This window comes from Lacticaseibacillus hulanensis (assembly GCF_004010095.1).
Lineage (GTDB): Bacteria > Bacillota > Bacilli > Lactobacillales > Lactobacillaceae > Lacticaseibacillus > Lacticaseibacillus hulanensis.
The window spans coordinates 1-57,671 of the sequence record NZ_RRYD01000013.1 but is presented as its reverse complement, the minus strand read 5'-3'; the positions used below and the strand labels follow the sequence as shown (position 1 = coordinate 57,671).

The 57,671-nt window shown below is 52.6% G+C and carries 47 protein-coding genes and 1 tRNA gene (1 of these 48 running past the window's edge); 44 read left to right on the top strand and 4 right to left on the bottom strand.

Features of this window, described 5'->3' with window-relative positions:
• The 7 genes from ymfI to EKN00_RS04420 form a co-directional block, all read left to right on the top strand.
• Nucleotides 1-168, top strand: the final stretch of a protein-coding gene (gene ymfI, locus EKN00_RS04450; protein WP_127848945.1) for an elongation factor P 5-aminopentanone reductase. 558 nt of this gene lie to the left of the window's left edge; only the last 168 of its 726 coding nucleotides appear in the window; the start codon falls outside the window, past its left edge; the stop codon is at nucleotides 166-168.
• Nucleotides 169-263: 95 nt separating this feature from the next.
• Complete coding sequence (locus tag EKN00_RS04445) at nucleotides 264-1,142, top strand: helix-turn-helix domain-containing protein (RefSeq protein ID WP_127848944.1); 879 nt, start codon at nucleotides 264-266, stop codon at nucleotides 1,140-1,142.
• A gap of 26 nt (nucleotides 1,143-1,168) precedes the next feature.
• Nucleotides 1,169-1,747, top strand: a complete 579-nt coding sequence (pgsA, locus tag EKN00_RS04440; protein ID WP_127848943.1) for a CDP-diacylglycerol--glycerol-3-phosphate 3-phosphatidyltransferase — start codon at nucleotides 1,169-1,171, stop codon at nucleotides 1,745-1,747.
• A 190-nt stretch (nucleotides 1,748-1,937) separates the two neighbouring features.
• Nucleotides 1,938-3,173, top strand: a complete 1,236-nt coding sequence (locus EKN00_RS04435; RefSeq protein WP_127848942.1) for a competence/damage-inducible protein A — start codon at nucleotides 1,938-1,940, stop codon at nucleotides 3,171-3,173.
• 64 nt (nucleotides 3,174-3,237) lie between these two features.
• Nucleotides 3,238-4,263 (top strand): recombinase RecA, encoded by a 1,026-nt coding sequence (gene recA, locus EKN00_RS04430; protein ID WP_127848941.1) that lies wholly within the window; start codon nucleotides 3,238-3,240, stop codon nucleotides 4,261-4,263.
• A 1,018-nt stretch (nucleotides 4,264-5,281) separates the two neighbouring features.
• Nucleotides 5,282-6,850, top strand: a complete 1,569-nt coding sequence (gene rny, locus EKN00_RS04425) for a ribonuclease Y (RefSeq protein WP_127848940.1) — start codon at nucleotides 5,282-5,284, stop codon at nucleotides 6,848-6,850.
• Between the two features lie 171 nt (nucleotides 6,851-7,021).
• Nucleotides 7,022-8,104 carry a glycosyltransferase family 4 protein gene (locus tag EKN00_RS04420; RefSeq protein WP_127848939.1) on the top strand — a complete coding sequence of 361 codons (1,083 nt, stop codon included), beginning with the start codon at nucleotides 7,022-7,024 and terminating at the stop codon, nucleotides 8,102-8,104.
• Between the two features lie 108 nt (nucleotides 8,105-8,212).
• On the opposite strand, the gene EKN00_RS04415 is transcribed toward EKN00_RS04420, so the two are convergent.
• A complete protein-coding gene (locus tag EKN00_RS04415) occupies nucleotides 8,213-8,845 on the bottom strand; it encodes a YigZ family protein (protein WP_127848938.1) in 633 nt (210 codons plus the stop codon).
• 32 nt (nucleotides 8,846-8,877) lie between these two features.
• Here EKN00_RS04415 and EKN00_RS04410 point away from each other — a divergent pair, with 32 nt between their 5' ends.
• From EKN00_RS04410 to EKN00_RS04270, 29 genes are all read left to right on the top strand, one after another.
• Nucleotides 8,878-10,170, top strand: coding sequence for a helicase-related protein (locus EKN00_RS04410; RefSeq protein WP_127848937.1), 1,293 nt, complete (start codon nucleotides 8,878-8,880; stop codon nucleotides 10,168-10,170).
• Nucleotides 10,171-10,352: 182 nt separating this feature from the next.
• On the top strand, nucleotides 10,353-10,844 hold the full coding sequence (locus tag EKN00_RS04405) for a ComF family protein (RefSeq protein ID WP_127848936.1): 492 nt from the start codon (nucleotides 10,353-10,355) through the stop codon (nucleotides 10,842-10,844).
• Between the two features lie 96 nt (nucleotides 10,845-10,940).
• Nucleotides 10,941-11,498: a ribosome hibernation-promoting factor, HPF/YfiA family gene (gene hpf, locus EKN00_RS04400; RefSeq protein WP_127848935.1), complete on the top strand. Its 558-nt coding sequence runs from the start codon at nucleotides 10,941-10,943 to the stop codon at nucleotides 11,496-11,498.
• Between the two features lie 287 nt (nucleotides 11,499-11,785).
• Nucleotides 11,786-14,149, top strand: a complete 2,364-nt coding sequence (gene secA, locus EKN00_RS04395) for a preprotein translocase subunit SecA (RefSeq protein ID WP_127848934.1) — start codon at nucleotides 11,786-11,788, stop codon at nucleotides 14,147-14,149.
• 281 nt (nucleotides 14,150-14,430) lie between these two features.
• Nucleotides 14,431-15,547 (top strand): peptide chain release factor 2 gene (prfB, locus tag EKN00_RS04390; protein WP_206611261.1). Its coding sequence is split into 2 segments (ribosomal slippage): nucleotides 14,431-14,502 and nucleotides 14,504-15,547, totalling 1,116 coding nucleotides; the frame shifts between segments, so codons are not numbered across the junction.
• Between the two features lie 95 nt (nucleotides 15,548-15,642).
• Nucleotides 15,643-16,329 (top strand): cell division ATP-binding protein FtsE, encoded by a 687-nt coding sequence (ftsE, locus tag EKN00_RS04385; protein WP_127848932.1) that lies wholly within the window; start codon nucleotides 15,643-15,645, stop codon nucleotides 16,327-16,329.
• A complete protein-coding gene (ftsX, locus tag EKN00_RS04380) occupies nucleotides 16,319-17,206 on the top strand; it encodes a permease-like cell division protein FtsX (protein ID WP_127848931.1) in 888 nt (295 codons plus the stop codon). The genes ftsE and ftsX overlap by 11 nt, the downstream gene beginning before the upstream one ends.
• A gap of 217 nt (nucleotides 17,207-17,423) precedes the next feature.
• Nucleotides 17,424-18,542, top strand: a complete 1,119-nt coding sequence (locus EKN00_RS04375) for a PDZ domain-containing protein (protein ID WP_127848930.1) — start codon at nucleotides 17,424-17,426, stop codon at nucleotides 18,540-18,542.
• A 2-nt stretch (nucleotides 18,543-18,544) separates the two neighbouring features.
• A complete protein-coding gene (locus EKN00_RS04370; RefSeq protein WP_164848023.1) occupies nucleotides 18,545-19,240 on the top strand; it encodes a response regulator transcription factor in 696 nt (231 codons plus the stop codon).
• Nucleotides 19,233-20,849: a two-component system histidine kinase PnpS gene (gene pnpS / locus EKN00_RS04365; protein ID WP_127848928.1), complete on the top strand. Its 1,617-nt coding sequence runs from the start codon at nucleotides 19,233-19,235 to the stop codon at nucleotides 20,847-20,849. The genes EKN00_RS04370 and pnpS overlap by 8 nt, the downstream gene beginning before the upstream one ends.
• 301 nt (nucleotides 20,850-21,150) lie before the next feature.
• Nucleotides 21,151-22,017, top strand: coding sequence for a phosphate ABC transporter substrate-binding protein PstS family protein (locus EKN00_RS04360; RefSeq protein ID WP_127848927.1), 867 nt, complete (start codon nucleotides 21,151-21,153; stop codon nucleotides 22,015-22,017).
• Nucleotides 22,018-22,028: 11 nt separating this feature from the next.
• Nucleotides 22,029-22,955, top strand: coding sequence for a phosphate ABC transporter permease subunit PstC (pstC, locus tag EKN00_RS04355; RefSeq protein WP_127848926.1), 927 nt, complete (start codon nucleotides 22,029-22,031; stop codon nucleotides 22,953-22,955).
• Nucleotides 22,955-23,839, top strand: a complete 885-nt coding sequence (gene pstA / locus EKN00_RS04350) for a phosphate ABC transporter permease PstA (RefSeq protein ID WP_127848925.1) — start codon at nucleotides 22,955-22,957, stop codon at nucleotides 23,837-23,839. Before pstC ends, pstA begins: the two co-directional genes overlap by 1 nt.
• A 28-nt stretch (nucleotides 23,840-23,867) precedes the next feature.
• Nucleotides 23,868-24,665 (top strand): phosphate ABC transporter ATP-binding protein PstB, encoded by a 798-nt coding sequence (gene pstB / locus EKN00_RS04345; RefSeq protein WP_127848924.1) that lies wholly within the window; start codon nucleotides 23,868-23,870, stop codon nucleotides 24,663-24,665.
• 16 nt (nucleotides 24,666-24,681) lie between these two features.
• Nucleotides 24,682-25,440 (top strand): phosphate ABC transporter ATP-binding protein PstB, encoded by a 759-nt coding sequence (gene pstB, locus EKN00_RS04340; RefSeq protein ID WP_127848923.1) that lies wholly within the window; start codon nucleotides 24,682-24,684, stop codon nucleotides 25,438-25,440.
• A 43-nt stretch (nucleotides 25,441-25,483) separates the two neighbouring features.
• Nucleotides 25,484-26,161, top strand: a complete 678-nt coding sequence (phoU, locus tag EKN00_RS04335) for a phosphate signaling complex protein PhoU (RefSeq protein WP_127848922.1) — start codon at nucleotides 25,484-25,486, stop codon at nucleotides 26,159-26,161.
• A gap of 996 nt (nucleotides 26,162-27,157) precedes the next feature.
• Nucleotides 27,158-28,621 (top strand): daptomycin-sensing surface protein LiaX, encoded by a 1,464-nt coding sequence (gene liaX, locus EKN00_RS04330; RefSeq protein ID WP_164848021.1) that lies wholly within the window; start codon nucleotides 27,158-27,160, stop codon nucleotides 28,619-28,621.
• 23 nt (nucleotides 28,622-28,644) lie between these two features.
• Nucleotides 28,645-28,947 (top strand): hypothetical protein, encoded by a 303-nt coding sequence (locus tag EKN00_RS04325; RefSeq protein WP_127848920.1) that lies wholly within the window; start codon nucleotides 28,645-28,647, stop codon nucleotides 28,945-28,947.
• Between the two features lie 198 nt (nucleotides 28,948-29,145).
• Nucleotides 29,146-30,084: an HPr(Ser) kinase/phosphatase gene (gene hprK, locus EKN00_RS04320; protein WP_127848919.1), complete on the top strand. Its 939-nt coding sequence runs from the start codon at nucleotides 29,146-29,148 to the stop codon at nucleotides 30,082-30,084.
• A 12-nt stretch (nucleotides 30,085-30,096) separates the two neighbouring features.
• Entirely contained in the window at nucleotides 30,097-30,936 is an 840-nt protein-coding gene (gene lgt / locus EKN00_RS04315; protein ID WP_127848918.1) for a prolipoprotein diacylglyceryl transferase, read from the top strand.
• Between the two features lie 31 nt (nucleotides 30,937-30,967).
• On the top strand, nucleotides 30,968-31,987 hold the full coding sequence (locus EKN00_RS04310) for an NAD(P)H-dependent glycerol-3-phosphate dehydrogenase (protein WP_127848917.1): 1,020 nt from the start codon (nucleotides 30,968-30,970) through the stop codon (nucleotides 31,985-31,987).
• A gap of 195 nt (nucleotides 31,988-32,182) precedes the next feature.
• Nucleotides 32,183-33,124, top strand: coding sequence for a thioredoxin-disulfide reductase (trxB, locus tag EKN00_RS04305; protein WP_127848916.1), 942 nt, complete (start codon nucleotides 32,183-32,185; stop codon nucleotides 33,122-33,124).
• A gap of 176 nt (nucleotides 33,125-33,300) precedes the next feature.
• On the top strand, nucleotides 33,301-35,028 hold the full coding sequence (locus EKN00_RS04300; protein ID WP_127848915.1) for a phospho-sugar mutase: 1,728 nt from the start codon (nucleotides 33,301-33,303) through the stop codon (nucleotides 35,026-35,028).
• A gap of 271 nt (nucleotides 35,029-35,299) precedes the next feature.
• Nucleotides 35,300-37,930, top strand: a complete 2,631-nt coding sequence (locus tag EKN00_RS04295; RefSeq protein ID WP_127848914.1) for a SpaA isopeptide-forming pilin-related protein — start codon at nucleotides 35,300-35,302, stop codon at nucleotides 37,928-37,930.
• A complete protein-coding gene (locus EKN00_RS04290) occupies nucleotides 37,927-38,550 on the top strand; it encodes a pilin N-terminal domain-containing protein (RefSeq protein WP_127848913.1) in 624 nt (207 codons plus the stop codon). The genes EKN00_RS04295 and EKN00_RS04290 overlap by 4 nt, the downstream gene beginning before the upstream one ends.
• Nucleotides 38,551-38,554: 4 nt before the next feature.
• Nucleotides 38,555-39,676: a pilin N-terminal domain-containing protein gene (locus tag EKN00_RS04285; protein ID WP_127848912.1), complete on the top strand. Its 1,122-nt coding sequence runs from the start codon at nucleotides 38,555-38,557 to the stop codon at nucleotides 39,674-39,676.
• A 304-nt stretch (nucleotides 39,677-39,980) separates the two neighbouring features.
• Nucleotides 39,981-41,981, top strand: coding sequence for an excinuclease ABC subunit UvrB (uvrB, locus tag EKN00_RS04280; protein WP_127848911.1), 2,001 nt, complete (start codon nucleotides 39,981-39,983; stop codon nucleotides 41,979-41,981).
• Nucleotides 41,982-42,052: 71 nt separating this feature from the next.
• Nucleotides 42,053-44,902: an excinuclease ABC subunit UvrA gene (gene uvrA, locus EKN00_RS04275; protein WP_127848910.1), complete on the top strand. Its 2,850-nt coding sequence runs from the start codon at nucleotides 42,053-42,055 to the stop codon at nucleotides 44,900-44,902.
• Nucleotides 44,903-45,916: 1,014 nt separating this feature from the next.
• Entirely contained in the window at nucleotides 45,917-46,456 is a 540-nt protein-coding gene (locus tag EKN00_RS04270; protein ID WP_127848909.1) for an HdeD family acid-resistance protein, read from the top strand.
• 83 nt (nucleotides 46,457-46,539) lie between these two features.
• Here EKN00_RS04270 and EKN00_RS04265 read toward each other — a convergent pair whose 3' ends face one another.
• Nucleotides 46,540-47,019 (bottom strand): ComE operon protein 2, encoded by a 480-nt coding sequence (locus EKN00_RS04265; RefSeq protein WP_127848908.1) that lies wholly within the window; start codon nucleotides 47,017-47,019, stop codon nucleotides 46,540-46,542.
• Between the two features lie 184 nt (nucleotides 47,020-47,203).
• Here EKN00_RS04265 and rapZ point away from each other — a divergent pair, with 184 nt between their 5' ends.
• The 3 genes from rapZ to whiA are packed head-to-tail and all read left to right on the top strand — an operon-like array spanning nucleotide 47,204 to nucleotide 50,077.
• Entirely contained in the window at nucleotides 47,204-48,097 is an 894-nt protein-coding gene (gene rapZ / locus EKN00_RS04260; RefSeq protein ID WP_127848907.1) for an RNase adapter RapZ, read from the top strand.
• Complete coding sequence (locus EKN00_RS04255; RefSeq protein WP_127848906.1) at nucleotides 48,094-49,122, top strand: gluconeogenesis factor YvcK family protein; 1,029 nt, start codon at nucleotides 48,094-48,096, stop codon at nucleotides 49,120-49,122. Before rapZ ends, EKN00_RS04255 begins: the two co-directional genes overlap by 4 nt.
• Before the next feature lie 4 nt (nucleotides 49,123-49,126).
• On the top strand, nucleotides 49,127-50,077 hold the full coding sequence (whiA, locus tag EKN00_RS04250; protein WP_127848905.1) for a DNA-binding protein WhiA: 951 nt from the start codon (nucleotides 49,127-49,129) through the stop codon (nucleotides 50,075-50,077).
• A 93-nt stretch (nucleotides 50,078-50,170) separates the two neighbouring features.
• On the opposite strand, the gene clpP is transcribed toward whiA, so the two are convergent.
• Together clpP and EKN00_RS04240 are read right to left on the bottom strand one after the other, a co-directional pair.
• Complete coding sequence (gene clpP, locus EKN00_RS04245; protein WP_127848904.1) at nucleotides 50,171-50,752, bottom strand: ATP-dependent Clp endopeptidase proteolytic subunit ClpP; 582 nt, start codon at nucleotides 50,750-50,752, stop codon at nucleotides 50,171-50,173.
• 360 nt (nucleotides 50,753-51,112) lie between these two features.
• Nucleotides 51,113-51,184: transfer RNA gene (locus tag EKN00_RS04240), tRNA-Arg, on the bottom strand.
• A 435-nt stretch (nucleotides 51,185-51,619) separates the two neighbouring features.
• On the opposite strand from EKN00_RS04240, the gene EKN00_RS04235 reads away from it, so the two are divergent.
• From EKN00_RS04235 to eno, 5 genes are all read left to right on the top strand, one after another.
• A complete protein-coding gene (locus tag EKN00_RS04235; protein ID WP_127848903.1) occupies nucleotides 51,620-52,657 on the top strand; it encodes a sugar-binding transcriptional regulator in 1,038 nt (345 codons plus the stop codon).
• 38 nt (nucleotides 52,658-52,695) lie between these two features.
• On the top strand, nucleotides 52,696-53,721 hold the full coding sequence (gene gap, locus EKN00_RS04230; RefSeq protein ID WP_127848902.1) for a type I glyceraldehyde-3-phosphate dehydrogenase: 1,026 nt from the start codon (nucleotides 52,696-52,698) through the stop codon (nucleotides 53,719-53,721).
• A gap of 254 nt (nucleotides 53,722-53,975) precedes the next feature.
• Nucleotides 53,976-55,166 (top strand): phosphoglycerate kinase, encoded by a 1,191-nt coding sequence (locus tag EKN00_RS04225; RefSeq protein WP_127848901.1) that lies wholly within the window; start codon nucleotides 53,976-53,978, stop codon nucleotides 55,164-55,166.
• Between the two features lie 180 nt (nucleotides 55,167-55,346).
• Nucleotides 55,347-56,102 carry a triose-phosphate isomerase gene (gene tpiA, locus EKN00_RS04220; RefSeq protein ID WP_127848900.1) on the top strand — a complete coding sequence of 252 codons (756 nt, stop codon included), beginning with the start codon at nucleotides 55,347-55,349 and terminating at the stop codon, nucleotides 56,100-56,102.
• 201 nt (nucleotides 56,103-56,303) lie between these two features.
• Nucleotides 56,304-57,611, top strand: a complete 1,308-nt coding sequence (eno, locus tag EKN00_RS04215) for a phosphopyruvate hydratase (protein WP_127848899.1) — start codon at nucleotides 56,304-56,306, stop codon at nucleotides 57,609-57,611.
• Nucleotides 57,612-57,671: the final 60 nt, after the last annotated feature.

The window sequence follows — 57,671 nt, the reverse complement described above, 5'->3', positions numbered from 1 at the left end:
AACAAAGAGTTTGGGAAAGAGGCACTGGAAGAGGTTAAAGCGTCGATTCCTGCCGGTCGATTTGCCACGGCGAGCGACATCGCATATTTCGTTGAATCGCTTGTTGATGCGCGTGCGAGTTACGTAACGGGGCAAACACTTTATGTAACTGGGGGCTGGCTCCGATGAAAAGAGTTTGTAACCTAACCATTTCTTAATTCAAGAGCCACCGTATTTATGCTAAACTTGAAAGTGATATCAAAGCGAACGGGTGAGGAAAACAAATGGACGAAATTGGTCAGAAGTTACGTGAAGCACGCCTTGAAAAAGGCTACACGATTGACGATTTGCAGCAAATCACGAAAATTCAAAAGCGGTATCTGCTTGCAATCGAAGAAGGCAATTTCGACGCATTGCCAGGTGACTTCTATGTGCGTGCGTTCATCAAGCAGTACGCTAGCGTTGTTGGCATTGACCCAGATACGCTTGTTGAGGAATTTCAACAAGAAATCCCAACGCCACAACCAGAAGAAGTAACCCCAGAACCAGAAAAACGCGAAAAGACACGGCTCACGCCCAAGTCTAGCCCGGTTGTGACTAATCACGTCCGGCGCTTATTGCCCACGATTATCATCGGGATCATCGTGGTGGTTTTGATTGGTGTTGCATATTTCTTCACCATTAGTCAACAGAAGAAGGACGACAAGCCAAGCATTCCGGTGGACTCCTCCAGCGTGCAGGTTGATTCCTCGAGCAAAAAGGCGGCTTCCAAGTCTTCCAGCAAGAAGAAGGCTGAATCCTCCAGCAAGAAGGCTGCCAAGAAGACCAAGAAGAACGATAAGGTCACTGTCTCTGCACCAGCTGGGACGGCGGCAGCACCAACGTACACGGTCAAGAACATGCCGGCCACTGGTAATAAGGTGGAGATTAAGGCTACCTCCGCTTCTGCTTGGCTCAGTTTGAGCACGGGTGGCTCGACAACCTGGCAGGCATCCTTGACGGCGGGCAGTAGCCACACCGTTGACCTGCCTGATGGGACCACGAGTTTCTCCATCCGGACGGGTAATGCACTTGCAACCGAGATCACGATTAACGGGACCAAGGTTGATTTGGGCAATGGCTCTAACTATGTCCGCACGATGACGTTTACCGTCGAAAAATAGACTAAGAAATAAGGGAGACAGTTCAAGTGAATTTACCTAACAAACTAACCTTGATGCGAATGATTCTGATTCCCATCTTCACGTTAGTATTGGCACTCGGCTGGCCAGCGGGCACGATTGTGCTGCTTGGCACCAAGGTGACCGTGGCGCGTCTGATTGCGGTTATCATCTTCATCGTTGCGTCACTCACTGATTTTGCTGACGGTCAAATCGCCCGGCGGAACCACTTGGTGACTAATTTTGGGAAGTTCGCGGATCCGCTTGCTGACAAGTTGCTTGTGATTACGGCGTTCATCTTCCTTGCAGTTGCAGGGCAGATTCCGGCCTGGGGCGTTGCGATTATTGTGTGGCGTGAACTCGCCGTTACCGGTCTGCGGTTGCTCCTTGCAAGTGGTGGGGAAGTTCTCGCCGCTGCTTGGCCTGGTAAAATCAAAACAACCGCGCAGATGTTTTCCATCATCTTCTTGCTGGTGAACAACGCTGGGTTTGAAACACTGAATTTCCCATTTGCGCTGCTTCTGTTCTACGTTGCCGTATTCTTCACCCTGTACTCTGGGATTGAATATTTCTACAAGAATCGCGGCGTGTTCTCTGACAGCTTCTAATAATTAATCCTGCAGGAAGGTTAAACCCATAAGTTGGGTTTGACCTTCCTGTTTTTTTGGTCCAAAGCCGGCTGATCCGTAAGTGTCAAAGTCTGGCGTATAATGGTGCGTGGTGGTATAAACAAAAATGTATTGACTAGTACGGAAAATTCAAGTGATTTTGCGTAATCAAAAGATGTGGGGGCAAACAATGGATGCAGAATTAATTGCAGTGGGCACCGAAATGTTACTCGGTGACATTGTTAACACAAACGCGGCGTATTTAGCACGTGGTCTCAGCCAGATTGGCGTGACGAGTCATTATCAGCAGGTGGTGGGCGATAATCCGCAGCGGCTCGATGAAGCCATTAGCGTTGCGGAAGCCCGCAGCGAGATGATTATCCTGATGGGTGGTCTTGGCCCAACCAAGGATGATTTGACCAAGCAAGTTTTGGCTGCGCACCTGGGCTTGAAATTGGCGGAGGATGCAGCGCACCGGCAGAAGCTGGAGGATTTGGCCCACCAGCGGGAGCACGAACTGACCCCGAATAATTTGGCCCAGGCACTTTACCCAGAGGGCGCAACCACGCTGACTAACCACGTTGGACTGGCGGTGGGGGCACTCCTTAGTCAGGGGGCACACCAGTACGTGCTGCTGCCCGGGCCACCACGTGAATTCACCGCGATGGTTGACCGTGAGTTGTTGCCGCGCCTGGCCAGTTCTGATAGCCAGGTAATTGTCAGCCGGACTTTACGGTTCTTTGGGCTCGGTGAGTCGGCACTTGTGACCGCAATTGGTCCAATTATTGATGCCCAAGTTAACCCCACAGTGGCACCATACATCAAGGATTATGAAGTTACACTCCGCATGACCGCGCGGGCGAAGAGCCAGGAATCTGCCAAGAAGTTACTCGACAATCTGCAGGAGCAAATCCTGAAGGTGCTTGCACCGTATTATTACGGGGCCGGTGAGGAACGCACGCTGGCCGGAACGGTTGTGGCCAAACTCGTGGCCAAAAAGCTCAGCATCACCGCCGCGGAGAGTTTGACGGCCGGCCTGTTCCAGGCAACCTTGGGCAGCGTTCCCGGCGTGTCCGCGGTATTTCCCGGTGGCTTTGTGACGTACGCACCTGAGGCAAAGCGGCAGCTGGTGGGTGTGCCAGCAGCCACGATTGCCGCGCACGGGGTGGTCAGCGCCGAAACAGCGCGGGCAATGGCCATCGGGGCGGCCCAAACGTTAGGTACGGATTACGCCATTAGCTTTACGGGTGTTGCCGGGCCGGACAGCTTGGAGGGCAACCCCGCCGGTACGGTGTGGATTGGTCTTGCGGGTCCTAGTGGCGTTCAGGCATCCGAGTATCACTTGGGTGGCGGGCGCAACGAGATTCGGGTACGGAGTGTTAAGACTGCCTTGATGATGTTGCTTCACGAATTGCAGGCTGACTAGTTTGGGTTCTTCTTTGACTAGTTGGTCGAAATTGGCTTAACCAATTAGTGGAGGAGGACACATCGTGGTACAGACAGACGAAAGTCGAGCGGCACTGGACAAGGCACTAAAGAAGATTGAGAAGAATTTCGGTAAGGGTGCGGTGATGCGCATGGGGGATAAGGTTGATACCCAGATATCGACCGTGTCCACCGGCTCGCTTGCGCTAGATGAGGCACTTGGCGTGGGCGGGTTTCCGCGCGGCCGCATCATCGAGGTGTACGGCCCGGAAAGCTCGGGTAAAACCACGCTCGCCCTGCACGCCGTTGCCGAGGTGCAGAAGCAAGGTGGCGTTGCGGCTTATATTGATGCGGAAAACGCGATGGATCCCAAGTACGCAACAGCGCTTGGCGTTGACATCGATGCACTATTATTGTCGCAGCCGGATACGGGTGAGCAGGGACTCGAAATTGCCGACACACTGGTTTCAAGTGGCGCAATCGATATTGTCGTGGTTGATTCCGTGGCGGCCCTCGTGCCGCGCGCAGAGATTGACGGCGAGATTGGGGATGCCCACGTCGGGCTGCAAGCTCGGCTGATGTCCCAGGCACTGCGCAAGCTGTCAGGGCAGATTAACCGGACGAAGACAATTGCAATTTTCATCAACCAAATCCGGGAAAAGGTGGGCATTATGTTCGGCAATCCCGAAACCACGCCGGGCGGCAGGGCACTCAAGTTTTACGCGACAATCCGGCTTGAGGTGCGTCGGGCGGAACCAATCAAGGATAGTACCAGCATTATTGGTAACCGGACGAAAATCAAAGTGGCCAAGAACAAGGTCGCACCGCCATTTCGGGTTGCGGAAGTGGACATTATGTATGGTCAGGGAATTTCGCAGACCGGCGAGATTGTCGACATGGCCGTTGATCGGGATGTAATCGCCAAAAGCGGCTCTTGGTACAGTTACAACGATGAGCGAATTGGCCAAGGCCGTGAGAACGCGAAGGCATACCTGGAGGCCAATCCGGACAAGCTGGCGGAGATACGCGAACGTGTCCGTGCTGCAAAATCAGATACTGACGAGGTGGCCGTTACTGTCGAGGAAGCGTAGGCGCTCTCAATGTCTGGCAGCGTGAGTCCTTGGTAAAGTTCTAGATATGTAGTGGTATAGGGGCCGCGCCTGGGCGGGGCCGGTGCGCGTTACGTGCGGCTGAGATTTTCCGTGCGGCCGGTTGAAGCCCCAAAAACCGGGTCTTCAACCTAAAAATTGAGCCCCGCATGCCCGCTCTTCGGATTTACAAATTTAATACGTATTGCTAAGACCTGCTGGGAAACCTTGTTCTCCTAGCGGGTCTTAATTTTTGCCGGCTATGGTGTGGAGAAGCCCGATGCAAAACCCGCATCGGTCTTCTCTCACCATAGCTTTCACAGGAAAATCCCAGCCGCCCTCCACGCGCACCGGCCCCACCCAGTCGCTACATCGTTGGTTAAAGTGCTCAGCTGCTGACAATGTTCAGATCTGGTGGCATCTGTAGGGACTAACGGTGAACCTGAATCTATACCACTATCCAGCGGAGCGTTGTGGGGTTTGGCCGGAGGGTCCGGGCTGGGTCTCGGGTGTGCCGCCCAGCCGTGGCAACAAAGAAAAGAGGTGTGACGACCGCGGTTTTTGCGGTTGGCACACCTCTTTTCTTTGTGGGAAAAATTTAGATTTGCATTGAGGAGCTGTCGGAATGTTGATTACGAGATAGACCGAAAATTTAATCGCTACGTAGCGAACGAGTTAGACTCAGACTGCGACGATGCAAAGCTAAATTTTTAGTCTGGAGACGGCGCACTTCCGGCTCCAGACGACCGCCACAGCGACCACGGCGAAGCACACCCGAGACCCAGCCCAGACCCGGAGGCCAAACCCCGCAACGCGGAGCCTCCTCATTGGTTGAGCTCACCAAAACCACTTACGCTGCCGGACAGCGAAAGTAAATGGGAGATGAATGGCAGCCATGTCTTGGTAGTCTGCATTGACACCCCCTCGAATCACAGCTAAAATGAAGAATTGTAATAATCTACAAAAATAATAAGCATCTAAGTTTGAAAAGACTTAATTTTGATGATGCGGAGGTGAGAACGTGACAGCAGATATTCTGCTCGCGGTAATCCCCGCCGCCATCGCTTTAGTGGTTGGATACGCAGTTGGCTTTAATGTCAGAAAACGCATCCATGAGAAAAATTTAAACCAAGCAACTAGCACGGCTGAGGGAATTATCGCCCAAGCAAAAACAGAAGCCGCGGCATTGAAGAAGGAAACGGTTTTAGAGGCCAAAGAAGAAGCCAATCGTTACCGGAATCAGGTTGAGGATGAAGTAAGGGAACGGCGCAGTGAGGTTGCAAAGACCGAGAACCGTTTAGACGCCCGCGAAGAAACATTGGACCGTCGTGATGACACACTTGATCGCAAGGAACAAAGCCTTGCCGATCGGGACACGAACCTGACAAACCGTCAGGAACAGTTAGATGAATTGGCAGCTAAGCTGGAACACAGCGAAGAAGATGCCCAAGCGGAACTTGCGCGCATTGCCGACTTAACGCCGGAAGATGCACGGAAAGAAGTTCTTGATCAAACTCGGGAAGAATTGACACACGAACGGGCCATGATGGTTCGCGAGAGTGAAGATGAGGCTCGCAGTACTGCCACCAAGACCGCCAAGTCGCTGGTGGCTGAGGCGATTCAGCGTTCTGCGGCAGACATCGTGACTGAAACCACGGTCACGGTGGTTAACCTGCCGACTGACGATATGAAGGGTCGCATTATTGGCCGCGAAGGGCGTAATATTCGCACTTTGGAAACACTGACTGGGATTGATATCATTATCGACGACACCCCAGAAGCAGTTGTTCTTTCTGGGTTTGACCCGGTTCGGCGGGAAATCGCCCGGATGGCCCTTGAAGCATTGATTCAGGACGGCCGTATCCACCCAGCACGAATTGAAGAGGCTGTGGATAAGGCTCGTCGGCAGATGGATGAACAGATGCGTGAAATTGGTGAAAAGGCCCTCTTTGATGTGGGTATCCACAGCATGCACCCAGATCTCATCAAGACACTTGGTCGTTTGCACTACCGGACCAGTTATGGCCAAAATGTGCTCGATCACTCAATTCAAGTTGCCAAGCTCGCTGGCGTTATGGCCGCTGAGCTCGGTGAGGATATCACTCTAGCGAAACGCGCGGGGTTATTACACGATATTGGTAAAGCGGTGGACCATGAAGTTGAAGGTTCACACGTTGAACTTGGCGTCGAATTGACGCGCAAGTATCACGAACCACAGGTAGTTATTAACACAATTGCCTCACATCACGGTGATACTGAAGCAACTAGCACCATTGCGGTTCTGGTTGCAGCAGCAGACGCCGTTTCCGCGGCCCGTCCGGGTGCGCGGAGTGAATCACTCGAGAACTATCTTCACAGGTTGGAGAAGCTCGAAACGATTGCCAACAGCTTTGACGGTGTTGATCACAGTTATGCCATTCAGGCGGGCCGTGAGATTCGCGTAATCGTCAAGCCAGAAAAGCTCTCAGATGATCAGGCTACCCTGATTGCCCGGGACATTAAGAATGAAATCGAACAAAATCTCGAATACCCAGGCCACATCAAGGTTACAGTTATTCGGGAAACCAGAAGAGTTGAATACGCCAAGTAGGCGCATGCGAAAAAGGAACGCGCTTTGCGTTCTTTTTTCATACATAGTGAATTTGACTGTACAAGAAGTACGGAGTCAGGCTACAGATAGATTAAGAACTGATTTCAACGAGCGCAGAACCGCTTCTGCGTAGTATGATGAGATTATGTTAATGGAAAGTGGGACGACTAAATGTCGGTATTCAAAATCGTAGTCAGCTTGGTCGCGACGATGATTATATCAGCCGCCATTACGCCATTTGTGCGACGGCTGGCGTTCGTCATTGGGGCGGTGGATAAGCCGAATAAGCGACGCGTGAACAAGGTGCCAATGCCGACTATCGGGGGGCTGGCGGTTTTTCTGGCCTTTACCTTTGGCACCTTTGTTTTACTGCGACCACAGTTCAATACCCACCTGATTTTTTCACTGTTCTTGGCGGAATCAGTTGTTATCATCACGGGACTAATTGATGACGTGAAGGAACTGACGCCAAGGCAAAAGATGTTTGGATTGTTCATTGCCGCCCTGATTGTTTACTTCTTGGCGGGCGTGCGGATGACCAAGATTAATATCGGCCCAGTGCATTGGGAACTTGGTTGGCTAAGTTTGCCCATTACCCTTTTTTGGATTTTGGGGATTTCGAATGCAGTTAACCTCATTGACGGTCTGGATGGCCTGGCAACGGGTGTTTCCATTATTTCCCTCACCACGATGGGTATCATTGGCTTTTTCTTCCTCAACGTTGCCCAAGTCGGCACTTCCATCATGATTTTCACGTTGGTTGCCGCCTTGCTCGGGTTCTTGCCGCACAACTTCTATCCGGCCCGCATTTTTCTTGGTGATACCGGATCGCTGTTCATTGGCTTTATGTTGTCGGTGCTGTCACTTCAGGGGCTCAAGAACGTCACGTTTATCTCTCTGATTATGCCCGTGATTGCGCTGGGGGTTCCCATAACCGACACCTTGTTTGCGATTATCCGGCGTTTGCTCAACCGCGTGCCGATTTCCCAGGCCGACAAGCACCACCTGCACCACCGGCTGATGCAGCTTGGACTGACGCACCGGCAGACAGTACTTGTGATTTACGGGATTGAGTTAGTATTTGCCATGATTGCGCTGCTGTACCCATTGAACACATCGATGGGGAATATTTTACTCACGATTGGTGTCCTGTTCGGGCTCGAAATGTTCGTCGAGTTAATTGGCTTGCTAGGTAAAAATCGCACGCCATTGCTGTTCATGATCAGGCATTTGGTTCACCGGCTTAATAAATAAAACGTGCAGACAAGATAGTTGCCGGCATTAAACAAGTTGACCCCCACACCGGGATTCAGGTGTGGGGGTCAACTTTTTTTTGTCTGTGGGCTGATTTCGCGGGGACAATTACTCGAATGCGATTGGCCGCTCCGCCGTGCGTGCAGCACCGGCAGCAAATGTTGCTTTGCCGCTGGTTAATTCGGTCAGGTCAGCCTGGACTTGTTGCCGCTGCGCCTCATCCAGAAAAGCACTGATGGTCACCTGCTCGGTAAAGCTGGCGGTGATTGTGATTTCTGCATTGCGGAAGTAATTGTCGATGACTTGATAGGTGGCGTAATCAGTTGTGATTAATAGTTCTTCTTCAGGCACGAGCTCGACGAGGCCCACTTTCTTGATGGCTTCTGTCACCGAATCCGTGTACGCCCGAATCAGGCCGGATGCGCCCAACTTAATCCCGCCGAAGTACCGGGTGGTCACGGCGACGGCGTTACTCACGTTGTGGACGGTCAGCCCGCGGAGGGTCGGGGAGCCGGCAGTCCCGCTGGGCTCGCCGTCATCACTGGCCCGCTCCACGAAAACCGGCCAGCCAATTCTTGCGGCCCACACGTTATGGTTTGCTTTGCGGTTTGCGCTGCGGATGGAGGCGACGAATTCTTCAGCCTCGGTTGCAGAACTAACGCGGGCGAGCGAAGTAATGAAGCGGGATTTTTTGATGACGATTTCGTTTTCGCCACCATCTTTAAGGGTGATGTTAGCCATTTTTGCGTAATCTCCTAGGTGAGGTGATAAATATGGAATCAGTGCCGAGCGTTGCTGGTCAGCAATTAACTGACGCTGAGCTTGCGTGGATGAAGGTCCCTAAAGCAATTCTAGCACAGCACTCACCAATTCCGGCCGTGGTTATCTCCGGCCGGCTTGCGCACTGCAACCGGTGTTCTGCGGATTTTGCGGTGGCAAAGCAGCGTCTGCCAAGTGGGGCGGTTTATTGTCCCGCCTGCATCACCATGGGGCGGGTCACGGACAATGACCGGTTGTGGCGGTTTGCGGCGGCACCGGCCGTGGCCAAACCCATCAAGATGACGTGGAATGGTGCACTGACTTCGGCCCAGGAGCGGGTGGCCGCGGAGCTGGTCGAAACGTATGACGCTAGGAGTACGCGGCTGCTCTGGGCGGTCACGGGTGCGGGCAAAACGGAAATGCTTTTCCGCGTGCTCGAGCGGGCGTTAAGCGATGGTCAGCGTGTGGCGATTGTCTCACCGCGAATTGACGTAATCCTGGAGCTGGCACCGCGGATTGGTGCGGCGTTTGCGTCAGTTGCGCTGGCGGTGCGGTACGGGGAAAGCGGGCCGGTGCCAGTAACCCAGCTGCTGCTGGCGACCGTGCACCAGCTGCTGCGGTACCACAAGGCGTTTGGCCTGATTATCGTTGATGAGGTGGACGCCTTCCCCTTCAGCAGTGACCCAATGATGGAGCTGGCGGTGCGCAATGCCAGTGCGGGGAGTGTGATTTACCTCACCGCGACGCCGGGCAACAGATTGCTACGGGAGGTGCGTCGCGGCCGCCTTGCCGTTAGTTATTTGCCCCGGCGGTTTCACGGCCAACCGTTACCCGTGCCGCGGGTGCGCATCATGAAGCAGCCAGCGGTGGTTGACGCCAAGGTGCGGGCAATTATTTCCCGGGTAATGAAGACGTCAGCGAAGATGCTGGTGTTCGTGCCGGCCGTGGTCCATCTGCGCCCCGTGCAGCAGGCATTGGCGCAGATGGGCATTAATAGCTTAACGGTGCATGCTGGTGAGCCGGCGCGCAAGGAACGGGTGAACGCGCTGCGGACAGGCAAGGTGTCCGTGCTGGTAACCACGACAATCCTGGAGCGCGGCGTCACGTTTTACAATTGTGGGGTGGTGGTACTGCAGGCCGACGTGCCGATATTTTCGACGTCGGCATTGGTGCAGATGGCGGGTCGGGCCGGCCGCAGCCGCGAGCATCCCGATGACCCAGTTGAGTTTTTGTGCACCAATTACACGCGCACAATCCACGCTGCGATTCAGCAGATTAAAATGCTGAATAGAAAGGATTTGCCATGAATTGTCGACGCTGCGGCCAACTATTATTCACCCAGCCGTCGCTTACGGCACTCATCTCGCTGCGCCCCTTGGTGAAGGCGACGCTCTGTAATCAATGCCGGCAAGCTTTTGACCGGATTGATCAGGCACACTGCTGCCAGGATTGCGGCCGGGCCGATGTTGATGGCAGGTGCCGGGACTGCATGCGGTGGCGCAAGATGGACGAACCGGTATTGCAGAATCGGGGGCTGTTTACGTACAACGACGCGATGAAAGACTGGATTGAACGTTATAAGGGAATTGGCGACTACAACCTGCGCGATAGCTTTGCGAGTGACATCGTTCAGTTTATGCAGATGCGAGGATGTGCGTTTGTGCCGCTGACAACGGAGGCGGGACACTTCGCTGAACGCGGGTTTGATCCTGTACTGGGGCTTTTTGCACCGCTGCCGCTGCGTGAGTGGTTGGTCAAGGACAATACGCAGATGCCCCAGGCCAAGAAGAATCGGGCGGCGCGGCTGAAAACACCGCAAAGTTTTCGCTGCGTGGCCACCAAGGAAGAAATGGCCAAGTTTGACCGGATTTGTCTGCTTGATGATTTGTACACGACGGGAAGAACTCTCCACCACGCCGCGGCAGCAATACTGACGGCGGGCTATAAGGGAAAAGTTATTTCCCGCTCGCTCATTCGGTAACAAAGAATTTGTGAAAACGTTTGTATTCCGAACGGGGTCTTAGTATAATTAGGTCAAGGAAGAAAACTTCCTGTTACCGGAAAGGGGAGAAGTTTTATGCTTACTTACAATGTCCGTGGTGAGAACATCGAGGTCACCGACGCAATCCGGAGTTACGTTGAGAAGCGAATCAGCAAGTTGAACAAGTACTTCGCAGATTCCACTCAGGCGATTGCACACGTCAACTTGAAGGTGTACACGAATAAGAACGCCAAGGTTGAAGTAACGATTCCAATGCCATTCATCACGTTACGCGCAGAGGAAACCAGCCCCGATCTGTATGCATCCGTTGATTTGGTTACCGACAAGCTTGAACGTCAGATTCGGAAGTTCAAGACCAAGATTAACCGTAAGTCACGCGAGAAGGGCTTCCCTGAATTCACCACCGCGCCAACCGGTGCAGCTGATGGTTCAGATGAAGTTGAAACCCCAGACCTGACCGTTGTTCGGACCAAGCGTGTTTCCCTTAAGCCAATGGATTCACAGGAAGCAATTTTACAGATGGACATGCTGGGCCACAACTTCTTCATCTTCGAGGATGCAGAAACCAACGGCACAAGCATCGTTTACCGTCGTCGTGATGGGCGTTACGGCCTCATCGAGACAGACGAATAATATGGATTAATCAGAAGTGGCGCCGGTAATCGGCGCCACTTTTTTATGTTTTTAACTTTACAATTGCCAATTGGTGTCTTGATTTTCTAATTTTTTTGAATTTTTTCCACATATATATTAGAATCTGAACATGAAGTGGCGTCAATGGGCCTACATATACGCCAGAAAACGCATGACAACGGCTTTTTGCCAACAAATTGGGTTGGGGCTGTTGATAACAGTGAATTATGATAGAATAGTAAGGATATTGCACACAGAAACAGCGGTGCAGGGGAAGGATCAACTACATGGCTAACTTGTTACGTAAATGGGTCGAAAGTGACGACCGCGAAGTACGCCGACTCGGCAAAATCGCCGACAAGGTCCAATCATATGAAGATGAATATGCAGCATTAAGTGATGAAGAATTACAGGCAAAGACACCAGAATTCAAGGCACGTTTGCAGAATGGGGAAACCCTCGACGATATTTTGCCCGAGGCGTTCGCCGTTGCGCGTGAGGGTGCCAAACGCGTGCTGGGGCTTTTTCCATTCCGGGTTCAGATTATCGGTGGGATTACGCTCCACGAAGGTAACATTGCGGAGATGCGGACTGGTGAAGGTAAGACCTTGACCTGTACGATGCCCGTTTACCTCAACGCACTTGCCGGTAAGGGTGTCCACGTTGTGACGGTTAACGAATACCTGAGCACCCGTGACGCTACCGAAATGGGTGAACTGTACAACTGGCTCGGGTTGTCAGTTGGCCTGAACGTTTCCTCACTGAGCAGTGACGAAAAGCGTGAAGCCTACAACTGTGACATCACGTACTCAACCAACTCCGAACTCGGGTTTGATTACCTGCGTGACAACATGGTTGTTTACAAGGAGCAGATGGTGCAGCGCGAATTGCACTATGCTGTTGTCGATGAAGTTGACTCTATCCTGATTGATGAAGCGCGGACCCCACTGATTATTTCCGGTGGTGCTCAGCAGTCAACTGGTTTGTACATTCGTGCTGACCGGTTCGTCAAGACGCTTAAGGAAGAGGAAGACTACAAGATTGACTGGCCAACCAAGACGGCTAGCCTCACCGAAAGTGGGATTAAGAAGGCTGAAAAGAACTTTGGTCTTGCTAACCTGTACGACACCGAAAACACGGCGCTGACCCACCACTTGGATCAGGCTCTGCGGGCAAACTACATTATGCTCAAGGACATTGATTACATGGTAACTGACGGCGAGGTTCTGATTGTCGACCAGTTCACCGGACGTGCTATGGAAGGCCGGCGTTACTCCGACGGCCTGCACCAAGCCATTGAAGCCAAGGAAGGCGTCGAGATTCAGGATGAAAGCCAGACAATGGCGAACATCACGTACCAAAACTACTTCCGGATGTACGACAAGCTTTCGGGGATGACCGGGACGGCCAAGACCGAGCAGGAAGAATTCCGCGAAATCTACAACATGGAAGTTACCTCCATCCCAACGAACAAGCCAATTGCACGTGTGGACGAACCAGATGTGCTCTACCCAACGCTTGAAAGCAAGTTCAACGCGGTTGCTGATGACATTGAACGCCGGCACGAAGCGGGCCAGCCAGTTCTGGTTGGGACCGTTGCGATTGAATCTAGCGAACGGCTGAGTGAATTGCTGGATGAACGGCAGATTCCGCACACCGTGCTGAACGCTAAGAACCACTTCAAGGAAGCCGAAATCGTTATGAACGCCGGTCAGCGTGGCGCCGTTACCATCGCGACGAACATGGCTGGTCGTGGGACCGATATTAAACTTGGCCCTGGCGTCAAGGAATTAGGCGGGCTCGCAGTTTTGGGGACCGAACGTCACGAATCGCGACGGATTGATAACCAGCTGCGTGGCCGTTCTGGACGGCAAGGTGACCCTGGTTTGACCCAGTTCTACCTGTCACTTGAAGATGACCTGATGAAGCGTTTCGGTTCCGACCGCATCAAGGCGGTGCTTGAACGGCTTCGTGTCGACGACGAAGATCAAGTGATTAAGTCCCACATGGTTAGCCGGCAGGTTGAATCTGCGCAGAAGCGGGTTGAAGGTAACAACTACGACACCCGTAAGCAGACGCTGCAGTACGATGACGTGATGCGTGAACAGCGTGAAGTTATCTACAAGCAGCGGCAGCAGGTGATTAACGAAACCAGTGACCTGAAGGCTGTGCTCTTTGCCATGATTGAACGGACCGTAGACCGAATCGTCAACATGCACACACAGGGCAAGGAATCCGAATGGAACCTGGAAGCCATCAGTGATTACGTTTTGGCCAACATGGTTGGTGAAGACAAGTTCAAGGCTGAAGATTTGAACGGCAAAACGCCTGAAGAAATCAAGGCACTCCTCATGGATCTGGTTAACCAGAACTTTGACAGCAAGGAGAAGCGGCTGAACGATCCACAGCAGATGCTGGAATTTGAAAAGGTCGTTATTCTGCGTGTGGTTGACTCCCTCTGGACCGATCACATCGACGCAATGGACCAGCTGCGCCAATCCATCGGGCTTCGTGGTTACGGCCAGATGAACCCACTGGTTGAGTACCAAGAAGAAGGTTACCGCATGTTTGAAGAAATGATTGCGGCAATCGATGACAACACGACGCGTCTGTTCATGAAGGCCGAGATTCGGCAGAACATCCGGCGTTAAGACGAATAGGAAACGTGAACCACTCCGCCCGGGGGTGAATTGCGTTTCCTATTTTTTTAAAGTTTTTAACAATTCGCCGTCAGAGCTGGTGCGACTTGGCTTGTAGGCTGGCGAGTTGTCGAGTTTGCGGGGGGTGAATTTGCCCTCTTTCATGCAGATGTTACACTTATGATATAGACGCGTGCTCTAACCGTAATGTTCTACGCGTAAACTATGCTTATCAATAATAAATACTTTGCGGAATTTAACCGCGTTTACTCTTAACTGAAGAAGGGAACAAAATGGAATTTAGTCAGATTCGCTCGGCTCTTGCTGAGATTAGCACCAAAATACAGCAGTTCAGGGGGTCGCTTTGACCTCGATGGTCTGAACGAACAAATCGCCCTGAATGAGCACCAAATGGCCGAACCAGATTTTTGGAATGACCAGCAGGCGGCCCAGAAGGTCATCGATGCCAATAACGCACTCAAGGCCAAACACGACGCCTTCTATGAGCTGAAGGACGCACTCGATGAGTTAGAGGTCTCCTTTGAACTACTTCAGGAAGAACCCGACGAGCAGTTGCAGGCCGAAACAGAAGCGGGGCTCAAGAAGTTGCAGGACGAAATGCAGCGGTACGAGCTGAACTTGTTGCTGTCGGAGCCGTATGATGCCAATAATGCCATCCTCGAAATTCACCCGGGGGCCGGGGGTACCGAAGCCCAGGACTGGGGCGCGATGCTGATGCGCATGTACCAGCGGTGGGCCGAACAAAATGGATTCAAGGTTGAAGTTGCCGACTATTTGGCCGGTGACGAAGCGGGACTGAAGAGTGTGACCCTGCTGATTAACGGTACTAACGCATACGGTATGCTGCGCAGCGAGCGGGGAGTCCACCGGTTGGTCCGGATTTCGCCGTTTGATGCCGCGGGACGGCGCCACACGAGCTTTGCCTCGGTTGATGTGATGCCTGAACTGGACAATTCAATCGATATTGATGTCTCTTGGGATGACATTAAGATGGAGGTTTTCCGCAGTAGTGGTGCGGGTGGCCAGCACATCAACAAAACCAGTTCCGCCGTGCGTCTGATTCACATACCAACGGGAATTGTCACGTCGAGTCAGGCTGAACGGTCACAGTTCCAAAACAAGGCGACCGCGCTCAGCATGCTCAAGGCAAAGCTTTATCAGCGTGAACAGGAAGCACAAGCAAAACGAGCGGCCGAGATTAAGGGTGTCCAGCTTGATAACGGCTTCGGCTCACAGATTCGGTCCTATGTTTTCTACCCGTACACGATGGTCAAAGATCACCGGACTAACTACGAAACTGGTAACGGTCAGGCCGTGATGGATGGGGATTTGAACCCGTTTATCTACGCTTACCTGCAGTGGCAGTTGGGCCAGAAGAACCCGGAATAACTGAGAAATATTTGTTTTTTGGGCGAAATGGAGTTACCACCCACCGGGTCTAAAGCTAGAATTCAACTAAATGCGGAATTTAAGGAGATATATCAATGATTTCCATCAAGGATGTAACTAAAACGTATGATAATGGGGTACCGGGAATTAAGGGGATAACCCTCGATATCGATCAAGGTGAATTTGTGTACGTCATCGGACCATCTGGTGCTGGTAAGTCCACATTCATCAAGATGCTTTACCACCAGCTAACCCCCACCACGGGGAACATCGTGTTCAATAATTTTGATTACTCAACCATGAAGCCAAGCGAAGTGCCATATTTGCGTCGGGAAATGGGCATTGTGTTCCAAGACTTCAAGCTCTTGCCACGCTTAACCATTTTTGAAAACGTTGCGTACGCGATGCAGGTAATCGAAAAGACCGATGCCGAGATTAAGCCCCGTGTGCTTGATGTGTTGCGCCAGGTCGGACTGGAAACCAAGGTGCGCCGTTTTCCAAGTGAACTGTCCGGTGGGGAACAGCAGCGTGTCGCAATTGCGCGGGCAATCGTAAACAAGCCCAAGGTTCTGATTGCGGACGAACCAACCGGGAATCTGGACCCAGATACTAGTGATGAAATCATGGACATCATCGAAAAAATCAATGATCAAGACACCACCATCATCATGGCAACGCACAATCGCGACGTGGTTAACAGCCGTCAGCACCGTGTGATTGAAATTGCCGGTGGGAACATTGTGCGTGACGAAAAGAAGGGGGCATACGGCGTTGAAGACTGAAGTAATTAAGCGACACATTAGCGACAGCCTGAAGAGTCTGCGCCGGAATGGTTGGATGAGTGTGGCGGCTGTTTCCGCTGTCACCGTGACACTGCTTCTGGTCGGCATCTTTATGGCAATCTTGTTCAATGGTAACCGGATTAGTCAGCAGGTTGAAAATGACGTTCAGGTGCGCGTGTACGTTGACCGTAACGTTAACCAGAAGAAAAAAGACAAGCTACGTAAGGAACTTAAGGACTTGTCCAGCGTGACCAAGGTAACGTACCGGTCCAAGTCCACCGAGCTCAACACAATTGTGAGTGGGTATGGTTCACAATGGAAGATGTTCAAGGGGGATGAAAATCCACTCAATGACGTGTTCATTGTTGAAACCAAGAGCCCAAGTGCCACGATGCGGATTGCTAAAAAGGCGGCTAAGCTCGATAACGTGAGTGACGCCTCTTACGGTGGTCGGACCGCCCGGAAGCTGTTCAAGTACGTCGATGGAGTGCGGAACTGGGGCCTTGGCTTCACCGTTCTGTTGCTGTTCCTGGCAGTCTTCCTGATTAGCAACACAATTCGCATCACGATTCTATCTCGTCGCGAAGAAATTGGGGTTATGCGGCTAGTTGGGGCAACCAACAGTTACATTCGTTGGCCATTCCTGCTTGAAGGTGCTTGGACCGGGTTGCTCGGGTCAATTATCCCAATGGTATTCGTCGACATTGCGTACAAGGTTGCTTACAACGCGATGAATATTAGTGAAGCCAGCAACGGATTCTCACTCTACCCAGTGATGCCATTCCTAGTTTGGATTGATCTTCTGCTTGCGGTAATTGGTATCGTGATTGGGGCCATTGGTTCTGTTGTTTCGATGCGTCGTTTCCTTAAAATCTAACTCTAAACACCAAATGGATTACCCCCGGCGAAAGCCAGACGGTGGCCCGTTTGGTGTTTTTATTATGGGTAAAGTTATCCCCAGCGACTGTTGAAGTGTGAATGGGCGAACACCAATTGGGTAGGGATGGATTGAATGATTTTTGGGCCAACTGCTACCGTATCGAAGACCCTAACTGTTATACTGTAAACAGAAATTCTTCTTTGGAGGCCTGGCCGTGAACGCTGCATCTTTAACCGTAATAGTTTTTATCTTGGCGACCGTTTTGGTGGGCCTTTTGACCATGCAAATGGCTAGCCACCGGGTGCAACGCGAGCGCAGCCAGTTTCGGATGGCGGTTTTGCCCGAGACGGTTGAGAATCCCCGTTACTGGTTGCTGGGACTAATTCCGGCAATTGTGCTTAGTGCATTGTTGATTGGGTTTCGCCTCACCTTGCACCCGCTGATTGTGCTCGCACTCGGCACGTTCAGCACCGCGTTGGCGTTCATGCCCGCGTTCATGCCGGTGCTCCTTGGGACAACGGGCCTCATTATTGCGCTCGTGCCCGCCAAAATCTGGCTCAGCTTGAACCTGCCCCAGATGCCGCTTGGAAGTTGGAGCACCAACTTCGCCATCCTGGTTGGGTGCCTCGCAATACTGGAGGCACTGGTGGACAAACTGTTACCGGTCCATAATTCGCCGAAGTTGTTTGATCGACACGGGCGCACGTGGGTGCAGTACCTGATTCAGCAACGCGTGTGGTTGCCGCTGATTGTCCCAATGCCGGTTAGTTTCGCTCCGAATCTCAGTTGGTGGCCGCACCTGAATATCGGCGGTGTGCAGATGGCGCTGACGCTCATGCCAATTTTTATGGGGATTGGCATGCGGCACCGTGAGCCAGAAGCGACGGGTATTTTGCGGCGTGATACCTGGGTTCTTGGCATAGTGGGTGTTTTGACCCTAGCACTCGGGATTATGGGCCAGACACTACAATTGCATCCGGGGATGATTCTCCTAATGGTTGCCGAGATTAGCGTTTTTGGCTGGCTCATGTGCATGCTGGCCCGTTTTCAGCGGCCAGTTCTCAGCGCGGCGGTTGGTGGGGTCCGGATTGTGGCCATCTTGCCGGACACGCCCGCAGCGAAGATGCACTTGCGCCGCGGTGACACAATCCTGCAGTGCAACGGTCAGGATGTTCCCACCCGCGCAGCGCTGTACGCGGCCACGCAGAACCTGGGAACCTTTTGTCGATTACGGGTCCGCGGTTTTGACGGTCAAATTAGATTAGCGGAAACCGCAATTTTCCAGGGTGCGCCCCACATGCTAGGTATTATCACTTTTCCTGAGGAGGATTAATGATGGACAAAATTTTGGTCGTTGATGACGAGCCGGCAATTGTTACTTTGCTGCAGTACAACCTCGAACAGGCACAGTACAGTGTGACCACGGCTGCTGACGGCGAGGAGGCAGTCGCAAAGGCGATGGCGACTGATTTTCAGTGCATCCTGCTTGACTTGATGCTACCAAAACTTGATGGTTACGGGGTGACCCGCCGCTTGCGTGAGGCCGGAGTGCACACGCCCATCATCATGCTGACGGCGAAGGACGACGAGATGGACAAAATCATTGGCCTTGAACTTGGTGCCGACGATTACGTGACCAAGCCGTTTTCACCACGGGAAATTATCGCGCGCATCAAGGCAATCGGTCGGCGGGTGGCGGAACGGCCCAAGTCCACGGTAACGGACCTTCATGTTGGTGAACTGAGCATTGACACGGTGGCCCACAAGGCGGAAATCGCGGGGCGGAAGCTCGACCTCACGCCAACTGAGTTTCGCCTGCTTGCCTGCTTTGCGCAAAACGCCGGTCACACCCTTAGCCGTGAACAGCTGTTAGAGAACGTCTGGGGTGCAGAGTTCAGCGGGAACACCCGGATGGTGGACATTCAGATTAGCCATTTACGGGATAAGTTGGAGCTGGACCCGAAGAATCCACGTTACTTGCAAACAATTCGGGGATTTGGTTACCAGTTGGAGGAACCAACGGATGCTTAAGCATGAACGAACCAGAATAATTGTGCTTGGCCTGCTAGCAATAGTGGGCTTTTTTGCCCTAGGTTTTGGGGCAAGCGAGGCCGTCCACCAGCACCAGCGTGAGTCACTGAAGACGGTGTCGCAGCTGGTCACTTCAACAACTAAGGTGCCGGCTGGCGTGGATATGCACATTGTCGATCTCGAGGGTGATTCAATTCGCGCTCGGGATTTACGCAGTCATACCGTCAGTGGCCACGCACCGCGCGCCAATTCGTACGACCTGATTCACATTCACGGCGTCCCGGAGCTTGTCTACCGTGCACGCATCAACGGTAAGCTAATGGCAATCACGCAGCGCCGCCAAGGGTTGATGACGGTGGCACCACAAACGGTGATTATCACCACCCTCATCTACTGGCTAGTGGTAATCAGCTTGCTCGCGTCCCGCCTGATTGCGGATTCGGCGCTGCGCCGTGAATTGCAATCCCTCAGCTCGGCGCTGCGGGAACTGCGCCAAGGCAACGTGGCTAAGCCGGTGCTCGTTACCAAGCATTCGCGCCTGTATGGTGCTGTTCGTGAAACGCAGCTACTGAATGATTCGTTAACGTCCATGCGGCGGCACATGCGGGTGCGCAGTACTAGGTTCACTCGGTTGATTGATAATTTGCCCCAGGGAATTATGCTGGTGGACACCGATCGTGATGTTGTACTCACGAACCCCGCGTTTGGTGATTTGCTTGGCATCGTCATTGGTGATGGCGAGCACCCGTATGTGGATGACGTGAAGGAATACGAATTAGTTCACTGTATTGAGGACGTCTTGGCCAATGGTGCAAGCAACCATCAAGAGCTGACCATTGCCCAAACCGGGCGGACAGTTGACGCCACGGTTGTTCCGATTCGGGATAGTGACGCAGTTGTCCAGGTGCTCGTGATTTTGTACGACGTAACCGAAATGCACCACGTTGAGCAGATGCAGTCGGATTTCGTCGCGAACGTCAGTCACGAATTGAAGACGCCGGTGACCGCAATCAGCGGTTTTGCGGAAACGTTGCTCGGTGGCGCTAAAGATGATCCGGCGACGCTCACCCAGTTTCTGACAATTATTCAAAAGGAATCGAAACGGCTAACGACGCTGATTAATGATATTCTGACGCTCCAGCGCGGGGGTGTTCCCGAAGAACAGCGCGAGGTGAACATTAGCGAAATCATCAACACGACGGTGAATAACCTGCGCAAACCAGCGGCCAAGCGTGACGTTAAGGTGAGCGTCACGGTGCCGGAGGAGATGACCATCATTAGTTCGCCGGGCAGGTTAACGCAAATTGTGCGCAACCTGGTGGATAATGCGGTCTTTTATAATCGCAATGGCGGCTCTGTGCACGTGGTGGCGACGCAAGATGGGGCCAAGATGCGGCTCACCGTCACCGACACTGGTATTGGGATTCCGAAGGCTGACCAGGAACGGATTTTTGAACGGTTCTATCGCGTTGACAAGGCTCGCAGTCGCAACAATGGCGGTACCGGTCTGGGGTTAGCGATTACGGCTGACGCTGTGCGCGCACTTGACGGCTCAATCAGTTTGGAAAGTGAACCTGGGGTCGGAACAAAGGTTACGGTCGTGGTCTAGGCGAACGGATAGCGGTGGCGGCAAGAACGTAAACTTTCGGGCGCCCAGCGGCTTAACATTCGGTGTCAATATTGTTTGTAACTTAAAAGGGTGTGCCAATTGCAATCATTGCAGGTGGCGCACCTTTTTGCTGTTTGGTGGCCGTTAAAGCAGGCCAGCGACCGCAGCAGACGCAGCGCTGAACGCTGCAATAGAGGTGTGTCATTAGATTTTTGTCAATTTTACCTAACCTTTACATGACGTCTGCACGGATTTTACATCTCGTTGATATTATGAAAATAATGAATTGGAGGTGGACCGCATGCGCACGCGTAAAATTTGGCTTGGGGTGCTCACGCTCGGCTTGCTTGCATTGAGTCTAGCTGGTTGTAGTGGTCAGACGAAGGGGCAATCAATTACGGTTGTTGGTAGCTCGGCATTGCAGCCATTGGTTGAGGCGGCAGGCGAGGAATATTCGAGTGCCCACACTGGTGTCTTCATCAACGTGCAGGGCGGCGGCTCTGGCACTGGCTTGTCCCAGATTCAAGAGGGAGCAGTGGCCATCGGTAATTCCGATCTTTTTGCGAGCGAAAAAACCGGGATTAACGCCTCTAAGTTAGTGGACCACAAAGTTGCCGTGGTTGGTATTACGCCGATTGTGAACAAGGGCGTGAATGTGCACAACCTGACCATGGCGCAGCTGCGTGGTATTTTCACCGGGACCATCACGAACTGGCGCCAGGTTGGCGGGAAAAACCAGAAAATTGTGCTCGTGAACCGGGCGCAAGGCTCCGGCACGCGGGCCACATTCGAGAAGTGGGTGATGGCGGGTCAGCCGGCACTAGCCGCTCAGGAACAAGATTCAACGGGGATGGTGCGCCAGATTGTTGCGAGCACCCCGGGGGCAATTTCGTACGTTGCCTTTTCGTACGTGGACAAGTCGGTCCGGTCGATGAGCGTGGATGACGTCAGCCCAACGGTGAATAACGTCCACACCGGTAAGTGGCAGATTTGGGCGTACGAGCACATGTACACCCAGAAGAAGCAAAACAAACTAACGAAGAACTTTCTCAAGTACATGTTCAGCAACAAGGTGCAGCAGAAGCTCGTGCCGCAGATGGGTTACATCCCCATTACTGACATGTTGATTGAACGTGATGTGGATGGGCATATCACAAAACTGAAGTAGGGGGCGGCATCATGCAAAACGACGAAATTCGGAAGGCACTACAAAAAACATCGCGTGCCACCCGGACTGAGCGGATGGGCAAAATCATCAGTTTTAGCTGTATCGCATTGATTGTGGTGGTCGTAGCGGCGATTTTCTGGTTCGTTGCCAGCCGCGGGATTGCCACCTTCACCGAGAATGGGGTTAACCTGTGGCAGTTCCTCAGTAAAACTGCGTGGGCCCCGGGGACGACCGATGCTTCGGGGGTGCCCAAGACCGGTGCACTGCCAATGATTGTTGGTAGCTTTGGGGTCACTTTCCTGTCCGCACTCATCGCGACACCGTTTGCGATTGGTGCGGCCCTGTTCATGACCGAAATCGCGCCAAAAAGAGGCGGCAAAATTCTGCAGCCGGTGATTGATCTACTGGTGGGGATTCCGTCCGTTGTCTACGGGTTCGTGGGCCTGACGGTGGTGGTTCCAGCCATTCGCCACATTTTTGGTGGGACCGGGTTTGGGATTCTTGCCGGGATGTTCGTGCTTTTTGTCATGATTTTGCCAACGGTGACCTCGATGACCATTGAGGCGATTAAGGCAGTGCCCCGGCGATACCGGGAAGCGTCCCTAGCTCTCGGTGCGACGCGCTGGCAGACAATCTACAAGGTTGTTTTGCGGGCAGCAACGCCGGGAATTATGACCGGGATTGTTTTCGGGATGGCCCGTGCTTTCGGTGAAGCCTTAGCTGTGCAGATGGTTATTGGGAACGCGGCGCTGATGCCGCACAACTTGATTAGTCCTGCCAGCACGTTAACTTCGGTTCTGACGAGTGGAATTGGGAACACGGTTATGGGTAGTCTTGAAAACAACGCGCTTTGGTCATTAGCCCTGCTACTGCTGCTAATGTCACTGGCCTTTAATTTGATTGTTCGCTGGATTGGTAAGCGAGGGGAGATGAAGTAATGAACGCTAAACGAGCTGATAAAATTGCCACCGCAATCATCGACGTTGTGGCGGGCATTATCGTCTTAATTCTCGCGAGCCTGCTCGGTTACATTCTGTTCCGGGGCGTGCCGCAAATATCTTGGCACTTCCTGACGAGTCCGGCCAAGGCCTTTGAAAAAGGTGGGGGGATTGCTTACCAGCTGTTTAATTCCTTCTATCTGCTGTTCCTGTCGATGCTGATTTCGGTGCCGATTGCGCTTGGCGCCGGGATTTATCTATCCGAATACGCGCGGAAGAACTGGATTACGGAAGTTGTGCGGACCTCGATTGAAATCCTGAGCAGTTTGCCATCCGTTGTTGTCGGGTTGTTTGGTTTTCTGATTTTCGTTCTGCAGTGGCACCTGGGCTTTTCCATCCTGAGTGGGGCGCTCGCATTAACCGTGTTCAACCTGCCGCTGCTGACGCGAAACGTCGAGGATGCACTGCACCAGGTCGCATTTACGCAGCGAGAAGCCGGACTGGCACTTGGTCTGTCGCGCTGGGAGACCGTGACGCGCGTGGTTATTCCCGAAGCGCTGCCCGGCATTATCTCGGGGATGGTGCTCGGGGCGGGACGGGTCTTTGGTGAAGCCGCCGCGCTGATTTACACGGCCGGACAGAGTGCACCCGCACTGGACTTTACCAACTGGAACCCGATGTCGATTTCTAGCCCCCTGTCACCGTTTAGGCCCGCAGAAACGCTTGCGGTCCACATCTGGAAAATTAACTCTGAAGGGATTCAGCCCGATGCGGCAGCGGTGTCTGCAGGTGCAAGTGCGGTATTGATCATCGTTGTTTTGTTGTTCAACTTCGGAGCACGGTACCTGGGCAAGCTGTTGCACAAAAAGATGACGGCCGCTTAATCATTGGTCGAATTTGGAGGAAACACACATGGCTGAACCAAAACAATTCATTCGCGAACTACCTGCAACTGCAGAACTCGCACTGAGCACTGAAGACTTGCGTGTTTTCTACGGGTCAAAGGAAGCGGTGCACGGTGTAACTCTGCCGTTTGAACGCTACAAAATCACCGCGCTCATTGGGCCCAGCGGTTCGGGAAAGTCCACATTCCTCAGGTCCCTGAATCGCATGAACGACACGATTGATGGCAGTTCGGTTACTGGCAAAATCATGTACCGCGGCCTCGACATCAACGCCAAGGGGATTGACGTCTACGAGATGCGCAGGCACATTGGGATGGTGTTCCAGCGGCCCAACCCGTTTGCCAAGTCCATTTACGACAACATCACCTTTGCGCTGCGGCGTTTTGGTGAAAAAGATAAGACGGTCCTCGATGAAGCAGTCGAAACCAGCTTGAAGCAGGCAGCCTTGTGGGATGAGGTCAAAGACAAGTTGCACAAGAGCGCCCAGGCACTTTCCGGTGGTCAGCAGCAGCGCCTCTGCATTGCGCGGGCAATTGCGATGCACCCAGACGTGTTACTCATGGACGAACCGGCAAGCGCGCTCGACCCAATTTCGACGGCCGCCGTGGAAGACACGATGCTGCAGCTGAAGGACAAGTACACAATTATTATCGTGACGCATAATATGCAACAAGCCGCGCGTATCAGTGACTATACGGCATTCTTTTACAGCGGTGATTGCGTCGAATTCGACGAAACCCGTCGTATATTTACGCGGCCGAAGATGCAGGCAACCGATGATTATGTTGCCGGTCACTTCGGGTAACTCAGGGAGGGAAAAGATGAACGAGCCAATTATTACCGCCAAGGACGTCCGGCTCCATTACGGCGACTTCGAGGCACTTCACGGCATCAATCTTGAATTTGCACGCGGTGAAATCACCGCCATGATCGGTCCCAGTGGTTGTGGCAAGTCCACCTTCTTGCGTTGCTTGAACCGCATGAATGATTTAATTGACAGTGCCAAAGTTTCCGGTGATATTCGCCTAGACGGTCAAGATATTTATGCACCCGACACCGATGTGGTTAAATTGCGTAAGCGTGTTGGCATGGTTTTCCAGCAGCCAGTCCCGTTTCCGTTTAGCATCTACGAAAACGTTATTTACGGGCTGCGGCTTGCCGGCGTGAAGGACCGCGCCAAACTTGATGCAGCCGTCGAAAAGAGTCTGCGTCAGGCCGCTTTATGGGATGAGGTGAAGGACAAACTCCACGATTCCGCGCTCGGCTTGTCCGGTGGCCAGCAGCAGCGCGTGGCGATTGCCCGCGTGCTAGCGGTTGAACCAGACGTGATTTTGATGGATGAACCAACGAGCGCACTTGACCCGATTTCTTCAACGCAGATTGAGAATATGCTGCTTGAATTACGGGAAAAATACACTATCATTATTGTGACGCATAACATGCAGCAGGCCTCACGGATTTCGGACCGAACTGCATTCTTCCTGCAGGGCAACCTGATTGAATATGCGCCAACGAAGAAGATTTTTATGAACCCAGATAAGAAAGAGACGGAAGATTACATCAGCGGGCGTTTTGGCTAAGGTTCGCTGAACAAGTGGTCGCACGATAAGGAGGACCCCCAAAATGCGTCAAGAATTCAGTCAAGAACTCAAAACCCTGCATGTCGACTTCTCTGAACTCGGAATGATGGTGAATGCTGTTGTTTACAAGTCTGCGAAGGCATTTATCAATCACGATAAGGACCTGGCTCGTGAGGTGATTGACAGTGATTACCTGATTAACGAGCGCCAGATGAGTCTGGAAAAACGTTGCTTTGAACTAATTGCGTTGCAGCAACCGGTGACGAGTGATTTGCGCCTTGTTGTTACGGCAATGAAGGCCAGTTCCGATTTGGAACGGATGGGGGATCATGCCGTTTCCATCGCTAAGTCCACCATCCGCGTTAAGGGGAACACCCGTGTATTGAGCATTGAATCAGACTTGCGCAAAATGGCCGACGCCGTGAAGAAGATGTCGGACGAGGTCCTTGATGCGTACGTTCACGATGACGAGGAGCGTGCACGCGCGATTGCCACTGAGGACCACGGCATCAACGATTTTTCCCGGAAAATCTACTCGGAATGCATTGAAAACATGAAGCAGAACGTCGATACAGTTGTTGGCGGGATGGACTACATGCTCGTTGCGTCGTACCTGGAACGGATTGGCGATTACGTGACCAACATCTGCGAGTGGATTGTCTACCTCAAGACGGGTAAACTGGTGGAACTCAATTCCAGTACTGAGGAAGATCAGTTCTAACTACCTCAAGGCCACGCAGTATCTACTGCGTGGCCTTTTGCTGTCCGGCAGCGTCAGTTGTTTTGTGGAGGCTCCGCGTTGTGGGGTTTGGCCTCCGGGTCTGGGCTGGGTCTCGGGTGTGCTTCGCCGTGGTCGCTGTGGCGGTCGTCTGGAGCCGGAAAACCGCCGTCTCCAGACTAAAAATTTAGCTTTGCATCGTCGCAGTTAGCTATTAACTCGTTCGATACTTAGCGATTAAATTTTTGGTCTGTCTCGTAATCAACATTCCGACAGCTCCTCACACAAATCTAAATTTTTCCCACAAGAATAGAGGCTGTGCCAACCGCAAAAAGCGCGGTCGTCACAACCTCTATTCTTGTTGCCACAGCTGGGCGGCACACCCGAGACCCAGCCCGAACCCTCCGGCCAAACCCCACAACGCTCCGCTGGACAGTGGTATAGATCCTGATTCAACCCGAGTTCTTACAGATGGTACCCGATTTGAACATTGTCAACGGCTGAAAACTTTAACCACGATGTAGCGACTGGGCGGGGGTGGTGCGCGTGTAGTGCGGCTGGGATTTTCCTGTGAAAGCTATGGTGAGAGAAGACCGGTGCGGTTTTTGCGCCGGGCTTATCCACACCATAGCCGGCAAAAATTAAGACCCGTCAGGAAGAACAAAGCTTCACCACAGGTCCTAACAATACGTATTAAGTTCGTAACCCGAAGAACGGACATACGGGGCTAAATTTTTAGGTTGAAGACCCGGTTTTTGGGGCTTCAACCGGCCGCACGGAAAATCCCAGCCGCACGGAACGCGCACCGGCCCCGCCCAGTCGCGGCCCCTATACCACTCAGTACCTACTACCACCAAAAGGACTGACGCTGCCGGACAACGAAAGTGTATCCCAGCCGCAAGACCCAGTGGAAAATCAACCTTTGGCCCTATGTTTTTTTGGCGAACACATCGCATAATAGGATTATCGAATGAACCAGCAAATTGGAGGGTCATATCAATGAATGAACGTGAACGAATTTTAGACTTAGTAAAAAAAGGTATTTTGTCCAGTGAAGAGGGACTCGTGTTGCTTGAAAACCTGGCAACGCAGGGGAAGGAAACAGCTCCAACCGAACCCGAGGCCCCAAAGCCTGATGACGTGAAGCAGGATGAAGCAAAGCCGGAAGCCAAAACTGACGCGAAGCTCGACGAACTAGAAAAGAAGCGTGCCGCGGCCAAGACCAAGCTTGACACAACAACCGATGAATTGGCTTCTTTGCGCCGGCAGATTGCCGCAAACGACGAACAGATTATTGTTTACGACACGATGGAAGATCTGGACACGTTAACGCCAGAAAAGGCTGAAGCACGGCTGACGCTGAAGGGTCAGAACCAAGAGTTGACGGCCAAGGCCACCGCACTTGAAGAAGCCCGGGTTGCCGCTAAGCAGGAGCTCAGCGACTTAGAACGCGACCTCCGTAAGCAGCAGGTTCACTCCAGCCTCGACAAGGTGTTGCCAGATGACTGGCAGGCACAGGCCAAGAGTGCGGCCGCTGATTTGGGCAAGACGGTGACCGACGCCACCAGCCAGATTGGCTCAATCGTTAAGAAGACGGCCAAGACCGTGATTGATAACGTCGATTGGAAGGACGTGACCGTTCGCGTTCCCGGGATTGTGACCCAGCGCTTTACGCACACCTTCACTTACGAACACAACCAGGCAACCGTGCTTGACGTGAATGTGGCCAACGGGGATATTCACTTTACCCAGTGGGACAAGGACGACATTCAGGTGATTGCAAATGTCCGCCTGTTCGGGAAGGTCGCGGGCGAACCGTTTGACGCCTTCACCGAACGCAGCCGCATTGAAGTGTCCGACGACAGCTTCATTTTCCAAGTGCCAAATAAGCGGGTTGAGGCTAACTTGACCATTAGTTTGCCGCGCCGGGAATATGACCACCTCGCTGCCCGGACGCTGAACGGGAACATCACCTTTGAAGATATTAAGGGCAAGGATTTCTACGTTAAGACAACCAACGGGGATCTGCGTTTCCGCAACACCCACGCCGTAATGCTCGAAGCTGAAAACGTGAATGGGAGTGTTAAGGCAACGGACAGCGTGCTGAAGTCGGCTGTGCTGTCCACCGTTAACGGCGACGCGCGCTTTGCGGGTTCTGCTAACAGCCTGAAATTGACAACCGTGAACGGCGATGCGAAACTGACAGTAACAGAACCAATTGAAGCTGTCACAGCAACCAGTGTCAATGGTGACGTGAAGCTGGCGCTGCCACTTGAACAGGGAATGAGCGGCCACGCGAAGACCCGCTTCGGGAGCATTCGTTCCCGCATGCAGGACGTTCAGGCACCAAGCAAGTTGATGCACACTCTGGACTTCAACCGTCCGGGTGCCACCCTCGCGACCGTCAACATTAGTACCGTGACCGGTGATATCCTGCTTAAGGACACTGACATCACCAAATAAATTACTGATAAGGAGACGGTAACGTGCCGCTTTTGATTATTCCGCTACTCATTTTGGGGGTCTTAATCGTACTTGGATTAGCATTTGCCCTTGTGGCGATGCTGGTCAAAATGCTGTTCGTCCCCACTTTGATTCTGATTGCGGTTCTATTCTGGCTCCGGCGCGACCGGCAACCGATTCACGGCAAAACGCGGACCAGTCATTATGAACACGCAAAGTATCGCACCACTTCTCACGTGCAGCCGATGCAACGTCGTGAATTACACAACGTGCACGAAAAAGACGTAGAGAAGAAATCCCCGCACGACAGTTGGGATGATTTTTAGAAAAACGTACCGGTAAGTATGGCGGAGTTCGCCAAACTATCGGTACGTTTTTTGTATATTATCGCCATTATCTTGACTAACGGTGGCATTTATTACCAGATTAACGCCGACTGGTAAGACTTAAAGCTAACGTTACAGTCAGGGGCGGCGCATCTATGGTAAAATTGAGCGTAAAGCTAAAAGGGGTAGGTGATTATTATGGCTGACTATGTTACTGTCGATGCACTTGTGCAGTCTGCAAATCTGACCGTTGTCAGCGGTTCGGAAGACCTTAAGAACCGGAAGATTGTTGTCAGCGATATTTCTCGTCCAGGGCTCGAACTGACAGGGTACTTTAACTATTACCCACACGAACGAATCCAACTATTCGGGCGAACCGAGATTTCGTACACGCGTAACATGACGCAGGATGAGCGGACGGAAGTGCTCAAGCGCATGTGCGCACGTGACACGCCGGCATTTGTTGTGTCACGCGGACTGACACCACCAGCGGAAATGTTAAGCGCAGCCGCCGCAGCACACATCCCAGTACTTAGTTCAACTTTGCCAACCACCCGTTTGTCATCCCTCATTACTGATTACCTCGATGGTGAATTGGCGGAACGTCAGAGTCTGCACGGGGTTCTGGTTGAAATCTTCGGGTTAGGGGTTCTGATCACCGGTGATTCCGGGATTGGTAAGTCCGAAACCGCGCTCGAATTAATTCAGCGTGGACACCGACTGATTGCCGACGACCGGGTTGACGTCTACCAGCAGGACGAGCGGACCTTGATTGGTGAGGCCCCAGCAATCCTGTCGCATCTGCTAGAAGTGCGTGGGATTGGGATTATCGACGTCATGGATCTGTTTGGTGCTGGTGCCGTGCGCACAACCTCACAGATTAATCTGATTGTGCACCTGGCCAACTGGACGTCGGACAAGAACTTTGACCGTCTTGGTACGGGTGTGCAGAGTCAGACCATCTTTGACGTTGAGGTACCGAAGATTACCGTGCCGGTCCGTGTTGGGCGGAACATTGCGATTATCGTTGAAGTTGCGGCAATGAACTACCGTGCTAAGACAATGGGGTATGATGCAACTAAGAAGTTCGAGGCTAACTTGAATAAGCTAATCGAACAAAACGAAGCGGAAAGTTAAAAGGAGTAGTTAATGTTTGGTGCACTGAATCCGATTGCTCTTCAGTTAGGCCCGTTAGAGGTTCACTGGTATGGGGTAATCATCGCTAGCGGCGTCATTCTCGCCGTGTACCTGGCGATTCGTGAGGCCAAGCGGCGGAATGTCGCCGAAGACCACATTTTGAACCTGGTGCTTTACTCATTGCCGTTCGCCCTGATTGGGGCACGTGCATATTACGTGTTTTTCGAGTGGGACTACTATTCCCAGCATCCGGATGAAATCATCGCAATTTGGAATGGTGGTATCGCAATTTATGGTGCACTTATCGCCTCCGCAATTGTCTTCATCGTTTACTGCCGGATTAAGGATTTGTCCATCTGGCTGGTCCTTGATATCGCAGCCCCGACCGTGATGATTGCGCAGGCAATTGGGCGATGGGGGAACTTCATGAACCAAGAGGCGTTCGGGCAAATCACCTCGCTGCAGTTTCTGCACGAATTGCATCTGCCAGAATGGATCGTTCAGCAAATGCTGATTGGTGGTCACTACCGCATGCCGACTTTCTTGTTTGAGTCGACATGGAACGTGATTGGGTTTATCCTCATTATGTCGGTTCGGCACCATCACGGCTGGTTCAAGCAGGGCGAAATCTTCCTGAGCTATGCCGGTTGGTACAGCTTCGGCCGGTTCTTCGTGGAGGGAATGCGGACGGATAGTCTGTACGCAATGCCGGGCTTGCGGGTTTCGCAGCTCGTCTCCATTATCATTTTTGTTGGTGCAATTATTATATGGCTCTATCGGCGGCACCGGGCGGATACACCAGATTATCTAGCCGGAAATCTTAACGCTGCTATCAATAATCCCGCGGCCTAGGTCGCAGTCACAATCTTAAGGAGTGAACATTTTGTCTGAAAAAATTGCTGTTCTTGGTGCAGGTTCATGGGGTACCGTTCTTGCTAACTTGCTGACGGATAACGGTCATGACGTTACCGTTTGGGCTTACCTTGAAAAAGATGCTCGTGAACTGAACGACCAGCACACGAACGAACACTACCTGCCTGGCTTCAAGCTGAACGAAAAGCTGAAGGCAACGTCGAACCTGAAAGAAGCAACCGATGGCGCTGACCTTGTCCTTTTCGTTGTGCCAACCAACGTTGTTCGCGGAGTTGCTGAACAGCTGCTGCCACTGCTTCAGGAATCTGGGAACAAGCCGGTCATCGTCTCAGCTGCCAAGGGTCTTGAAGTCGGGACTTACGATCGCGTCTCCGAAATCATTGCGTCCGTTATCCCAGCCGAGAACCACAATGGTATTGTTGTGATTTCCGGACCGAGCCACGCTGAGGACACTTCAACCAAGGACATCACCACCCTGACCGCCGCATCCACCAACTTGGAAGCTGCTCAGTACGTCCAGAAGGTCTTCATGAACAGTTACTTCCGTCTCTACACCAACCAGGATGTGATTGGCGTGGAAATGGGTGCCGCACTGAAGAACGTTATCGCAATTGGTGCCGGTGCACTGCACGGCCTCGGCTACGGGGACAACACCAAGGCCGCATTGATTACGCGTGGCCTCGCTGAAATCACCCGGCTTGGGGTAACGATGGGTGCAGACCCACTGACCTTCTCTGGTCTCTCCGGTGTCGGTGACTTGATTGTGACCGCGACGAGTGTGCACTCCCGTAACTGGCGTGCAGGGAATGCCCTAGGGCACGGTGAAGCACTGCAGGACATCCTGGACAACATGGGCCAGGTTGTCGAAGGGGTTTCCACGGCGAAGGTTGCCCACGAACTTGCGCAGAAGAAGGGCGTTGAAATGCCAATCACCGATGCAATTTACGGTGTTTTGTACGAAAACAAGCCAATTCGCGAAACCATTGTTGGCCTGATGCAGCGCGATTCCAAGCCTGAATTCGACTACTAAACCAAAGTGCTTGTCAAAAATCAGTCCGTTGCGGGCTGATTTTTTTGTTCACCCAAATATTTTTGCGTCTGGCGGATGTACAAATTCGATTGATTGAACTATTAACTTCACTAAGGCTGTTTACATCTGGTAACATGAAGGGTATAGTAGCAATATAGTTAACTTACAATTGGTAAGTAAAGGAGAGATGTACACATGACTAAATCTGTTGACGTGGTTGTTATTGGGGCCGGCCCCGGCGGTATGACCGCAGCGCTCTACGCATCACGGGCGAACTTATCCGTTGTGATGCTCGATCGCGGTATTTACGGTGGGCAGATGAATAACACGGCGACAATTGAAAACTACCCTGGGTACACCTCAATTCTCGGTCCAGACTTGGGCGAGAAAATGTACGCTGGCGCGACGCAGTTCGGTGCCGACTACGAATACGGGAACGTAACGGGCGTTGAGGACAAGGGCGCAACCAAGATTGTGCACACCGACGATGGTGATTACGAAGCCAAGGCGGTAATTCTTGCCACCGGTGCTGAACACCGTAAAGTTGGGATTCCCGGCGAAGAGGAATATTCTGGCCGTGGTGTTTCCTACTGTGCCGTCTGTGATGGTGCCTTCTTCCGTGACCGCGACTTAGTTGTCATCGGTGGTGGGGACTCGGCCATTGAAGAGGGTCTCTACCTGACCCAGTTGGCCAAGTCCGTTACGGTTATTCACCGGCGTGACCAGTTGCGTGCCCAGAAGATTATCCAGCAGCGTGCTTTTGCGAACGACAAGATGCACTTTATCTGGAACGGTCTCGTGCAGTCCGTTGAAGGCGACGGCAAGGAAGTTACCGGCGTCACCTACAAGGACAAGTTTACCGGCGAGGAAGCCACAGTTCCCGCTGCCGGCGTGTTCATTTACGTTGGGATTAAGCCAATGACGGATGCTTTTGCCGGACTTGGCGTGCTGGACGAACACGGTTGGGTCATCACGAACGACCAGATGGAAACCAGCGTGCCCGGGATTTACGCAATTGGGGACGTGCGCCAGAAGACGTTGCGGCAGATCACAACAGCTGTTGGTGACGGCGGACTTGCTGGCCAGGGTGTTTTCAATTACATTCAGAGTCTGCAGGATGCCGAAATTAAGGCTTAAGTTCACACGGACTACCGAATAAAGTAATGATGGTCACACCCGACTTTCATTAATAAAAATAGTGTTTTCTGAAACATCCAGCTAAAAATGGCTGGATGTTTTTATTTTGCCGTTTAGCCGGTCCACGTTAACGGGTATACTTACAGTTAGAAACCAAAGAATTGGAGCTGGAAATAATGGGGTACGATGAAACATATGCATTGTGGACAAAGCAGAAGGGCCTGCCCGCTGAGTTAGCGGCGGACCTTGCTGCGCAGAAGGATGATGCGGCGGCGCGTGAAGATGCCTTTGCTGTACCAATGTCATTTGGTACTGCCGGGATGCGCGGTGTTTTTGGCGCCGGCATCAACCGGATGAACATTTACACTGTTGCGCAGGCCAATGCTGGACTGGCGCGTTACATGAATGAACTAGGCAAGGACGTTTGTGCACGCGGGGTGGCAATCAGTTTTGACTCCCGGCACAACTCAGAACTCTTTGCCCACGTGAGCGCACACGTGCTTGGTGCTGCCGGGATCAAGAGTTACGTGTTTGATGCTCTGCGCCCAACGCCAGAACTGTCATTTGCGGTTCGCAAGCTGCACGCTTTTGCCGGCATCATGATTACTGCCAGTCACAACCCAAAACAGTACAATGGCTACAAGCTGTACGGCGAAGATGGTGGTCAGTTGCCACCAGACGCATCCGACAAGATTACCGAGTATGTGCGTGCGATTACCGATATTTTCAGTATTCCGCAGGCTAGCGAAACCGAGCTGCGTGCTAGCGGCCTGATGCAGCTGATTGGTGAAGACATCGACTCCGCCTACCTTGACGCGGTTGCAACGGTGACGGTTAATCCAGAGCTCGTTGCGCGCGTTGGCAAGACGATGAAGCTCGTGTACTCACCACTGCACGGAACGGGGAAAGTGCCCGTAATGCGCGCCCTGCAGCGTGCCGGGTTTGCCAACTTTGCGATGGTGCAAAAGCAGGCGATTTACGATCCTGAATTCAACACGGTTGAGCACCCTAACCCAGAATTCCACGAGGCGTTCGACCTGGCCATCGAACTTGGCAAGCAGCAGGACGCTGATTTGCTGATTGCAACGGACCCCGATGCTGACCGTTTGGGGGCTGCCGTTCTCAAAAACGGTGAATACCACCTGCTGACGGGTAACCAAATCGCCAGCTTACTGTTGCACTACATCCTGGAGGCCAACAAGCAGGCGGGGACGTTGCCCGCAAATGCGGCCGTGGTGAAGAGTTTTGTTTCAACCGAACTCGCTGACGCAATTTGTGCCGACTATGGCGTGCAGATGATTAATGTCGAGACCGGCTTTAAGTTTATCGGTGACCAGATTGCGCACTACGAGACAACCGGAGAGCACACGTTCATGTTTGGCTTTGAAGAAAGCTACGGATACCTCGTCAAGCCATTTGTCCGCGACAAGGATGCGGTTCAATCAACCCTGCTGCTGGCCGAAGTTGCGGCGTACTACCAGGAGAAGAACATGACGCTGGCCGACGCGGTTGACGCACTTTACGCTAAGTACGGTTACTACGCTGAACAAACCACATCGCTCGAATTCCCCGGTGTTACCGGGCCCAAGAAGATGGCGGCACTGATGGTTGCCTTCCGTGAAGAGGCGCCCGCTGATTTTGGCGGCACCGCCATTGTGAGGAGTGAAGACTACTTGACGCAAAAGGCCAACGCCAACGGAACTGAGACCGACATCACGTTGCCAAAAGCGAACGTGCTCAAGTACTACTTGGAAGACGGCACCTGGATTGCTATTCGGCCAAGTGGCACCGAACCCAAGGTTAAGTTCTATATTGGCGTGCAGGGCCAAAGCAGTGCCGATGCCGACGCAAAGCTGAAAAAGTATGCTGAAGCACTGACCGCCTTTGCCGAGAGCGCTGAATAACATTTAATTTGAATTTTGTCTGCGCACTTTGAGTTTATGACTCAGGGTGCGTTTTTTTGTGCGCTTTTTGGGGCAAAAAGGTTGATTACGGCTCCTAATGTTTGCCGACTTACGGCCGACTGCATAATGCTAAGTCGCGTGGCAGCGCGGTTCTTAGCGATATTAACAACGCATAACGGCTAACTGCATGAATAGTTGACGCCGGCACAAATGTTAATCTACGTGTGCGTTGTTTAGCGCATTTTGCAGTCAAACAGGGAGGTGAAAAGAGATGGGCAAACGCCATGGAGTTATCGGCCTCGTTTTGCTGGTTGCCCTGTTCATCGCGACTTTGTGTTGTGCCAGTACCAGAGCAACAGGGCTAGCCGCTGGTAATCCGGAGGTGAGCTACACAAACAATGACCAGGGTGTTTTCCCACGCGATAGCTGGCACATCGAGGACCAGCAAACCGTCATTAACCCCCAGGGTGGCGATAACCGCGGAATGGATGGTGTGACCAGTTGGCGTGGTAATGCGGATGACAGGGAGCACGCCTACCTTAAGTTTGGCGACCCGAGCAATCCGGATTTTACCATCCGCAAGTTTGCCCGGGAGACCAGCGTACCGGGGACCTATGACGTTTACCTGAACGTGCGGGGCAATACCAGAATTACCAGTCAGACCGAGCCACTTGACCTAGTGTTTGTCCTCGATCTGTCGGGAAGCATGGAAAAAGATGAACGCGGCAATCAACTGCCGCACGAGTTGAGTACCTACCGGGATAGCTCGGGAACATATTGGTGGCGAATAGAGGCCAATGATATTTGGCGTAGACACAAACGCTTTCCCAAGGATGACGTTCACCTCGAGGCGTTCATCGATCGCACTGGCAAGCAGATTTTTCGCAACCGGGATAATCACCACGAGTTTTTCTTGAGGACAGATGATAATCGGTATGTGCAAGCCGCCAACCCCCACTTTGTGTCCGACACTAGCGGCGGCTATATTGACGATCAAACTAAGGCGCAGGCGCTGCGAGCCGGGCTTGCCGGGTTCATGCAGGCGTTAAATGAGATGGCCCCGGAGGCGAAGGAATTGATCCACGTCGGCGCGGTGACGTTTTCTGAACCAGACTACGCGACCAATGGGCAGACTGTTCCCTTGGCGCCGGTGTCGGTGAGTCAGGCAGACGCCTTGCAGCACGTGGTAGCCCCAACCTTTGCGGGTGGCACCTTCACCCAGGGGGGACTGAAGGCGGGTGCGGAGATGCTGGCTAATCAGGGACGCGCAAATTCGCGGCAGATGATGATAGTTCTTTCCGACGGTGTACCGACCTACGCGTGCCACGTTCAGGGAGTAAGCACTGCCGATGGTCAACTGATTGCAACCAGTTGCACGAACCAGATTGAAGGCTTGGGCAATACGGCGGGGTACTCCGGCACCAGGTATCCGAACGCGGTTAATGGGACTCACGAAACAGACGAGTACGAAGTTGATGGCCAGATGATTGCGTCAACCTGGCCCGCGACGTTGGGGGCGGCGCATACCATTCAGCAGCAGACCGATGTGCGCGCCCTCGGGATTCAGTTGGGCCAGGATGATGGCACGGGGATGACGGCCAAAGAAGTGGCTGCGAAGTATGCACTCATCGCCAGCAAGGACGCCGGCGGTAACCGGCAAGTCGAGTTTGCTGATTCACCCGGTGCAGTCACGGATTACCTTTTGCGGATGGCCCAGCTGGTTGAAAGTGAAATCTATGCGACCACCATCAAGGATGGACGCATTAATGATCCGCTGGCGCCGCAATTCAAGATGGTTAGCAATAACTGCGACGTGCAAATCATGGGCAACAGCGCGTTAAAACCGCGCGTCAGCCTGACAAGTGCAGGATTAAGTGCAGCGGGCATTACGCTGGGTGCGGGCGATGAATTGCAACTGCATTACCGGGTCGCGCTGCGCACACAAGCACCAAATTTTCGCACTCAATATTGGTACCAATTTAGTTCTGCGACCACCCTGATGCCAAATGGGCGCAGTCCGGATGAGCTGGTTAATTTCGGTGAGCCATCCGCACGGGCGCCGGCGCGGGAGTTAGAGGTCGTCAAAAGATGGCGGATTCCCCTTGGCGCCCGGCTTCCCGACAAGGTGCGCTTTACGGTTCAGCGCCGCACACCAGCGGCGGTTGATTCGACCTGGAAGGGATACGTTACGTTGACCGTGGCCGATGCGGATGATGACCACACTTGGGAGCGGGAATTCACGCAGGCGACGACGAGTGATGGTCGGGAACTCGCAATGCCGGCTTACAGTGACGCGGGGGTTAAGCTGCGTTACTTTGTGACCGCTGAGGACCTGCGGGGTTATGTCCAGCAAATTGATAACGATGTGGACTGGGCCACGCGGGAGGATGACGAAGCGCAAATCACCAACACCCAGCGCCGCCTGCAAATAATGAAGTACGAAAAGAACACGCAAAGCAGACTGGCCGGCGCGGAGTTTCGGCTCAAGAAGGTTCGGTCGTGGGGGGATAACCTGGGGACGCCCATCACTTTGACCGCCGTTTTATTACCCGGAAAATATGAGGTGCGCGAAACCGTCGCGCCTGAAGGATTTGTTTTAAATAAGACGACGTTTCGGTTTGCGGTGAGTGAAGACGGCACCTGGTTGGATGAGGACGGCGAAAAGATTGACCGAACTGGCCCGGATGTGGATGGCGGTGGGTACGCATCTGGCTTTTACCAAACGGGTCCCGCTGAATTAGTGCTCTTAGTCAACGATGAGCCCAATCCTGAACCGCGCATTATGCCGCACACAGGCGGGACGGGCAGACAGACACTCGCCCTGCTTGCGACTGCCTGCGCTGGCATTGTTGCGCTACTAATCATGTACGCGGTCCGCAACGCAAGGGGGTGGCGTGAATGAGGCGGAAAATATGGGCGGCGTTGTTAACCATCTTTGCGCTGGTGAGTGTCCGTGCGGGACCAGTACAGGCGGCAGCAACAACGCAGACGCTTACGGTGCAGCTGCCTGCAGGTGAGTCAGCCGTGGTCGCCGTTTTTGACGTTACGGATGCCTTTTGGACGAAGAGTGTTCTTCAGCACAAGGTGTCACTGCAAGACCGGCAAGAGGTGATTGCACAGACTAGGCCTGTGAGCAGGCCAGTGCAAACACGCGTGGCGGCGCAGGGACAAGCGACATTTGTGCTGCCGACCCAAAAGGCAGGCCAGCGAGCGGTGTACCTGATTCAAACCCGCAGTGATACTGAACCCATTCAGCCGGTTGTGGTGGTGATGCCTTCGGTGCATGAAGGCGGGTTAGCGGGGGAAATTGCACACGTATATCCGAAATCACTCCCCCCTTTGCCGGACACTGGTGGCGCACCGCCAAGAGGGGCGGGGCAGCGGAATGCGACAAGCAAACAGGGAAAGCTCCCCCAGACCGGTAGTGCCAAGCTTTGGTGGCTAACGGGTCTTGGCGTTGTTGTGCTCGGCGGCTACTTAATGATTAAACTTCACGGTTTTAATAAACGAAAGGTTGTGTAAAACAATGAAATTGAACAGGCTAGGGCGGCGCATTTCAGCGGCGCTCGGTGCAGCACTGCTTGCCCTTGGCGTTGGTGCCAGTGCGGCGGCGGCATCGGCTAATGCTGCAACAAAAGCACCGGAGAAACAGACAATTACGTTGATTAAATACAAGTCGGGGGATGACCTAACAGAGCATGACCCGACAATCGGTCCCGACCCTTCTGATGCAAAGGAACGGGTCAACGGTGCCATTTACACCGTGTATGACGTGACGGATCAGTACTGGCAAGCAATTGGCGAGCCCGGCATCACCAAGGACAACATTGGTGAAGTCAACGGACCAACGGACGCTAACCCGTATACGGCCAAGCACTTTGACGTTTCCAAAGCGCAGGCGGTAAAGGTGATTGGCACGTCCAACGGTCAGGCGACCACAGAATTGCCGACCCAAAGCAACGGGCACAGTGCGGTTTACCTGTTCCGTGAAAGCCACACCCCAACCGGGTTCCAGCAGTCCTACGATTTTCTGTTGGGGTTACCGGCGCGGAATGCAGCGGGCGAATATCCGAGCCAATTGTACGTTTACCCCAAGGATGCGGTGAAGGATACTTACTACTTGCAATTCCGGAAGGTGGACCAGTATAATCCCGAGACGCCACTGGCGAAGGCCGTCTTTTACGTCACCCGCAAAAATGGGGATGACCTGCGTTACGCACGGATTGAAGGGCAAAAAGCGGTTACCGGTTTTTCCGTGACGCCAGAAGATGTGACCTGGGTGACATCCACTGACGATGCGACCAAGTTTACCTCGGATAGCGATGGCCGGTTTGGCTTTGGCGCCTTCCCCGAAACGGTCACGGACAACACCATCAAGGGCCTCAGCAAGCGCGGTCATTACGGCTTGCAGGAAATCACGGCCCCAGCTGGATACACCGATAAGTTCACAATCGCGGGCGGCGTGGTTAAGGTTGGCCAAGTCGCTTCCGGTGACGATAAAAATGATGTGACCAATCAGGTGAGTGATATGCCGGAAAGCATTCTGCCGCACACTGGTGGTAAGGGTATCATTGCCCTCATCGCTGTCGGTACGGCGATGGTCGCCGTGGGTGCAATTGTGTACGTTAAGCGCCGGGTAGTTGATTAAAAATTTTTTTGTAGATTTGAATTAAGCTGCGACCACTAGCAGCCGACAAACGCGCGTCACAATGGGCTTTTACGCCACTGTGGTGCGCGTTTCTTTTCGCGTTTCGACTAGCGAAAGTGTGTTCGCTGTGGTAGACTTTCCTTACAAGAAGGTAGTAACTTAACGGTAGCCGTCCGCACAAGGCGGATTCGTGAATTTCACTGATCCGCTTTTTTGTGTGAGTACTGCCGAAGAAGCTGTTGCAAACCGCATTTCTGCGCATTTGGGCAGAAGTGGGCGGCGCAACGCGAGTGGAGGGATAGTCATGGATGACACACGTGAACAGCGTAAGTTTGAATTGGTTTCGCCGTACAAACCAGCGGGGGATCAGCCCCAGGCAATTGCCCAACTGACTGCGGGCTTTAAGGCCGGGGAGAAAGAACAGATTCTGCTGGGTGCCACTGGGACCGGGAAAACTTTCACGATGAGTAACGTGATTGCGAACCTGAACCGGCCAACGCTCATTCTCTCGCACAACAAAACCCTGGCAGGGCAGTTGTACGGGGAATTCAAGCAGTTCTTCCCCCACAACGCCGTGGAATACTTTGTTTCATACTATGATTACTACCAGCCCGAAGCGTACGTGCCAAGTTCTGATACGTACATCGAAAAAGACTCGGCAATCAACGATGAAATCGACCAGTTGCGGCACTCAGCAACTAGTTCGCTGCTGACCCGCAGCGACGTAATTGTTGTGGCGTCCGTTTCCAGCATTTTCGGATTAGGGGACCCAAAGGAATACTTTGACCACCTGATCTCGCTGCACGTGGGCCAAGAAATTGACCGGAACTCGCTGCTGCGGAACCTGGTCGACATCCAGTACGACCGCAACGACATTGACTTCCAGCGTGGCCGGTTTCGCGTGCGTGGGGATGTGGTTGAAATTTTCCCGGCCAGTGGTGACGAACACGCCATTCGCGTGGAGTTCTTCGGGGATGAGATTGACCGCATTACTGAAGTTGACGCCCTGACCGGGGAGATTATCGGCACGCGCGAGCACGTTGCGATTTTCCCAGCGACCCACTTCATGACCAACGACGACGCGATGGAACACGCAATCGCCAGCATCAGCGCTGAGCTCGATTCACGGCTCAAGGAATTGCGCGGTGAAAACAAGTTGCTTGAGGCACAGCGGCTTGAGCAGCGCACCAATTACGACATTGAAATGCTGCGGGAAATGGGCTTTACCAGCGGGATTGAAAACTATTCCCGGCACATGGACGGCCGCAAGCCGGGCGAGCCACCGTACACGCTGCTGGACTTCTTCCCCAAGGACTTTCTCATCATGGTCGACGAAAGCCACGTGACCATGCCCCAAGTGCGGGCGATGTACAACGGTGACCGGGCGCGGAAACAGACGCTCATTGACTACGGGTTCCGCCTGCCGAGTGCACTGGATAACCGGCCACTTAAGCTGAGCGAATTTGAGGAACGGGTTAACCAGATTCTGTACGTTTCGGCCACTCCTGGTCCCTACGAACAGGAACGGGTGCCCGAAAAAGACGTGGCCGAGCAGATTATTCGGCCAACGGGGCTACTTGATCCGCAGATTGAGGTGCGGCCAATTATGGGCCAGATTGACGACTTGGTGTCCGAAATCAACAAGCGCGTGGAGAAGCACGAGCGTGTATTTGTCACGACCCTCACCAAGAAAATGGCGGAAGACCTGACGGATTACATGAAGGAACTGGGCATCAAGGTTAAGTACCTGCACTCGGACATCAAGACCCTTGAGCGGACCCAAATCATCCGGGATTTGCGGCTCGGGAAGTTCGACGTGCTGATTGGGATTAACCTGCTGCGTGAAGGAATTGATGTGCCCGAAGTATCGCTCATTGCCATTCTCGATGCGGACAAGGAAGGCTTCCTGCGGGCGGAACGGTCACTCATCCAGACGATTGGGCGGGCCAGCCGGAATGAACACGGGCGGGTCATTATGTACGCCGACCGCATCACCGACTCCATGCAGGGGGCCATTGATGAGACCAGACGGCGGCGCGAAATCCAAGAGAAGTTTAACGAAGAGCACCACATCACACCAAAGACCATCATCAAGCCGATTCGCGACAACATTTCGGCCGTTAAGCCAGATGCGGATGCTGACGCGGATAAGTCGTTTGCGGAAGTCGATTTGGCGGATATGTCCAAGGAAGAAAAGCAGGAGCTCATCAGCAACTTGCGTGAACAGATGCGCGCGGCGGCCAAGAAGCTCGACTTCGAGCAGGCGGCAAGTTTGCGTGATACAATTCTGGAATTGGAAAAATAAGGGCATGAATCGTGCTCGGCGCAATGCTTTAAGGGCAAGTTACATGCAGGCCCAGAATATTTGAGGTAAATATGGCAGCAGATAAGATTGAAATTCACGGCGCTCGTAGCCACAACTTAAAAAATATTGACGTCACCATTCCCCGCGACAAATTGGTGGTGGTGACTGGTTTATCCGGCTCAGGTAAAAGCTCGCTGGCCTTTGACACCCTGTATGCGGAGGGGCAACGGCGGTATGTCGAGAGTCTCTCGGCATACGCACGCCAGTTCCTCGGCCAAATGGACAAACCCGACGTTGATTCAATCGACGGCTTATCCCCCGCCATTTCTATCGATCAAAAAACCACGTCCAAGAACCCCCGCAGTACCGTGGGGACGGTTACGGAAATCAATGATTATTTGCGGCTCCTGTGGGCGCGGGTTGGTACGCCAATTTGTCCAAACGATGGGACCAAGATTGAGAGCCAGTCGGTCGAACAAATGGTGAACCACGTTTTGGAACTGCCCGAACGGACGCGCATCCAGATTATGAGTCCGGTTGTGCGCCACCGGAAGGGTGAACACAAGAAGGTCTTCGCCAAGATTCAACGTGAAGGTTACGTGCGGATGCGCGTTGATGGTGAAATCGTGGACGTTAATCCCGATTTTGAGGTGGACAAGAAGAAGTTCCACGATATTGATATTGTCATTGACCGAATTGTAATCAAGGATGATGTCCGTTCGCGCCTATTCGATTCGTTCGAAGCGTCCCTGCGCCTGTCTGATGGCTATGCCGTGGTTGACGTTATTGGCGGCGAACCCCTGGTCTTTTCGGAACACTATGCTTGCCCAATTTGTGGTTTTTCCGTCGGGGCGCTGGAACCGCGGCTCTTTAGTTTCAACGCGCCGTTTGGGGCCTGCCCTGAATGTGATGGGCTAGGGCAAAAATTGAACGTGGACGTTGATTTGGTTGTGCCAGATGACAGTCTAACCCTGCGGCAGGGCGCCATTGCACCATGGAATCCGATTAGCTCACAGTATTACCCAGAATTGCTGCGCCAGGCCTGCGAACACTTTAATGTTCCGCTCGACGTTCCGTTTGCGGAGCTGACTGACGCGCAGAAGGACTTTGTGCTGCACGGCAGTAACGGCAAGTTGTTCCACTTCCACTACGAGAACGATTTCGGTGGGGTGCGCGATGTGGACGTTGAATTCGAAGGCGTGATGCCGAACATTGACCGGCGTTATCACGAGACCAACAGCGACTTCACCCGTGGACAGATGCGGCTTTACATGACAGCCCTCAAGTGCCCTGCGTGTGGTGGCAAGCGGTTGAACCGCGCCGCACTCGCGGTCAAGGTTGGCGGCCTCGACATTGCCGAAGCCAGTGACCTCGCGATTAAGGACGAATTGCCATTCTTCAAGAAGGTTAAGTTGGGCGAACAGGACAGTGTGGTTGCCCAGCCGATTGTGAAGGAGGTTGTGGACCGCCTGACCTTCCTGATTAACGTTGGCCTTGATTACCTGACCTTGTCCCGCAGTGCTGGCACGTTGTCAGGTGGTGAGGCCCAGCGTATTCGCCTCGCGACCCAAATCGGTTCGAATCTGTCAGGCGTATTGTACGTCCTAGACGAACCATCTATCGGGTTGCACCAGCGCGATAACGCCCGGCTCATCAATTCACTGAAGAAGATGCGCGACCTTGGGAATACTCTGGTTGTTGTTGAACATGACGAGGACACCATGCTTGCGGCCGATTATCTAATTGATATTGGCCCAGGTGCTGGTGAAAATGGTGGTCAGGTGATGGCCGCCGGGACACCAAAGCAGGTGATGCACAGCCGCAAGTCACTAACCGGGAAGTACCTATCGGGTAAGAAGTTCATCAAGGTGCCGCACGTTCGCCGTCCGGGTAACGGTGGCGTGATTACGGTTAGCGGCGCGACGGAACACAACCTGAAGAACATCACCGCCAAGTTCCCACTGGGGAAATTCGTAGCGGTCACGGGTGTGTCCGGCTCGGGTAAGTCCACCTTGGTTAACTCGATTCTGAAGCGGGCGCTAAAGCAGAAGCTGAATCACAACTCGAACAAGCCGGGTGCGTACCGCAAAATCAGCGGCTACGATCAGCTCGAAAAGGTGATTGATATTGACCAGTCACCAATTGGGCGGACGCCACGTAGTAACCCGGCAACGTACACGAGTGTGTTCGACGACATCCGCGGGCTGTTTGCCCAGACCACGGAAGCCAAACTGCGCGGGTACAGCAAGGGTCGCTTCAGCTTCAACGTGAAGGGCGGCCGGTGCGAGAACTGTAAGGGCGACGGGATCATTAAGATTGAGATGAATTTCCTCCCTGACGTCTACGTTCCTTGTGAAGTCTGCCACGGGCGGCGTTACAACTCAGAAACGCTTGAGGTAACGTACAAGGGCAAGAACATCTCCGAAGTGCTGGACATGACCGTCAGTGAGGCGGTGCAGTTCTTCGCACCAATTCCAAAGATTGCGCGGAAGCTGCAGACCATCGTTGATGTTGGCCTGGGTTACGTCAGCATGGGCCAGTCCGCAACCACGCTGTCTGGTGGTGAAGCGCAGCGGATGAAGCTCGCCAGTGAACTGCAAAAGAAGAGCACGGGTAAGAACTTCTACATTCTCGATGAACCAACCACGGGGCTACACACGGACGACATCAACCGTCTTCTGTCAGTCCTGCAGCGACTGGTTGATGAGGGGAACACCGTGCTTGTCATCGAACACAACCTAGACGTCATCAAGTGTGCTGACTGGGTAATCGACCTTGGTCCTGAAGGCGGGGACGGCGGTGGCCAGATTGTCGCCACCGGGACGCCAGAGCAGATTGCGGCCGTACCTGCCAGCTACACCGGCCAGTACCTGGGCGCAATCCTCCGCCGTGACAAAGCACGTGAGGCAGGGGCAAAGTAACACTGTCGCTGTCCGGCAGCGTCAGCGTGGTTGCTGAGGTAGACCAGTGGGGGCTCCGCGTTGCGGGGTTTGGCCTCCGGGTCCGGGCTGGGCCTCGGGTGTGCTTCGCCGTGGTCGCTGTGGCGGTCGTCTGGAGCCGGAAAAGCGCCGTCTCCAGACTAAAAATTTAGCTTTGCATCGTCGCGCCGAAACCTAACTCGTACGATGCTTGGTATGTAATCGAAGCCTTTATCTCGTACCCAAATCCTGAGTGCTCCTCACACAAATCTAAATTTTTCCCACAAGAATAGAGGGTGTGCCAACCGCAAAAACCGCGGTCGTCACACCCTCTATTCTTGTTGCCACGGCTGGGCGGCACACCCGAGACCCAGCCCGGACCCTCCGGCCAAACGCCACAACGCTCCGCTGGATAGTAAGCAGCATTTTAGTTACCGCCGTGTACTAGACGACATAACGTCCATTGAGCGTGACGGATTCCGGTATGACAGATCTTTCTGTTTTATTCGGTGATGGCGTAAGCTATTAGTTTAACTACGCTGTAGCGACTGGGCGGGGGCGGTGCGCGTGTAGTGCGGCTGGGATTTTCCTGTGAAAGCTATGGTGAGAGAAGACCGATGCGGTTTTTGCATCGGGCTTCTCCACACCATAGCCGGCAAAAATTAAGACCCGTCAGGAAGAACAAAGCTTCCACACAGGTCCTAACAATACGTATTGAGTTCGTAACCTGAAGAGCGGGCATTCGGGGCTGAATTTTTAGGTTGAAGACCCGGTTTTTGGGGCTTCAACCGGCCGCACGGAAAATCCCAGCCGCACGGAACGCGCACCGGCCCCGCCCAGGCGCGGCCCCTAGAACAACTCGGTAACTCACACCACCAAAAGGACTGACGCTGCCGGACAGCGTGAGACTAGCCCCCGAGCTTGGATGCGTTTTGATAAAGATGGAGGGTTAGAACTGCCCTGCAACTGCTTTCATGTTACAATCTAAGCATAAGGTTACGAAAGTGGGGACAATCAATGTTTAGTACACGAGATCGGTGGGGATTTGACTGGCGCGAATTCTTCACCGGGGTTTTGTTTATCATCGCCGGGATTTTTATGTTCATGCACCCGGGTGCCGGATTGGTAACCATGGCGCTGCTGTTTGCGGTTGTTGCCATCATGCGCGGGATTACTGTGCTCGCGGCGTTTAGCAAGATGCGGCAGTATCTGCCCCGGATGTCGTGGTTGTACGCATTATCCGGTGTGTTCGATGTTATCTTGGGCTTGCTGTTCCTGTTCAATGTACCCGCTGGCGTCGTTGGCATCACCGTGCTGTTTGCCGTTTGGTTCCTAGTAGACGCAATCACGAACTTGCTCACGGTTGGCCACCTGCGCCAAATTGGCACATTGTGGTTTGTATTGTCCCTGATTTTGGACATTGTCATGATTTTGGTTGCGGTACTGCTAATTATGCAACCAGTTGTCGCGGCAATCTCGTTTGCGTCGATTGTGGCGATTTACCTCGTTTTGTTCGGGATTAACGCCTTGGTTATCGCCTTTGCGCGTGGTAACTAAACAATAATCCGGGTTAGATTAAGTAATTAAACAGCCGGTGGGGAACACGCACATTATGCGTATTCCCCACCGGCTGTTTGTTGCTAGTTTTCAATGTATTCAGTTAGGCGGGAGCGTTTCAGCGCGTCCTCCGACAGATGAATCTGGGTGACGCCGACGTCCTTTAGTTTAAGCAGGTGTAGCGCGTAGTCATCGTTGTGGTAATTGCGCAGGTAATAAATGTGACGAATACCGGCCTGAAGCAGCATCTTGGTGCACTGAAGGCACGGGAAATCCGTGACGTACACACTGGCGCCGTCCATTGACACGCCGAACTTGGCGCACTGGAGCACGGCGTTCATTTCCGCGTGGATGGTGCGGACACAGTGGCCATCGCGCAGCAAACACCCGGAATCAATGCAGTGTTCGTCTCCGGAAACGGCGCCGTTGTAGCCCCCGGCAATGATGCGGCGGTCGCGAACAATTGCGGCTCCGACCGCCAAGCGCTGGCACGTGCTTCTGGATGCGAGTAAGACGGCCTGAATCATGAAGTATTCGTTCCAATCTAAACGTTGGTCTGCCATATCTAGTTAGCTCCCTTGACTGTTTTAGCTAATTATACACTACATGTAGGGGTGAGGCACAACCTAAGCCGCCTTGAACTTGTACGTAATGATTAAGCCGGTGCAACTTAGCTATGAAAGACACGCCCGGAATGTTAGAATGTGGGTAACGTAGAAACCAGTATAGTTTGATGGGGGACAAAGCATGGCTGAAGAAGAAAATCCATTTGAATTGGTAATAATTTCAGGAATGTCGGGTGCGGGTAAGACCGTTGCGATGCAGGCATTCGAAGATTTGGGGTACTTCTGCATCGATAATATGCCGCCAGCTTTGATTCCTAAGTTCTGGGAATTGCTCGAGGATTCCGGCAAAATCAAGAAGGTTGCGCTCGTTGTCGACATGCGTAGTCGGGCATTTTACGACCAGATTGTGGATGCCCTGCACGAAATGGAGAACACCGAATCAATTCGGGCGCACATCATCTTCCTAGACGCCACCGACACGGAGCTCGTTTCCCGGTACAAGGAAACCCGCCGGTCACACCCACTGGCGATGGAAGGCCGACTCATGGATGGAATCACCAAGGAACGCGAGCTACTAAAGCCACTGCGTACACACGCTGAATTCATCATCGACACCACGAACTTGAGCCCACGCGAGCTGCGGGAAGAATTGTTTGCTAGCTTTAAGAATCAGCAGAAACCCGTCTTTCACATTGAGGTGATGAGCTTTGGGTTCAAATACGGGCTGCCAATTGATGCGGACATCGTGATGGATGTGCGGTTCCTGCCTAACCCGTACTACATTCCTGAGCTCAAGGAACGCACCGGCGAGGACCAGGCCGTGTACGATTACGTGATGGGCAACCCGATGGCGGAGAAGTTCTACCAGCAGTACGTCACCATGTTGCACGACATCATGCCCGCCTACATCAAGGAAGGCAAGACTAGTCTCACCATTGCGATTGGTTGCACCGGTGGCCAGCACCGCAGCGTCGCGTTCGCCCGCCGAATTGGGGACAGCTTTAAGGATGAATATCCGGTTGACGTTACGCATCGGGATGCGAATAAACGAAAGGAAACGGTGAATCGCTCATGACAGCTGATCATAAAATAATCCGGGTCATCCGCGGTCGGCGGCCCAAGGTGGTTGTGATTGGTGGGGGGACCGGACTGCCGGTCGTGGTTAAGGCTCTTCACAATCAGAACGCCGACGTGACCGCGGTCGTTACCGTCGCGGATGATGGCGGTTCTAGCGGGGCCCTGCGCAACTACATTAACGTCGTTCCGCCTGGTGATATTCGGAACGTGATGGTCGCATTGTCTGACTTGCCGGAGTTGCAACGCGAGATTTTCCAGTATCGCTTTGCCAGCACCGATTCATTCTTTGCGGGGCACACGATTGGGAACCTCATCATCGCGGCGCTATCGGAAATGCAGGGCGGGATTTTTGCCGCCGTCCAGCAGCTGAGTTCAATGATGCAGGTGGATGGGCATATTTACCCCGCGTGCAACACGCCACTCACGCTGAACGCCGAGTTTACCGACGGGACCCAGCTGGCTGGTGAGGCCGAAATCACCGCTGCGGGGAAGAACATTAAGCGCGTCTGGGTGACCCGCAGTGATGATAACGGGCAGCCCGCTGCGGAGCAAGAAGTGGTGGACGCAATTATGGACGCCGACGTGGTGGTCATGGGTCCTGGTAGTTTGTTCACCAGCATCCTGCCGAACCTGATGATTAAGAACGTTGGCGATGCGGTTCTCAAAACCAAGGCCGAGGTTATTTATATCGTTAACATCATGACCCAAAAAGGGGAAACGGATAATTTCACCGATGCGGATCACGTGCGCGTCCTGCACGACCATTTGCAGCAGAACTTCGTCGATACAGTTCTCGTTAACATCGAACACGTGCCGGACGGTTACCTCGACACGAAGAAGTACACCGAAATCTCCACACGGCCGGTGCGTAGTGACTACGCTGGACTGCGGGCGATGGGGTGCCGGGTGATTTCATCCGACTTCCTCGAGCTGCGTGGCGGTGGTGTGTTCCATGATGGCGCGAAGGTGGCCGACGAGATTATGAATTTGGCGTTTCAGGCCAACCTAAAGAATAAGAGGTGACACAATGGCGAGCTTTGCTAGTCAGGTCAAAAAAGAATTAACCCAGCTGGAGGTGCACCCCGAGCACGCGAAGGCGGAATTATCCGCATTGATTCGCATGAACGGGACGCTAACCATTGTGAACCACCAATTGGGCCTCGACGTGCAGACGGAAAACCCGGCAATTGCCCGCCGGCTGTACGCGCTCATTCGGCAGCTTTACCAGCAGGAAGCCAACCTCATTGTGCGGCGTAAGATGAAGCTGAAGAAGAACAACCAGTACGTGGTGCGCCTGGCGCATGACGTGAAGCCAATGCTCCGGGATTTGTCGATTCTGGATCCACTAGGGCTCAGCATTAACACCGCGGTGGCCGAGAAGGTGCTGGACGAACCGCAACGGATGCGTTCGTATTTGCGCGGGGCGTTTTTGGCTGGGGGTTCCGTGAACAATCCCGAGACCAGCCGCTACCATCTGGAAATTTACTCACTCTATGCGGACCACAATGAAGGCATCATGCAGATGATGAACCACTTCGATTTGAATGCACGGACGGTGGCCCGCCGCAGCGGCAACATCGTTTACCTGAAGGAAGCCGAGAAAATCGCTGACTTTTTGAACGTGATTGGCGCAACGAACGCGATGCTTAAGTTTGAAGATGTGCGCATCATGCGGGACATGCGGAATTCGGTCAACCGGCTAGTTAACTGTGAAACCGCGAATATGAGTAAAACCGTCAACGCAGCGCAAAAGCAAATTGACAATATTCACTTCATCCAAAATCATGGGGGATTAGAGCAGTTGCCCCCACGTCTCGCCGACATGGCGCAGGTCCGCCTCGAGCACCCGGAAGTGTCCTTGACTGAGCTCGGCAACCTGATTCCGGGTGGACCAATCTCCAAGTCCGGCGTTAATCACCGCCTGCGGAAAATTAATGAGCTGGCCGAGAAAATGCGTGCCGGTACGAATGAAGGTTAATGCGTACGCACGTGACAGGACCTTCAGTGGCCCAGATTTGCAGCAACGACAAAAAAACACCATCCTCAATTTGGGGATGGTGTTTTTGCGTGTTTACTTCTTGTTGGTCAAAATGTCATCAATCAGACCGTAATCCTTAGCTTCTTGAGCACTAAGGTAGTGATCACGTTCGGTGTCCTTCTTAACCTTATCGAACGACTGACCAGATGCATCAGCGAGCATCTTGGTGAGCTTTTCGCGTGCCTTCAAAATCTGTTCGGCTGCGATTTCGATTTCGGTTTGCTGACCCTGAGCGCCACCCAGTGGTTGGTGAATGAGCACTTCGGAGTTAGGCAGGGCAAAACGCTTGCCCTTGGTCCCGCATGCCAGGAGAACACTGGCCATTGAAGCGGCCATCCCAACGGCAATGGTTTGCACGTCGGACTTAATCAAGTTCATCGTGTCGAGAATCGCCAGTCCGGAGGTGATCACCCCACCTGGGGAGTTGATGTACAGGTAGATGTCCTTATCTGAATCTTGTGCGTCCAGGAAGAGGAGCTGCGCAATGATCGTGTTGGCCATCTGGTCGTTAATTTCGCCGGACAGCATAATGATGCGGTCTTTGAGCAGACGTGAGTAGATGTCATAAGCACGTTCGCCGCGGCTAGTCTGTTCAATAACTGTAGGTACTAACATGATATACCTCCTATTTAGTAGAAAAAGTGACGGGTGATTTTGGCACTCGTTTTAGTACAGTGCTAAGATTACACCAAACGTCAAAGTAGGTCAAATATTTTCGACCTTTTATTTCCGTTAAGTATAATGCCCGAAGCTGGAAGGTGGCAAACAAAATGGGACAGAAGTTTGTAGTTGTCTGCTACTTATAGGAAGAAGGCGATTGAGTTCGTCAATCAAGCGGGGGTGGTTGCCAGCTAATCTGCGTGTTCCAGCAGGCTTCGATAATCAGCAAAACAAGCAGAATACAAAAACAGCGACCACATCATGTGGCCGCTGTTTGATGTAAACCTTGCAATGAAGGCTTTTATTGTGTAGTTATGCGCAGCCCGGGAGTCGAACCCGGATTTCGAGAACCGGAATCTCACGTGCGATCCATTACACTAACCGCGCAAAAGTACTTAACTATAATATCTGGTTTAATGGCTAATTGCAAGAACTTTATCGCGCACGGTTTGCTTTTTGGGAAATGCAACGTTTTGCGGCGGTTTTTCAGTAAAACGACCATAGTTCAGCTAACATTAAACTATTATTAGATACAATCCGAATGTGGTTGCGAACGGAATGCCGCTTCTGGGGTGGGATGAGGGATAAATCACGAACAAAAAACACCTACAAACGAGATAAGCTTCCAGAATCCGAATTTTCGGCGAGTTTTTGGTGATGTTTCGCTCAGTTAACTTGCATTGAGTAAGCGGGCGTTGTTATAATGAGAAGCGTTGGTAGGGAGAACGGCGTCAATCCGGTAATCCTGAAATTTTTTTACAGCTGATGGGTCATTTTAAGCACCTGTTGGTCACTAAACGTCCCACAAAGAAGGAAGCTAGTATGCAATCTGATTTTGCCTGGATTGAGGCCATTGCACCAGACATGCTGGCCATAGCCACAAAACGCTATCGGATACTTCAATATGTGGGGTGGATGGAACCGGTTGGCCGTCGCGCTCTTGCCGACCAAATGCACACAACCGAACGTATTCTGCGCACGGAAGTTGATTTCATGCGTAAGCAAGGCCTACTGGAGAGCTCACGGAGCGGCATGGTGTTAACCGCCAAGGGTCGTGAAGTGTTTGCCAGCATGGACGGGTTTATGAACCAGCTCCTTGGCATTCGGGCAGACGAAAAAGCCCTCGCCGCACATCTCGGTATTGATCATTGCCTCATTGTTTCTGGGGATGCTGATCAGAGCCGGCGTGTGCTGGACGATATGGGCAAAACGCTTGCCCGGACGATGCAGTTATTGCTACCAAATGGTAAACAGGTGGTAGCGGTGATGGGGGGCACAACCCTCGCACACGCGGCGCGCCAGTTCAGCTACCAGATGTCAACTGGCCGCGACCTCGTTTTCGTTCCCGCTCGCGGGGGCGTCGGCGAAACCGTGGACATTCAGGCGAACTCAGTGGCCGCAGCGATGGCTCAGTCCACTGGGGGCACTTACAGAGTTTTATACATTCCCGAAAATGTTAGTGAGGAAACCTACCAGCCTCTACTAAAAGAGCCAAGTGTTAAGGAAGTATTGGAACTGATTGACAATAGCTCGGTTGTGATTCATAGTGTAGGGGAAGCGTTGGCAATGGCGCGGCGGCGTAAAATGCCGAGCGACATTCTGAAAATGCTTCAAGAGCATCACGCAGTTGCCGAAACGTTTGGCACGTTCTTCGATGCTGAAGGACAGGTGGTGTACAAGATCCCGAAAATCGGATTGAGGATTAGGGACCTTGATAATATTCCGTTCGTCTTTGCAATTGCAGGTGGCCGCAGTAAGGCCAAGGCAATTGAGGCGTACATGCAACATGCACCCAAGCAGACGTGGTTAATCACGGATGCGGGTGCAGCAAACTCGATTTTAACCGGGGCAACCCGTTAAAATAAAACTTCTCATTTCCTAAAGGAGGAAATTTTAGCATGACTGTTAAGATTGGTATCAACGGTTTCGGCCGTATCGGTCGTTTGGCTTTCCGTCGTATCCACGAACTTGGTGCAAAGTCCAGTGACATCGAAGTTGTCGCAATCAACGACTTGACCACCCCAGCAATGTTGGCTCACCTTCTCAAGTACGATTCTACTCACGGTACTTTTGACGGTGAAGTCAGTGCTACTGACAACTCCATCATCGTTGATGGTAAGGAATACCCTGTTTACGCTGAAGCAGACGCAAACAACATTCCTTGGGTTAAGAACGACGGTGTTGATTACGTTCTCGAATGCACCGGCTTCTACACCTCTGAAGAGAAGGCACAGGCTCACATCAACGCTGGTGCAAAGCGTGTCCTGATCTCCGCACCTGCTGGTAAGATCAAGACCATCGTTTACAACGTTAACCACGACACGTTGACTTCTGACGACCGCATTGTTTCTGCTGGTTCTTGCACGACCAACTGTCTTGCACCTATGGCTTACTTCCTGAACAAGGCTTACGGTATCGAAGTTGGTACCATGACCACGGTTCACGCTTACACTGGTACCCAGAAGCTTCTGGATGCACCTGTTCGCGGCGGTAACAAGCGTGCAGCACGTTCTGCTGCTTACAACACCATTCCTCACACGACTGGTGCTGCTAAGGCTATCGGCATTGTTATCCCAGAACTCCAGGGTAAGCTTCAGGGTCACGCACAGCGTGTCGCTGTTCCAGATGGTTCCCTTACGGAACTTGTTTCCATCCTTGGCAAGAAGGTTACTGCTGACGAAGTTAACGAAACTCTTCGCAAGGCAACTGAAGGCAACGAATCCTTCGGTTACAACGCTGACGAAGTTGTTTCCGGCGACATCATCGGTACCACTTACGGTTCTATCTTCGACCCTACTCAGACCGAAGTTACAACTGCAGGCGACTACCAGCTTGTTAAGACCGTTGCTTGGTACGACAACGAATACGGCTTCACTTGCCAGATGGTTCGTACCCTGCTTGCATTCGCAAAGCTTGCTGACTAATTCATTAGTCGCTTAATTAGCGAATTATAGTATCACCGCACTGCCGAAAAGGGGGAGGGAGGTTACTCCCTACCCCTTTTTGTATGCACAGAGCTGATACAAGGTTAATGAATACAGCACTTGGCCGATTGTGGACAAACCCCGTCAGTCGCGGTGCATTCATTAATGTGTTGAAGCTCAACCATAGCTGCCAGCTTCTGCTGGTTCAAACTAACCCGCGTGCATTTGCACGCCATTATTAGGAGGAAATATTCGTGGCAAAACTCATTGTTTCTGACCTCGATGTTAAGGGCAAAAAGGTCCTTATCCGTGTCGACTTCAATGTTCCTATCAAGGATGGCGTTATTGGTAACGACAACCGTGTTGTAGCTGCTCTGCCAACCATCAAGTACGTTATCGAACATGGTGGTAAGGCAATTCTGCTTTCTCACCTTGGCCGTGTTAAGACTGAAGACGACAAGGCTAAGCTTAGCCTGCGCCCAGTTGCAGAACACTTGTCCGAACTTCTTGGCAAGCCTGTAACCTTCGTTCCTGCTACCCGCGGTAAGGAACTTGAAGACGCAATTGCTAACATGAATGACGGCGACGTTCTCGTTATGGAAAACACCCGTTTCGAAGACCTCGACGGCAAGAAGGAATCCGGCAACAACCCAGAACTGGGCAAGTACTGGGCAAGCCTTGGCGACCTGTTCGTCAACGATGCATTCGGTACTGCACACCGTTCCCACGCTTCCAACGTCGGTATTGCTTCCAACATGAAGCAGACCGCTGCTGGTTTCTTGATGGAAAAGGAAATCAAGTTCCTCGGTGATGCCGTTGAAAACCCTCAGCACCCATTCGTTGCAATCTTGGGTGGTGCTAAGGTTTCTGACAAGATCGGTGTTATCTCCAACCTGATTCCTAAGGCTGACAAGATTATTGTCGGTGGTGGGATGACCTACACCTTCTACGCAGCTAAGGGTCTTTCCATTGGTAACTCCCTGGTTGAAAAGGACAAGATTGACCTTGCTAAGCAGATCATCGAAGAAGCCGGCGACAAGCTGGTTCTGCCTGTAGACAACGTTGTTGCAACTGAATTTAACAACGATGCTCCACACAAGACCGTTGAAGGCGACATTCCTGATGGCTACATGGCTCTTGATATCGGTGAAAAGTCCGTTGAACTCTTCAAGGAAACTCTGAAGGGCGCTAAGACTGTTGTTTGGAACGGCCCTATGGGTGTGTTCGAAATGAGCAACTTTGCTAAGGGTACCCTTGAAGTAGGGACTGCTCTTGGTAACCTTGAAGGTGCTACGACCATTATCGGTGGTGGTGACTCCACTGCTGCAGCCGTAGAACTTGGCCTTGCTGACAAGATTACCCACATCTCCACTGGTGGTGGTGCAAGTCTTGAATACCTTGAAGGTAAGGAATTGCCTGGTATCGCTGCTATTTCCAACAAGTAGTTTGCGCTATTAGGTTAGCCCAGCTTTCGGGTTGACGAGTAGCTGCCTTCTATCGACGGATAGGGGGCACTACTTAGATAAGCACACAAGGACGCTTGTGTGTTTATCCGTTAATCCGACTGCTGGGTGCCGACTCGCTTCCCGCTTGCGGGATCATTTCGAAAGGAAGAAAAGCTTATAATGCGTACCCCAATTATTGCTGGTAACTGGAAGCTCAACAAGAACCCCCAGGAAACCCAGGCTTTCGTAGATGCTATTGCTGGCAAGCTGCCAAAGAGCACCGACGTTGAAACTGTTATTGCTGCACCTGCAATTGACCTCTCTGTTCTGACTGCATTTGCTAAGAACGAAGAACTCAAGGTTGCTGCTGAAAACTCCTACTTCGAAGACGAAGGTGCCTTCACTGGTGAAACCAGTCCTAAGGCTCTTTCCGAAATGGGTGTTGACTACGTTGTTATTGGTCACTCCGAACGTCGTGAATACTTCCACGAAACGGACGAAGACATCAACAAGAAGGCTAAGGCCATCTTCCGTAACAACATGCTGCCAATCATCTGCTGTGGCGAAACGCTTGAACAGCGCGAAGCTGGCGAAGCAGAAAGCTGGGTAGCTGGCCAGATCAAGGCTGCACTTGACGGTCTTTCTGCAGAACAGGTTTCCAAGTCCGTTCTTGCCTACGAACCAATTTGGGCTATCGGCACTGGTAAGACTGCTTCTGCTGACCAGGCAGAAGAAATGTGTGCACACATTCGCAAGACGGTTGCTTCCCTTTACAACGAAGAAACCGCTGCTAATGTTCGCATCCAGTACGGTGGTTCCGTCAAGCCTGCTAACGTTAAGGAACTCATGAGCAAGGAAGACATCGATGGCGGTCTCGTCGGCGGTGCATCCCTTGTTCCTGAAAGCTTCCTTGCCCTGGCAAACTTCAAGAACTAATAGAGCTTAGCTCGGCGGTGTCTCAGGTTTTGTCCGGCGCCGCAGTTTCTGACGTTTTCTAAAAAAAGTGGAATAAAGCGTTTCCTGGCGACATTGTTAATATGATTAGCCTGGCTAATTTGTTAAAATATGTCTATGGGCGTGAACGCTTTGTCCACCCATAAAAGCCGTAAAGGCGAAAATAAAGGAGAAAATCACACAATGTCTATCATTACTGATGTCTTTGCTCGTGAAGTCCTCGACTCTCGTGGCAACCCAACTGTTGAAGTTGAAATGTACACCGAAGATGGCGGTTTCGGCCGCGCACTTGTTCCTTCAGGTGCTTCTACCGGTGAACACGAAGCCGTAGAACTCCGTGACGGCGACAAGAACCGTTTCGGTGGTAAGGGTGTTCTTAAGGCTGTTGCTAACGTTAACGACAAGATTGCTAAGGCAGTTATTGGCCTTGACGTTACCGACCAGCGTGTCATCGACCAGACCATGATCGAACTCGATGGTACCCCTAACAAGGGCAAGCTTGGTGCTAACGCTATTCTTGGTGTTTCCCTGGCTGCTGCTCGTGCTGCTGCTGACGAACTTGGCCTGCCACTGTACGAATACCTTGGCGGCCCTAATGGTCACGTGCTTCCTACCCCAATGATGAACGTTATCAACGGTGGTGCACACTCCACGAACACCATTGACTTCCAGGAATTCATGATTATGCCTATTGGTGCTAAGAGCGTTCACGAAGCAATTCGGATGGGTTCCGAAACCTTCCACGCACTTCAGGCACTCCTGAAGGAAAAGGGCGACATCACCTCTGTTGGTGATGAAGGTGGTTTCGCACCTAACCTTAAGGACAACGAAGAAGCATTCGAAATCCTTGTTGAAGCTATCCAGAAGGCCGGCTACAAGCCTGGTGAAGACGTTGCTCTTGCATTTGACGTTGCTTCTTCCGAACTTTGGGACACCGAAAAGAACGGTTACGTTCTTCGTTGGAGTGACCCAGAAAAGGTTTACAGCACGGACGAATTCATCGACCTCATCGCAAGCTTTGTTGACAAGTACCCAATCGTTTCCATCGAAGACCCTATTGACGAAAACAACTGGGAAGACTGGCAGAAGATTACTGCCAAGCTTGGCAAGAAGGTTCAGCTTGTTGGTGATGACCTGTTTGTTACGAACACCGACTACCTGCAGAAGGGTATCGACATGGGCGTTTCCAACTCCATCCTGATCAAGCTTAACCAGATTGGTACCTTGACCGAAACCTTCGAAGCTATCGAAATGGCTAAGGAAGCTGGCTTCACAGCCGTTGTTTCCCACCGTTCCGGTGAAACTGAAGACACCACGATTGCTGACCTCGTTGTTGCAACGAACGCTGGCCAGATCAAGACTGGTTCCATGAGCCGTACCGACCGTATTGCGAAGTACAACCAGCTTATGCGGATTGAAGACCAGCTTGGTACTGCTGCACAGTACAAGGGTCGCAAGTCCTTCTACAACATCAAGAAGTTCAACTTTTAATAAAGTAGTTCTGTGATGTGCGCCTATGTGCACGAACGCTGATATAACGGCGTTCGTTGT

Coding starts and splice junctions, on each gene's coding strand:
- EKN00_RS04420 (WP_127848939.1), top strand. CDS start 7,022: ATGTCGGTATTCAAAATCGTAGTCAGCTTGGTCGCGACGATGATTATA.
- secA (WP_127848934.1), top strand. CDS start 11,786: ATGGCTAACTTGTTACGTAAATGGGTCGAAAGTGACGACCGCGAAGTA.
- EKN00_RS04290 (WP_127848913.1), top strand. CDS start 37,927: ATGAGGCGGAAAATATGGGCGGCGTTGTTAACCATCTTTGCGCTGGTG.
- hprK (WP_127848919.1), top strand. CDS start 29,146: ATGGCTGACTATGTTACTGTCGATGCACTTGTGCAGTCTGCAAATCTG.
- uvrB (WP_127848911.1), top strand. CDS start 39,981: ATGGATGACACACGTGAACAGCGTAAGTTTGAATTGGTTTCGCCGTAC.
- clpP (WP_127848904.1), bottom strand. CDS start 50,752: ATGTTAGTACCTACAGTTATTGAACAGACTAGCCGCGGCGAACGTGCT.
- EKN00_RS04360 (WP_127848927.1), top strand. CDS start 21,151: ATGCGCACGCGTAAAATTTGGCTTGGGGTGCTCACGCTCGGCTTGCTT.
- phoU (WP_127848922.1), top strand. CDS start 25,484: ATGCGTCAAGAATTCAGTCAAGAACTCAAAACCCTGCATGTCGACTTC.
- rapZ (WP_127848907.1), top strand. CDS start 47,204: ATGGCTGAAGAAGAAAATCCATTTGAATTGGTAATAATTTCAGGAATG.
- trxB (WP_127848916.1), top strand. CDS start 32,183: ATGACTAAATCTGTTGACGTGGTTGTTATTGGGGCCGGCCCCGGCGGT.
- EKN00_RS04265 (WP_127848908.1), bottom strand. CDS start 47,019: ATGGCAGACCAACGTTTAGATTGGAACGAATACTTCATGATTCAGGCC.
- EKN00_RS04415 (WP_127848938.1), bottom strand. CDS start 8,845: ATGGCTAACATCACCCTTAAAGATGGTGGCGAAAACGAAATCGTCATC.
- gap (WP_127848902.1), top strand. CDS start 52,696: ATGACTGTTAAGATTGGTATCAACGGTTTCGGCCGTATCGGTCGTTTG.
- pstB (WP_127848924.1), top strand. CDS start 23,868: ATGGCTGAACCAAAACAATTCATTCGCGAACTACCTGCAACTGCAGAA.
- EKN00_RS04370 (WP_164848023.1), top strand. CDS start 18,545: ATGGACAAAATTTTGGTCGTTGATGACGAGCCGGCAATTGTTACTTTG.
- EKN00_RS04300 (WP_127848915.1), top strand. CDS start 33,301: ATGGGGTACGATGAAACATATGCATTGTGGACAAAGCAGAAGGGCCTG.
- EKN00_RS04270 (WP_127848909.1), top strand. CDS start 45,917: ATGTTTAGTACACGAGATCGGTGGGGATTTGACTGGCGCGAATTCTTC.
- EKN00_RS04410 (WP_127848937.1), top strand. CDS start 8,878: ATGGAATCAGTGCCGAGCGTTGCTGGTCAGCAATTAACTGACGCTGAG.
- pstB (WP_127848923.1), top strand. CDS start 24,682: ATGAACGAGCCAATTATTACCGCCAAGGACGTCCGGCTCCATTACGGC.
- tpiA (WP_127848900.1), top strand. CDS start 55,347: ATGCGTACCCCAATTATTGCTGGTAACTGGAAGCTCAACAAGAACCCC.
- EKN00_RS04445 (WP_127848944.1), top strand. CDS start 264: ATGGACGAAATTGGTCAGAAGTTACGTGAAGCACGCCTTGAAAAAGGC.
- liaX (WP_164848021.1), top strand. CDS start 27,158: ATGAATGAACGTGAACGAATTTTAGACTTAGTAAAAAAAGGTATTTTG.
- EKN00_RS04235 (WP_127848903.1), top strand. CDS start 51,620: ATGCAATCTGATTTTGCCTGGATTGAGGCCATTGCACCAGACATGCTG.
- uvrA (WP_127848910.1), top strand. CDS start 42,053: ATGGCAGCAGATAAGATTGAAATTCACGGCGCTCGTAGCCACAACTTA.
- EKN00_RS04295 (WP_127848914.1), top strand. CDS start 35,300: ATGGGCAAACGCCATGGAGTTATCGGCCTCGTTTTGCTGGTTGCCCTG.
- lgt (WP_127848918.1), top strand. CDS start 30,097: ATGTTTGGTGCACTGAATCCGATTGCTCTTCAGTTAGGCCCGTTAGAG.
- hpf (WP_127848935.1), top strand. CDS start 10,941: ATGCTTACTTACAATGTCCGTGGTGAGAACATCGAGGTCACCGACGCA.
- EKN00_RS04285 (WP_127848912.1), top strand. CDS start 38,555: ATGAAATTGAACAGGCTAGGGCGGCGCATTTCAGCGGCGCTCGGTGCA.
- pstA (WP_127848925.1), top strand. CDS start 22,955: ATGAACGCTAAACGAGCTGATAAAATTGCCACCGCAATCATCGACGTT.
- pnpS (WP_127848928.1), top strand. CDS start 19,233: ATGCTTAAGCATGAACGAACCAGAATAATTGTGCTTGGCCTGCTAGCA.
- whiA (WP_127848905.1), top strand. CDS start 49,127: ATGGCGAGCTTTGCTAGTCAGGTCAAAAAAGAATTAACCCAGCTGGAG.
- EKN00_RS04405 (WP_127848936.1), top strand. CDS start 10,353: ATGCGGTGGCGCAAGATGGACGAACCGGTATTGCAGAATCGGGGGCTG.
- pstC (WP_127848926.1), top strand. CDS start 22,029: ATGCAAAACGACGAAATTCGGAAGGCACTACAAAAAACATCGCGTGCC.
- EKN00_RS04255 (WP_127848906.1), top strand. CDS start 48,094: ATGACAGCTGATCATAAAATAATCCGGGTCATCCGCGGTCGGCGGCCC.
- EKN00_RS04435 (WP_127848942.1), top strand. CDS start 1,938: ATGGATGCAGAATTAATTGCAGTGGGCACCGAAATGTTACTCGGTGAC.
- ftsE (WP_127848932.1), top strand. CDS start 15,643: ATGATTTCCATCAAGGATGTAACTAAAACGTATGATAATGGGGTACCG.
- eno (WP_127848899.1), top strand. CDS start 56,304: ATGTCTATCATTACTGATGTCTTTGCTCGTGAAGTCCTCGACTCTCGT.